The sequence below is a fragment of the Rahnella inusitata genome, from assembly GCF_018288855.1.
In the GTDB taxonomy this organism is placed as follows: Bacteria; Pseudomonadota; Gammaproteobacteria; order Enterobacterales; family Enterobacteriaceae; genus Rahnella; species Rahnella inusitata.
The window spans coordinates 1667610-1725280 of record NZ_CP065024.1 but is presented as its reverse complement, the minus strand read 5'-3'; the positions used below and the strand labels follow the sequence as shown (position 1 = coordinate 1725280).

General features: G+C 54.2%; 55 protein-coding genes and 1 tRNA gene (1 of these 56 only partly in view). 17 read left to right on the top strand and 39 right to left on the bottom strand.

All coding sequences use genetic code 11. The features are described from left to right. Positions 1–59 precede the first annotated feature (59 nt). Entirely contained in the window at positions 60–956 is an 897-nt protein-coding gene (locus I2123_RS08150) for a DMT family transporter (RefSeq protein ID WP_213052169.1), read from the top strand. Positions 957–1197: 241 nt separating this feature from the next. Continuing rightward, complete coding sequence (flk, locus tag I2123_RS08145; protein WP_112166843.1) at positions 1198–2247, top strand: flagella biosynthesis regulator Flk; 1050 nt, start codon at positions 1198–1200, stop codon at positions 2245–2247. A gap of 8 nt (positions 2248–2255) precedes the next feature. Here the strand turns inward: flk and I2123_RS08140 are convergent, their stop codons facing one another. Next, positions 2256–2711, bottom strand: coding sequence for a rhodanese-like domain-containing protein (locus I2123_RS08140; protein WP_112166841.1), 456 nt, complete (start codon positions 2709–2711; stop codon positions 2256–2258). 99 nt (positions 2712–2810) lie between these two features. On the opposite strand from I2123_RS08140, the gene pdxR reads away from it, so the two are divergent. Continuing rightward, complete coding sequence (pdxR, locus tag I2123_RS08135) at positions 2811–4337, top strand: MocR-like pyridoxine biosynthesis transcription factor PdxR (RefSeq protein ID WP_244879898.1); 1527 nt, start codon at positions 2811–2813, stop codon at positions 4335–4337. On the opposite strand, the gene I2123_RS08130 is transcribed toward pdxR, so the two are convergent. The 6 genes from I2123_RS08130 to fabB all read right to left on the bottom strand — a co-directional run bounded on the left by I2123_RS08130 (position 4291) and on the right by fabB (position 12992). Next, positions 4291–5418: an SLC13 family permease gene (locus I2123_RS08130; protein WP_112166837.1), complete on the bottom strand. Its 1128-nt coding sequence runs from the start codon at positions 5416–5418 to the stop codon at positions 4291–4293. The two genes, pdxR and I2123_RS08130, sit on opposite strands and share 47 nt — an antisense overlap. Before the next feature lie 213 nt (positions 5419–5631). Then, the gene (locus I2123_RS08125) at positions 5632–7938 is read right to left on the bottom strand and encodes an Orn/Lys/Arg family decarboxylase (RefSeq protein ID WP_213052167.1); all 2307 of its coding nucleotides are present in this window, start codon (positions 7936–7938) and stop codon (positions 5632–5634) included. Positions 7939–7987: 49 nt separating this feature from the next. After that, positions 7988–9325: an arginine/agmatine antiporter gene (gene adiC, locus I2123_RS08120; RefSeq protein ID WP_213052166.1), complete on the bottom strand. Its 1338-nt coding sequence runs from the start codon at positions 9323–9325 to the stop codon at positions 7988–7990. Between the two features lie 278 nt (positions 9326–9603). Next, positions 9604–11067 (bottom strand): PepSY-associated TM helix domain-containing protein, encoded by a 1464-nt coding sequence (locus I2123_RS08115; RefSeq protein WP_213052165.1) that lies wholly within the window; start codon positions 11065–11067, stop codon positions 9604–9606. A gap of 95 nt (positions 11068–11162) precedes the next feature. After that, entirely contained in the window at positions 11163–11639 is a 477-nt protein-coding gene (locus I2123_RS08110; protein WP_213052482.1) for a DUF2946 domain-containing protein, read from the bottom strand. 132 nt (positions 11640–11771) lie between these two features. Then, on the bottom strand, positions 11772–12992 hold the full coding sequence (gene fabB / locus I2123_RS08105; protein WP_213052164.1) for a beta-ketoacyl-ACP synthase I: 1221 nt from the start codon (positions 12990–12992) through the stop codon (positions 11772–11774). A gap of 172 nt (positions 12993–13164) precedes the next feature. Between fabB and mnmC the strand changes: the two genes are divergently transcribed. Next, positions 13165–15195, top strand: coding sequence for a bifunctional tRNA (5-methylaminomethyl-2-thiouridine)(34)-methyltransferase MnmC2/FAD-dependent 5-carboxymethylaminomethyl-2-thiouridine(34) oxidoreductase MnmC1 (gene mnmC, locus I2123_RS08100; protein WP_213052163.1), 2031 nt, complete (start codon positions 13165–13167; stop codon positions 15193–15195). 70 nt (positions 15196–15265) lie between these two features. Here mnmC and I2123_RS08095 read toward each other — a convergent pair whose 3' ends face one another. The 6 genes from I2123_RS08095 to prmB form a co-directional block, all read right to left on the bottom strand. Beyond that, on the bottom strand, positions 15266–15544 hold the full coding sequence (locus I2123_RS08095) for a YfcL family protein (RefSeq protein WP_213052162.1): 279 nt from the start codon (positions 15542–15544) through the stop codon (positions 15266–15268). A 35-nt stretch (positions 15545–15579) separates the two neighbouring features. Continuing rightward, positions 15580–16134: an elongation factor P hydroxylase gene (locus I2123_RS08090; RefSeq protein ID WP_112166824.1), complete on the bottom strand. Its 555-nt coding sequence runs from the start codon at positions 16132–16134 to the stop codon at positions 15580–15582. 113 nt (positions 16135–16247) lie between these two features. Beyond that, positions 16248–17048 carry a sulfite exporter TauE/SafE family protein gene (locus I2123_RS08085; protein WP_112166822.1) on the bottom strand — a complete coding sequence of 267 codons (801 nt, stop codon included), beginning with the start codon at positions 17046–17048 and terminating at the stop codon, positions 16248–16250. A gap of 55 nt (positions 17049–17103) precedes the next feature. Continuing rightward, on the bottom strand, positions 17104–17874 hold the full coding sequence (gene mepA, locus I2123_RS08080) for a penicillin-insensitive murein endopeptidase (RefSeq protein WP_112167383.1): 771 nt from the start codon (positions 17872–17874) through the stop codon (positions 17104–17106). Between the two features lie 85 nt (positions 17875–17959). Next, entirely contained in the window at positions 17960–19045 is a 1086-nt protein-coding gene (gene aroC / locus I2123_RS08075; protein WP_112166820.1) for a chorismate synthase, read from the bottom strand. Between the two features lie 198 nt (positions 19046–19243). Continuing rightward, positions 19244–20176: a 50S ribosomal protein L3 N(5)-glutamine methyltransferase gene (gene prmB, locus I2123_RS08070; protein WP_112166818.1), complete on the bottom strand. Its 933-nt coding sequence runs from the start codon at positions 20174–20176 to the stop codon at positions 19244–19246. Positions 20177–20379: 203 nt separating this feature from the next. On the opposite strand from prmB, the gene smrB reads away from it, so the two are divergent. After that, complete coding sequence (gene smrB, locus I2123_RS08065) at positions 20380–20919, top strand: endonuclease SmrB (protein WP_112166816.1); 540 nt, start codon at positions 20380–20382, stop codon at positions 20917–20919. Positions 20920–21010: 91 nt separating this feature from the next. On the opposite strand, the gene sixA is transcribed toward smrB, so the two are convergent. From sixA to I2123_RS08045, 4 genes are all read right to left on the bottom strand, one after another. Beyond that, a complete protein-coding gene (sixA, locus tag I2123_RS08060; protein WP_112166814.1) occupies positions 21011–21499 on the bottom strand; it encodes a phosphohistidine phosphatase SixA in 489 nt (162 codons plus the stop codon). A gap of 404 nt (positions 21500–21903) precedes the next feature. Continuing rightward, positions 21904–24087 (bottom strand): fatty acid oxidation complex subunit alpha FadJ, encoded by a 2184-nt coding sequence (gene fadJ, locus I2123_RS08055; protein ID WP_213052161.1) that lies wholly within the window; start codon positions 24085–24087, stop codon positions 21904–21906. Then, positions 24084–25397, bottom strand: a complete 1314-nt coding sequence (gene fadI / locus I2123_RS08050; RefSeq protein WP_112166811.1) for an acetyl-CoA C-acyltransferase FadI — start codon at positions 25395–25397, stop codon at positions 24084–24086. The genes fadJ and fadI overlap by 4 nt, the downstream gene beginning before the upstream one ends. Before the next feature lie 213 nt (positions 25398–25610). Continuing rightward, a complete protein-coding gene (locus I2123_RS08045) occupies positions 25611–25943 on the bottom strand; it encodes a YfcZ/YiiS family protein (protein ID WP_112166809.1) in 333 nt (110 codons plus the stop codon). Between the two features lie 417 nt (positions 25944–26360). Between I2123_RS08045 and fadL the strand changes: the two genes are divergently transcribed. Next, positions 26361–27638, top strand: coding sequence for a long-chain fatty acid transporter FadL (fadL, locus tag I2123_RS08040; RefSeq protein WP_112166807.1), 1278 nt, complete (start codon positions 26361–26363; stop codon positions 27636–27638). Positions 27639–27719: 81 nt separating this feature from the next. Here the strand turns inward: fadL and mlaA are convergent, their stop codons facing one another. From mlaA to ccmA, 10 genes are all read right to left on the bottom strand, one after another. Continuing rightward, entirely contained in the window at positions 27720–28487 is a 768-nt protein-coding gene (gene mlaA / locus I2123_RS08035; protein WP_112166805.1) for a phospholipid-binding lipoprotein MlaA, read from the bottom strand. A gap of 35 nt (positions 28488–28522) precedes the next feature. Beyond that, entirely contained in the window at positions 28523–29737 is a 1215-nt protein-coding gene (gene ccmI / locus I2123_RS08030) for a c-type cytochrome biogenesis protein CcmI (RefSeq protein ID WP_213052160.1), read from the bottom strand. Beyond that, positions 29734–30219 carry a cytochrome c-type biogenesis protein gene (locus tag I2123_RS08025; RefSeq protein WP_112166801.1) on the bottom strand — a complete coding sequence of 162 codons (486 nt, stop codon included), beginning with the start codon at positions 30217–30219 and terminating at the stop codon, positions 29734–29736. Before I2123_RS08025 ends, ccmI begins: the two co-directional genes overlap by 4 nt. Then, entirely contained in the window at positions 30216–30767 is a 552-nt protein-coding gene (locus I2123_RS08020; protein ID WP_112166799.1) for a DsbE family thiol:disulfide interchange protein, read from the bottom strand. The genes I2123_RS08025 and I2123_RS08020 overlap by 4 nt, the downstream gene beginning before the upstream one ends. Then, positions 30764–32734, bottom strand: a complete 1971-nt coding sequence (locus tag I2123_RS08015; RefSeq protein ID WP_213052159.1) for a heme lyase CcmF/NrfE family subunit — start codon at positions 32732–32734, stop codon at positions 30764–30766. The genes I2123_RS08020 and I2123_RS08015 overlap by 4 nt, the downstream gene beginning before the upstream one ends. Further along, complete coding sequence (ccmE, locus tag I2123_RS08010; protein WP_112166794.1) at positions 32731–33225, bottom strand: cytochrome c maturation protein CcmE; 495 nt, start codon at positions 33223–33225, stop codon at positions 32731–32733. The genes I2123_RS08015 and ccmE overlap by 4 nt, the downstream gene beginning before the upstream one ends. Continuing rightward, positions 33222–33482, bottom strand: a complete 261-nt coding sequence (gene ccmD / locus I2123_RS08005) for a heme exporter protein CcmD (protein ID WP_112166793.1) — start codon at positions 33480–33482, stop codon at positions 33222–33224. The genes ccmE and ccmD overlap by 4 nt, the downstream gene beginning before the upstream one ends. Then, the gene (locus I2123_RS08000; protein WP_213052158.1) at positions 33479–34216 is read right to left on the bottom strand and encodes a heme ABC transporter permease; all 738 of its coding nucleotides are present in this window, start codon (positions 34214–34216) and stop codon (positions 33479–33481) included. Before I2123_RS08000 ends, ccmD begins: the two co-directional genes overlap by 4 nt. 216 nt (positions 34217–34432) lie before the next feature. Further along, on the bottom strand, positions 34433–35092 hold the full coding sequence (gene ccmB / locus I2123_RS07995; protein WP_213052157.1) for a heme exporter protein CcmB: 660 nt from the start codon (positions 35090–35092) through the stop codon (positions 34433–34435). A gap of 21 nt (positions 35093–35113) precedes the next feature. After that, positions 35114–35755 carry a cytochrome c biogenesis heme-transporting ATPase CcmA gene (gene ccmA / locus I2123_RS07990; RefSeq protein ID WP_213052156.1) on the bottom strand — a complete coding sequence of 214 codons (642 nt, stop codon included), beginning with the start codon at positions 35753–35755 and terminating at the stop codon, positions 35114–35116. A gap of 248 nt (positions 35756–36003) precedes the next feature. On the opposite strand from ccmA, the gene I2123_RS07985 reads away from it, so the two are divergent. The 4 genes from I2123_RS07985 (at position 36004) to phoC (ending at position 38478) form a co-directional block, all read left to right on the top strand. Continuing rightward, positions 36004–36921 (top strand): formate/nitrite transporter family protein, encoded by a 918-nt coding sequence (locus I2123_RS07985; protein ID WP_213052155.1) that lies wholly within the window; start codon positions 36004–36006, stop codon positions 36919–36921. A gap of 110 nt (positions 36922–37031) precedes the next feature. Further along, positions 37032–37106 (top strand) — tRNA-Arg (locus tag I2123_RS07980). A 218-nt stretch (positions 37107–37324) separates the two neighbouring features. Then, positions 37325–37603, top strand: a complete 279-nt coding sequence (locus I2123_RS07975) for a DUF3761 domain-containing protein (protein WP_112166750.1) — start codon at positions 37325–37327, stop codon at positions 37601–37603. A gap of 137 nt (positions 37604–37740) precedes the next feature. Continuing rightward, complete coding sequence (gene phoC, locus I2123_RS07970) at positions 37741–38478, top strand: acid phosphatase PhoC (RefSeq protein ID WP_056774350.1); 738 nt, start codon at positions 37741–37743, stop codon at positions 38476–38478. Positions 38479–38543: 65 nt separating this feature from the next. Here the strand turns inward: phoC and nlpA are convergent, their stop codons facing one another. Then, complete coding sequence (gene nlpA, locus I2123_RS07965) at positions 38544–39362, bottom strand: lipoprotein NlpA (RefSeq protein WP_213052154.1); 819 nt, start codon at positions 39360–39362, stop codon at positions 38544–38546. A 267-nt stretch (positions 39363–39629) separates the two neighbouring features. Here nlpA and I2123_RS07960 point away from each other — a divergent pair, with 267 nt between their 5' ends. After that, positions 39630–40151 (top strand): GNAT family N-acetyltransferase, encoded by a 522-nt coding sequence (locus I2123_RS07960; RefSeq protein ID WP_213052153.1) that lies wholly within the window; start codon positions 39630–39632, stop codon positions 40149–40151. A 43-nt stretch (positions 40152–40194) separates the two neighbouring features. Here I2123_RS07960 and I2123_RS07955 read toward each other — a convergent pair whose 3' ends face one another. Genes I2123_RS07955 through I2123_RS07940 form a run of 4 tightly spaced genes read right to left on the bottom strand, consistent with a single transcriptional unit; the run spans position 40195 to position 45054 of the window. Next, positions 40195–41733 carry an MFS transporter gene (locus tag I2123_RS07955; protein ID WP_112166744.1) on the bottom strand — a complete coding sequence of 513 codons (1539 nt, stop codon included), beginning with the start codon at positions 41731–41733 and terminating at the stop codon, positions 40195–40197. Positions 41734–41773: 40 nt separating this feature from the next. Next, the gene (locus I2123_RS07950) at positions 41774–42793 is read right to left on the bottom strand and encodes a Gfo/Idh/MocA family protein (RefSeq protein WP_213052152.1); all 1020 of its coding nucleotides are present in this window, start codon (positions 42791–42793) and stop codon (positions 41774–41776) included. A 15-nt stretch (positions 42794–42808) separates the two neighbouring features. Continuing rightward, on the bottom strand, positions 42809–43876 hold the full coding sequence (locus I2123_RS07945; RefSeq protein ID WP_213052151.1) for a Gfo/Idh/MocA family protein: 1068 nt from the start codon (positions 43874–43876) through the stop codon (positions 42809–42811). Between the two features lie 2 nt (positions 43877–43878). Then, the gene (locus I2123_RS07940; RefSeq protein ID WP_213052150.1) at positions 43879–45054 is read right to left on the bottom strand and encodes a Gfo/Idh/MocA family protein; all 1176 of its coding nucleotides are present in this window, start codon (positions 45052–45054) and stop codon (positions 43879–43881) included. A 281-nt stretch (positions 45055–45335) separates the two neighbouring features. Here I2123_RS07940 and I2123_RS07935 point away from each other — a divergent pair, with 281 nt between their 5' ends. Together I2123_RS07935 and yghU are read left to right on the top strand one after the other, a co-directional pair. After that, entirely contained in the window at positions 45336–46403 is a 1068-nt protein-coding gene (locus tag I2123_RS07935; RefSeq protein WP_112166736.1) for a LacI family DNA-binding transcriptional regulator, read from the top strand. Between the two features lie 167 nt (positions 46404–46570). Then, positions 46571–47422, top strand: coding sequence for a glutathione-dependent disulfide-bond oxidoreductase (gene yghU / locus I2123_RS07930; protein WP_213052149.1), 852 nt, complete (start codon positions 46571–46573; stop codon positions 47420–47422). A gap of 61 nt (positions 47423–47483) precedes the next feature. Here the strand turns inward: yghU and yghX are convergent, their stop codons facing one another. Further along, entirely contained in the window at positions 47484–48371 is an 888-nt protein-coding gene (gene yghX, locus I2123_RS07925; RefSeq protein ID WP_213052148.1) for a YghX family hydrolase, read from the bottom strand. 177 nt (positions 48372–48548) lie between these two features. Here yghX and I2123_RS07920 point away from each other — a divergent pair, with 177 nt between their 5' ends. Both I2123_RS07920 and I2123_RS07915 read left to right on the top strand, forming a co-directional pair. Further along, on the top strand, positions 48549–49529 hold the full coding sequence (locus I2123_RS07920) for a WaaS/CpsH family glycosyltransferase (RefSeq protein ID WP_476727104.1): 981 nt from the start codon (positions 48549–48551) through the stop codon (positions 49527–49529). A 41-nt stretch (positions 49530–49570) separates the two neighbouring features. After that, positions 49571–49771, top strand: a complete 201-nt coding sequence (locus I2123_RS07915) for a DNA polymerase III subunit theta (RefSeq protein WP_213052146.1) — start codon at positions 49571–49573, stop codon at positions 49769–49771. A 10-nt stretch (positions 49772–49781) separates the two neighbouring features. On the opposite strand, the gene I2123_RS07910 is transcribed toward I2123_RS07915, so the two are convergent. Next, positions 49782–50678 (bottom strand): LysR substrate-binding domain-containing protein, encoded by an 897-nt coding sequence (locus tag I2123_RS07910; protein WP_213052145.1) that lies wholly within the window; start codon positions 50676–50678, stop codon positions 49782–49784. A 103-nt stretch (positions 50679–50781) separates the two neighbouring features. Between I2123_RS07910 and I2123_RS07905 the strand changes: the two genes are divergently transcribed. After that, positions 50782–51105: a carboxymuconolactone decarboxylase family protein gene (locus tag I2123_RS07905; protein WP_213052144.1), complete on the top strand. Its 324-nt coding sequence runs from the start codon at positions 50782–50784 to the stop codon at positions 51103–51105. A gap of 13 nt (positions 51106–51118) precedes the next feature. Continuing rightward, entirely contained in the window at positions 51119–51511 is a 393-nt protein-coding gene (locus I2123_RS07900) for a tautomerase family protein (protein WP_213052143.1), read from the top strand. Between the two features lie 49 nt (positions 51512–51560). Here I2123_RS07900 and I2123_RS07895 read toward each other — a convergent pair whose 3' ends face one another. From I2123_RS07895 to hypC, 5 genes are all read right to left on the bottom strand, one after another. Next, complete coding sequence (locus I2123_RS07895; RefSeq protein WP_213052142.1) at positions 51561–52850, bottom strand: glycoside hydrolase family 68 protein; 1290 nt, start codon at positions 52848–52850, stop codon at positions 51561–51563. A gap of 251 nt (positions 52851–53101) precedes the next feature. Then, positions 53102–55183, bottom strand: coding sequence for a formate hydrogenlyase transcriptional activator FlhA (gene flhA / locus I2123_RS07890; RefSeq protein ID WP_244879895.1), 2082 nt, complete (start codon positions 55181–55183; stop codon positions 53102–53104). 144 nt (positions 55184–55327) lie between these two features. Further along, positions 55328–56350, bottom strand: a complete 1023-nt coding sequence (hypE, locus tag I2123_RS07885; protein WP_213052140.1) for a hydrogenase expression/formation protein HypE — start codon at positions 56348–56350, stop codon at positions 55328–55330. Continuing rightward, positions 56347–57501: a hydrogenase formation protein HypD gene (gene hypD, locus I2123_RS07880; protein WP_213052139.1), complete on the bottom strand. Its 1155-nt coding sequence runs from the start codon at positions 57499–57501 to the stop codon at positions 56347–56349. Before hypD ends, hypE begins: the two co-directional genes overlap by 4 nt. Continuing rightward, a protein-coding gene (gene hypC, locus I2123_RS07875; RefSeq protein WP_112168305.1) for a HypC/HybG/HupF family hydrogenase formation chaperone crosses the window boundary here: on the bottom strand, positions 57501–57671 show its 3' portion. The gene runs 108 nt beyond the window's last position; only the last 171 of its 279 coding nucleotides appear in the window; its start codon lies beyond the right edge, outside the window — the gene reads right to left on this strand; the stop codon is at positions 57501–57503. Before hypC ends, hypD begins: the two co-directional genes overlap by 1 nt.

The window sequence follows — 57671 nt, the reverse complement described above, 5'->3', positions numbered from 1 at the left end:
TATATAACAAATAAGACAATCGTACACTTGCGGAACGATTTACTTAGGGATGATTTGCAATGAATGTACTTTTTCCGCTGCTGGCCGTTTTAATCTGGTCGCTCAATGCTGTAGTCAGCAAGGTGTCCGCGACCGCCATTGATCCCGCAGCGATCTCTTTCTACCGCTGGCTGCTGGCCTTACTGACGCTGACCCCGTTTATTTTGCCGGGCGTACTGCGCAATCTGCAGGCGGTGAAGCAATACTGGTGGAAGCTGTTGATCCTCGGCCTGCTGGGCATGGTCTTGTATCAGAGTCTGGCCTATTACGCCGCACACAGCGTCAGCGCGCTGTTTATGGGGATCCTGAACTCATTGATCCCGCTGCTGACGGTGGTGATAAGCCTGTTCCTGCTGAGCGTGGTGCCAACCGTCGGTATCGCGCTGGGTTGTGTGATTTCCTTCGCCGGGCTGGTATGGCTGGTCAGCGCTGGCGACCCTGCGCAACTGCTGCAACACGGGATTGGCAAAGGTGAGCTGATGATGTTTGCGGCGTCGGCGTCCTATGCGCTGTATGGCGTACTGACCAAACGCTGGGCGATCCCGCTGCCTAACTGGCAGTCGCTGTATGTGCAGATCATTTTTGGTGTGCTGCTGCTGCTGCCAAACTTCCTGCTGGCGAGCGACGTCAGTCTGACTGTGCACAATATCCCACTGGTGTTATTCGCAGGGATCCCCGCCTCGATCATCGCGCCGTTTTTGTGGATCCAGGGTGTTATCCGCCTCGGTGCTAACAAAGCGTCTATTTTCATGAACCTGTCACCGATTTTTACCGCCATTATCGCGGTGTTGTTCCTGCACGAACAGCTGCACAGTTACCATATTATAGGCGGCGGCATTACGCTGGCCGGGGTGGCTCTCGCCCAACGTTTGCGTAAACCCCTGTTTGGCCGCACGTCGGTAACCACGCAAAAATAACCGCTCAAAACCTCACTGCTCTGTGCGTAAACATGCCGGGCAGTGAGCCATTTTTCGCTTTCGCGCCCCGCCGAACGTTTTTAACGTCCGTTTTGATAAATAATATTCCTAAGAATCTTAATCGGCCTGCCATTCCCGGTGTTGATTAATAAACTTTGCAGGTATGATGAGGCGCTTCTGCGCTCTTGCGCCGCGCTTTTCCAATCAAGCGACGATTTAATTTCCAGCGAAGGACGGTGATATGCAACCTTTGAGCGGCCCGGGCATGCCGGTTGGCGACAACAGAACACAGCCTCAGGGTCAGACCGTTCCTGCTCAACCGGGTGGCGAACTGCCGTTAACCCCGGCGCAGCGAACCACGCTGGAGAAGCTGATCGTCAAGCTGATGGCGCTGACCCCGATAAAATCTGCGGAGATCTGGGCAAACCTGCGCCACGATCTTTCTTTGCCGCACGGCGCAGAAATCACGTCATCGCAATTTCCTCAGGCGCAGACTCTGCTTCAGGGGAAACTGACGCAGGCGCAGGATAGCCACGCCTCGCGCCAGTTGATGTTGCAGCTAACCGAGCTGTTGCCACAGGGCAATAACCGCCAGGCCGTTAGCGACTTTATCCGCCAGAATTTTGGTCATACCGTGCTGAGCCAGCTGACTCACCCGCAGCTGCAACAAGTGCTGGACTTGATCCAGACGCGCCAGATGAATATCCCGCAGCCACAACAAACTCCGGTAACCGATCGCCCTTTGCTGCCTGCCGAACACAACAACCTGCAGCAGCTGGTTACGCGTCTCAGTGCAGCCACTGGCGAAGCACCGGTCAAAGTGTGGCAGGAATTGTTTACTCTGGTGGGCGTTAAAGTCGGTGATTCTATTCCGGCGAAACACTTCCAGTTACTCAGCCAGTTTATGCAGGTTAAAGCCTCACTCAGCCAGCAGACCACGCCACCGACGCTGACCACTCTGCTGAGCGTGCTCAAACAGCCTGCCAGCACCCAGGAAATCCGTCAGCTGACCGAATATGTGGAAAACCGGTTCAATGCCACTTTGTCTACGCCGTTGACGCCGGTGCAGGTGAATGACCTGATTGGCGTATTGTTCAGCCAGCGAGTGGACCGCACACCACGCAGCGAAGAGGTGGATGACCACTTCTCCACCACGACGCGTACGGATCCGCAGCCGATCATGAATCCGTTTGTCGCGATGCTGCCACCTTCCATGCAGGCGCTCGGCGGAAAACCGCTGCTGTTTATCGCCTTTGTGGTGGTCGTGCTTCTGCTTTGGGCACTGTTTTAAACGCAGGTTCAGGCACAACCGCAGTCATCGGGGGCGAGGCTCAGGGAATAGTTTCCCCGTTCTTCGCCCGTGGCTAATGGATGATTATCGCGGATCCAAAAATCCAGCCCGCCAATCATTTCCTTCACATGAAATCCCAGCTTTGCCAGCTTGTACGCACCCTGCGTCGAGCCGTTACAGCCAATCCCGTCACAGTACGTCACGTAAACCACCTCTTTGCTCAGCGCCAACGTGCTTTCTGCCGTCATCAGTTTATGCGGAAAACTTACCGCGCCCGGCACATGCCCGCGCACATAATATTCAGCAGAACGGGTATCAATAACCACAATGCGGGTAATGCCGTTCTGCAGGTCCGCCGCCACGTCGGCCGCATCGGTATAAAAGCTCAGTTTCGAGTGCAGATACGCGGCGCTGACCTCCGGTGACGGCGGTGCGAAAGCCAGAACATAAGATGAGTGCGACATAACTTCTCCTGTGAAATTTTCTCTGTTGAAAGCCGTTCCATCATCGCTGTTTTTGGTCTTATTATTGATACCAATTCCTCGCTAATGATGAGACCCATTATGCCCGGTCCGGCTCAGCCCTCTGCGTTAATTACGCTTTTCGAAAATACAGGTGCGCAGGAAGGCGCAGTGACCACCGGCCTGCGTGACCGGCTGTGTGCGGCATTGCGCAAAGCAATTAACACCGGCGCGCTGACTGCCGGGCAAAGGCTGCCATCTTCACGCATGCTGGCTGCTGATTTGAAAGTGTCGCGTATTACCGTGGAAGCGGCATATGCGCAGACTGAAGCCGAAGGCTATTTGCGACGTCATACCGGCAAGGGAACATTTGTCAGCACATCACTTTCCCTCCCCTCAGCACCGCGTAAAGGCACCACGACTCCCCCCAGCCTCTCAAGACTGTCCGTATGCGGGCAAAAAATTGTCGCGACCGGCGGATGTCGTGATCCACAGTTTCCCGTGGCTTTCGCAGCGGGATCACCGGATCTGCGTGCCTTCCCGCTAAAAACGTGGAAACAGCTGACGGCCAGAGAGCTGCGCATTCACGGCGAGCACCTGCTGGGATATGGTGATCCGCAAGGCTATTTACCTTTGCGTGAAGCTATCGCCAGTTATCTGCAACAGTCCCGTGGTGTCGTGTGCTCCGCCGCGCAAATCATGATCACCACCAGCTCGCAGCAGGCGCTGCAACTACTGGCGATGCTGCTTATCGACCCTGCTGATAAGGTCTGGCTGGAACAGCCCGGCTATCTGGGCGCGCGCAACGCTTTTGCCAGCGCCGGTGCAGATATTTGCGCTATCCCGGTCGACTGCGAAGGAGTTAACCCGACGCCGGACTTCCCCGCACCTCGTCTGATGTATCTGACGCCTTCACATCATTATCCGACCGGCGTCAGCCTGAGTTTACCGCGCCGCCTGCATCTGCTCAATTATGCAAAACGCCACGGCAGCTGGATCATCGAGGACGATTACGATAGCGAACTGCATTACGACGGCAGACCTCTTCCGGCGATGCAGGGGCTGGATAAACATCAGCAGGTAATCTATCTCGGCACCTTTTCGAAAGTCCTGTTTCCGTCACTGCGTCTGGCTTATGCCGTTTTACCCCCCGCATTGGTTGCGCCGATGGTTACGTTGCGCACCGTCAGCGACGGGCACTCTTCTCAGCTGATGCAGGCAGTGACCGCTGAATTCATGCATGCCGGGCATTTCGCCGCTCACCTGCGCTTTTCCCGTCAGCTGTATCACAGCCGTCGCGACCATCTGTTGCACCAGATTAAGCAAAAAATTAGCTGGCTGACCCCGCAGGTTGCCGCCGGTGGTTTGCAGCTCGCGGCTCACTTACCCGCCGGGCAGGAAGCCTATTTAAGCGCGCTGGCAGCACAGGCCGGGGTGGAAACGCCGCGCCTGTCGCCGTTATTTTTCACTGCGGCAGGCGCTACCAGTCAGCATCAGGACGGCTGGATGTTAGGCTTTTCCGCCCTGACACCAGCGGAAATCACCGCCGCCGTCAACCGGTTGGCGTCTCTTAACATGCAGGCTACTTCACCACCAGGGGTAACAGAAACCAGCCTGCCAGCCCGCTGAACAGCAGGAACGGGAATGAATAGGCGTGGAATTTGAGCCAGATTTTTTTGTCATTTGCCATGCGCAGAGCAATCAGGTTAGCAAGCGAACCAATCGCCAGCCCGAAGCCACCAGCATTCACGGCGTAGGCCAGCAGCGCGCCCGAAGGCAAATAGTTGATCATCAGGATGGTTGCGGGCACGTTACTGATCACCTGGGAAAGCCCGATGCTGAGCAGGTAATGTCCGTAATCGGGCAGACCGGCAATATGCGCAAAGGCAGGTTGCAATATATCCAGTCCGACAATCAGTCGCACATCGATAAACATCACGATGAAGACCAAAATCAGCGGCCAGTCGATGCGCAGCAGCACCTGCCGTGCCAGCCAGATAAAGCACAGAATGACCGCCAGTAAGCCGTAGATCGCCAGCCCCAGATCCACACAGGCAATGAACGCTACATACAGCAGCACGGAGCTGAACAGCAGACGTTTCTGGAAGGGATAACCTTCGTTACTCTCCAGCTTTTTAAGGCTGTGAGATGGAAAACAGAACCAGGTAACCAGCAGCAATGCGGCCAGCGTAATTATCGCCAGCGGTGCCATCTGAGCAATAAATTGCAGGAACGACAGACCGGATTTATTCCATAACAGAATATTTTGCGGATTACCGATGGGCGTCAGCAGAGATCCGGCATTTACCGCCAGCGCTTCAAAAATGATGAGCCGGGTGACCGGCAGCGACGTCAGTTTTTTCAGCGTAATGGTCAGCGGGATAACGATAAACAACGCCACATCATTGGTCATAAAAGTGGAAAGCACCGCCGCCGCCATCACCAGAAACAGCGCCAGCCAACGTTCGTTATCGATGGCGTTAATCATCTTACGGCCAACAAAATCGAAATAGCCGCTGACTTCCACACCCTTGGTCAGCATCAGCAAACCTAACAGTGTAACGATGGTGTCCCAGTCAACAAACTGCGGGAACTGGACAATTTTGGCAGGCTGAAAGCAGGTCAGCACAATGCCAAGCAGCACTAAAAGATGCAAAAAACGATCGCGTAAGAAAGGTTTAAGTAATGTGCCCATGACTGTTTTGAACATAAGTTTTCTGCATTAATAAGCCGGTTATCTGATGCGCTGACGTTACCCGAAGAAATTTCCCTCTGCCACTGCAATTACTCACTTCCCGCGATATCACGCAAAAAAACGAGGCTCATACAGAGCCCCGTCAGCGGATTGCGAGATGTGCCGCAACCCTTTCATTTGCCCTCTCTATCATCTTGCAAACCGCAAAACGGGGAGGCAGACTCGCCGCTAGTTTTTCAGGACCCAGATGTGATACTGCCCGTCCTTAAACTCTGCGCCTTCGAGCTCTTTTTCGAAGCCGGGGAATTTCTCGCCCCACTGCGCAATGCTGCGAATATAGCTGAGCCACGGATCGTTTTTGGCGCCAAAGCTTTCGCCAGGCATGACGATAGGAATGCCCGGTGGATAAGGGATCACGCCCACCGCAGAGACCCGCCCGGCCAGCTTGTCCAGCGTCAGGTGTTCACAGCGTCCGGCCATGTGATCCTGAAACGCGGCGCGCGGCAGCTTGACCGGCGTCGGGATTTTGCCAAAGGCCTCGGACTGGAGTTTATCCATCTGGCTGGTTTTCATGTAGGCGAACATTTCGTCGCAGAGATCCTTCAGCCCCATACCGGCATAGCGCGCAGCGTTAGAGGAAGCCAGATCTGGCAGGCACAGCGTCAGCGGGCTGTTGTCATCGTAATGCTGTTTAAATTCCAGCAGCACGTTGATGAGCGTCCCCCACTTACCCTTGGTGACGCCGACCGAGAACAGGCACAGCACCATGAAATCGGTAGTGCGAGAAGGCACGATCCCATGCTGAGAAAGGAACGCGGTGACCATCGCCGCCGGGATGCCGTTTTCCAGCATTTTACCGTCATCCCCCATACCCGGTGCCAGAATACCGGCTTTGATGGGGTCGAGCATGCACCAGTCATCGTCGAGCTGGTCGAAACCATGCCAGCTTTCCCCCGGCCTGAGCACCCAGCAGCTCGGGTCGGTGGTGAGTTGTTCTTTGGAGGCATTAATGAACGGAATTTTTTTACCGGTTTTGACATCCACAACATCCGGCGCATTCCACGGCGAAAAGAACCATTCTCCCTGAGCGGAAAACGCCGCATGCACTTTGGCGAGCGCCATGCGGAAATCCACCGCTTCGTTGATGACTTCCTGCGTCAGTGATTCGCCCTGCTTGCCGTCCATCATCGCCGCGCCCACTTCATTGGCGGCAATAATGGCATACAGCGGCGAGGTCGTTGCCTGCAACATGTAGGACTCGTTGAAGCGGGAATGCTCCACGGGTTTTTTACCGTTGCGGATGTGAATGTAAGATGCCTGGGAGAGCGCGGCCAGCAGCTTGTGCGTGGAATGCGTGGCAAAAACGGTCGGGCCTTCAGGATCATGATCCGCCGGATTGCCGCGCATGGCATAACGGTCGCGGTAGAACGGGTTGAAACGCGCGTAGGCGTACCAGGCTTCATCAAAGTGAATATTATCAACGCTTTTCGCCAGCAAATCCTGCGCCTGTTTCGCGTTGTAGCACATGCCGTCGTAGGTACAGTTGGTAACCACGGCGTAAATAGGTTTCGAATCGGTGGCGAGTTTTTTCAGCGGATGTTCGTCGATCTTCTGCTGAATGGACTCGGCCATAAACTGTGATTTAGGGATCGGACCGATGATGCCAAAACGGTTGCGCGTCGGAATGAAGAAGACAGGAATGCCGCCTGTCATCACCAGCCCCTGTTCGATCGATTTATGGCAATTACGGTCGCACAGCGCGAACTGACCGTCGCCGACGACCGCCGTCATGATTGCGCGGTTGGAGCCGGAGGTGCCATTAAGCACCGAATAACTTTGGTGTGAGCCGAAGACCCGTGCAGCATAAGTTTCGGACTCTTTAATGGGTCCGCTGTGATCGAGCAATGAGCCCAGCGCACCACGCTCAATGCCGGTATCGGTACGAAAGAGATTTTCACCGAAGAAATCGAGAAACTCACGCCCCACCGCGGTTTTGGTGAATGCGACGCCGCCCTGATGTCCGGGTGCAGCCCATGAATATTCCGGTGAATATTTGGTGTAGTTAAACAGTGCTTTGGTGAACGGCGGCAGCAGCTGATCGTAGTATTTGTCGATCAGAGCGACAGAGCGTGCGGCGATAAACTCGGCGGTATCTTCATGCATCCACACGAATTCGTTGACCATCTTCATAGTGTCCAGCGTCAACGTGTCGATACAGGAGTGCTCTGCCATCAGCAGCACGGGCACGCCTTTATTTCGACGGCGGATCTCCTTTAGCAGCGCAAATGCCTGACTGTGCGAGGCGTCGTCGTTGCCACCGGAAGTCCAGTCGACAAACACGCAGCAGATGGATGCATCTGAGGTGATAGTTGCAATGCCGTCTTCGAAGGTGACCGCCGGGATCACTGTCAGGTTAGTGTCTTCCAGCGCTTCGATAAGCTCCCGCACGGCGCGCCCGTTGGCGGTGTTTACATCCGTAATATTGCTGTCAACAACCAGCACTTTACGTTTTTTATGGCGACTTAAATCGATCATAACCTTTCCTTTTCGTCTTGAATTTAAAAATCCGGGAGTTAAAAAACGGTCAGTCCAGTTCAAGCGGTTTACCCAACGGGTACGGGTTTTTATGACGACGGTTATAGTTGAAACTGTACATGGCGGTAATCACCATCAGCGCGATAAATGACCACATCACCTCTTCCGCGCCGGAGCCGACCACAGCCCAGATGCAGTACACAAAGGCAATCAGCACGATGAAACTGTACATCCCGGTACGATTGCCCAGATGCCCATGCCCGACCAGCAGTAATGCGGCGCAGGTATAGAGGTACGGCACTAAGGTGAAAATGACCGAGACCGAAGAGACCAGCGCGAACTGCGCCGTGGCGTCGGGAGATATGGTGGAAATCTGGAAGATGGTCATCAGGATACCGAGCACGATAAGTCCTTTCACCGGCACGCCCTCCTTGTTGACCTTGGCAAATATTGGCGGAAATAATCCGTCATCGGCTGCTGCTTTCGCCGTCTGGCTGGCCAGTAACGTCCAGCCGCCGAGTGATCCCAGACAACCGGCCGCCGCGCAGAAGGTGACTATCGCCCCTGCCGTATCGCCCATCGCCATTCGTGCAGCATCACCGAACGGCGAAGTGGAAAGACGAAGCGCCGCATTGGGGATCATTCCCATGATGGCGGTGGTTGAAAGCACATAACAGATGGCAGCGATCAGCACGCCGCCAATAGTGGCAATAGGCACGTTGCGTTTCGGGTTCTTCACCACCGCAGCAGCGACCGAGGCGCTCTCTACGCCGATAAACGACCACAGCGTTACGCTCAGCGTGCTTTGAATAGCACCGAAGGTGCTATTCCCACTGACGTTCCAGGCCTCCATGTAGGTATCACTTTTGAACCAGAACCAGCCAAAAATGGCAATCGCCAGTATTGGGATCAGCGCCAGCACCGTCGCGACGGCCTGAACGCGGGTGATCATCTTCGCCCCGACAATGTTCAGGATGACGAATAACCACAACACCGCGACGCAGGTGAAGGTCAGTACCAGAGGTTCTTTTAAAATCGGGAAGAAATAACTGAGATAGCCGACGCCGATCACCACCATCGCGATATTACCGACCCAGCAGGCCAGCCAGTAAAGCAGGTTGGTTTGATAGCCGAGATACGGGCCAAACGCTCTTCGTGCGTAGGCATACGAACCACCGGCACTGTCATCAAGAGAGGACATTTTGGCGTACACCATCGACAGCGCCAGCGCGCCAATAATGGTCACCAGCCAGCCGTAGATCGCTACCCCGCCGGTGGAGGCCAGGTTTGCCGGTAAGAGGAAAACTCCCGAGCCCATAATATTCCCGGACACCATCAGCGTGACCGGAATTAACCCTACTTTATGATCGTCTGATTCAATAGCCATAAACTAACCCCTACAAAAAGTAATGCATTAATTTTCAAAGGAAATATTGAATAAATCAAAGACAGACTTAGGACTAATCTGATGCAAAGATAAGACTAGTAGAGTTTTATAGTGGGCGTGATAAATCGCGAGATAACTTAAAAAAATGGTTAATCATCACAAACATAAAAAGTCTGTTTATCAGGTTGATAAATGAAATTGTGAATGTGAGATTCAGCAGAAGGACAGTAAAACCGGCAGCGCGGCGCATTCGCACCACCGGTCAGGGCGTTAAAATCTTAGTCTGACGTTCGGGCAGTCTGCACAGCGCGTTCTGAACGAGCCCAGCGGACGAAATCAATCAGCATAAAAATGACCAGACTGACGCCCATTACCGGCAAAGAAATTGCCAGCCCCAGCGCTATCAAAAATATCGGGCATTGCAGAGTGAAAGGGGCTGATTTCCAAGTCTTCATCAGCGTTATCACCGGATTCACCCCGTCAGTGTTAACGCTTCTGCGCAACCACCACAGGCGATATCCCCAGGCAATCATCACGCACAGACCGATGCCAAACACCGCCAGAATCACCTGATTCCACAAACCAAATAAAATCCCCATGTGGGCGTCGACGCCCCAACGAGTGAGTTTAGCCAGCAGAGGGAAGTCAGCAAAATAGACGTGATCGACAATCCGCATTGTTGCCGGATCGACCGACACCGCATCGACCTGCGTCGGCCAGCTACGATCCACTTCGGTCACCGTCCAGGCTTTATCGGGCATATAGGCCGGGCGAATTTCGATTTTGTTCGCCTCAATCCCCGATGCCCGCGCGGCCGCAACGACCGTATCAAAAGTGTGCGCCATGACCGGCACCGCTTTCGGTTGCTCGTGCATCGCATGCGTGGACATATCCATGCCCGGCATATCAGGCATGTCGGCCATTGCAGCGTGATGTTCTGCGTGTTCGTCCGCAGGCGCCGCCGCCACTTGCGCATCCAGATTGGTGTTCACCGCAGGGGTCAGCCAGCCCATATAGGCGCGCAGCACGCCAATGTTATCCCCTGCCCACTGTGACCACGTCAGACCGGTGGCGGAGAAGAACAACAGCCCGGCCATCAGCGCCAGTCCGATGGTGCTGTGCCAGCGGCGACTGCGACGCTGTTTTTCGGCTTTCTCGCTGAGCTTACGCGGCATGCGGGTTTTCCGGCGCCCGGTAAGCCACAGGATCACGCCCCCCAGCGCGGCAACCCACAGCCAGGATGCGGCCAGTTCGCTGTAAATCCGCCCCGCGTCGCCCAGCAGCAGGCCACGATGTAAATCATCCAGCCACGTACGAAACGGCAAAATACCGCTGGTGCCGTACACCGTCATATCCCCTTTCACTGCCAGCGTGGCAGGGTCGATAAAGATAGCGCGGCTTTTTGATGCGCCTAATAGCGGATCGGAAAACATTACCCGCGTTGTATCGCCCGTATGAGGTGCGGGGCGAACGGCATAAATCTTAGGATCTGTACCCGCGGCGTTTACGGCAGCATCAATCTGGCGTGACAACGGCTGCGCCTGGCCTTTCGACGATGTGAACAGGGCATCGGCGTACAGATAATTTTCAAACTGTGGCGTGAGTACGTACAACGTGCCGGTCAGCGCGGCGATAAAAATAAACGGACCGACAAACAGGCCAATATAAAAGTGAATGCGCTTAAGCAGCGCAAGGGATGCGGCTTTGACCGTCATTTTGTGAGAAACAGCAGGCTGGCTCATTATTCAAATTTCCTGAATTTTCCATAGCATATGCATAACGGCTACGCGGGCTAGGCGCCGTTATGACGATAATTTTTTTTAAGAGAAAAGTGACTTCAGGAGATGACAGGCGGCGCGCGGGGCTGGGAATCGGTATAGAACTGTGACGGGATATGACGTTGAATGATCGAACGCACAGGTGCGCGGGCGGAGAAACCCGGCCACCACAGCATCGGCATGGCCTGCAAATCGAGCATCGGCAAATGCACCAGCAACACGCAATAACCGCAGGCGGCATCGCTCATGTCACCGAACATCATCATTTTAGCGATGTCCTGTGGTACCGACTGGCAGGTTGGCTTCTGGCAATGTGCCGCAGAGGCGTCGTGGTCTGACATATCCATGTCAGCCATTTCACCCTCAGGCATGTCCATATCGGACATTACCATGCCGGACATCATCACATGCTGCGCACCCTCCGCCACCAGTGATTTTGAAACCACCGGTGCAATAAACAACATCAGTATCGCCAGGATCCCAAGCCATGCCGGGAAGCGCAGATGCCGATGATTGATTTGTCGCAGTGAGAGCATCATGTCAACAAAATGAGAGGAAAAAGTGGCTAAATTGTACCTGAATCGTTGAAATATGACAGAAACTACAAATCACAAATATAAAAAAACCCGCTAAAAAGCGGGTTTTTTTATCACATTGAGCGACGCGAATTATTTATCGTTTTTCAGCTTACGCATGACCAGCGTGGCGTTAGTACCGCCGAAGCCGAAGCTGTTGGACATTACTGTCGTCAGCTCGCGCTGTGTCGGTTTGGTGATGATATCCATCCCTTCTGCTTTCGCATCGAGTTCTTCGATGTTGATGCTTGGTGCGATGAAGCCGTACTCAGCCATCAGCAGGGTGTAGATCGCTTCCTGAACGCCTGCGGCACCCAGAGAGTGACCGGTCATGGCTTTGGTAGAAGACAGCGCCGGAGTTTTATCACCGAACACTTCACGGATAGCACCCAGCTCTTTAACGTCACCGACCGGAGTAGAAGTCCCGTGCACATTAACGTAGTCGATTGGGGTATCAACGCCATTCATTGCCATTCTCATGCAACGCACTGCGCCTTCACCCGATGGAGCCACCATGTCAGCGCCGTCAGACGTTGCGCCGTAGCCAACGATTTCAGCGTAGATGCGCGCGCCACGTGCCAGAGCGTGTTCCAGCTCTTCAACAACCACCATACCGCCACCACCAGCGATGACGAAGCCGTCACGTTCCTGATCGTAAGTACGGGACGCTTTTTCTGGGGTTTCGTTGTACTTGGTAGACAACGCGCCCATAGCATCGAATTCACAAGCCATTTCCCAACACAGTTCTTCGCCGCCGCCGGCAAAGACCACGTCCTGTTTGCCCAGCTGAATCATTTCTACCGCGTTACCGATGCAGTGAGCAGAAGTAGCGCAGGCAGAGCTGATGGAATAGTTAACACCGCGAATTTTGAACGGCGTTGCCAGACAGGCAGAGACACCGGACGCCATCGCTTTGGTCACCATGTATGGGCCAACGCCTTTCAGGCCTTTAGCACGCATACCGTCGGAACCCGCAACCTGGTTGCGCGGTGAACCGCCACCGGAACCGGCGATCAGGCCAGTACGGTCGTTGGAAACCATTTCAGGGGTCAGACCGGAATCTTCAATCGCCTGTTCCATGGAAAGATAAGCGTAGATCGAGGCATCACTCATGAAACGCACAATCTTACGATCGATAAGCCCTTTGGTGTCTAATTTGACATCACCCCAGACGTGACTACGCATGCCGGCATCTTTCAGCTCTTGCGAGAAGGTGATCCCAGAGCGACCCTCTTGCAGAGATGCAAGAACTTCCTGCTTATTGTTACCGATGCTCGAGATGATACCCAGGCCAGTAATCACTGCACGTTTCATTTAATACCTCTTGTACTATTAATAACTATTCGGGATTTCGTCACGCACTCTAGCGTACAGTTGTACGCCGAACAAGTCCGATCAGCAATTCGTTGTGTAAATCGTGGTAAATTTGCGCAGGGTCAAACGCAGGCGTAAACTCCGGCATCGCCTTGAACTGAGAGAGTTTCACGTGAGCCATAACCCGATCACACCCGCTGAATTAAGCTGGAACGAACAGGGTACACCTGTTTCCCGACATTTTGATGACGTCTACTTTTCCAACCAGGACGGCTTACTGGAAACGCGTCATGTCTTCCTGAATGGCAACCATTTCCCGGCCCGTTTTGCCGACCACCCTCGCCCGCTTTGCATCATTGCGGAAACCGGTTTTGGTACCGGACTGAATTTCCTGACGTTGTGGCAGACCTTCGAGAGGTTCCACAATGAGAACCCCGACGCCATCCTGCAACGGCTGCATTTCATCAGCTATGAAAAATTTCCGCTGTCTGCGCAAGATCTCGCCGCTGCCCATGCGCAGTGGCCGGAGCTGGCCTCCTGGTCTGCCGAGCTTTGCGAGCAATGGCCGATGCCCTTTGCCGGTTGCCATCGCCTGCTTTTAGCTGACGGGCGCATTACGCTCGACCTGTGGTTTGGCGACGTGACTACCCTGCTTCCGGCATGTGACACCAGTATGAATCAGCAGGTGGATGCCTGGTTCCTCGACGGTTTTGCGCCGTCGAAAAATCCGGACATGTGGACACCCGATCTTTTCAATGCCATGGCGAAAATGACCCGCCCGCAAGGCACCTTTGCGACCTTCACCGTGGCCGGCGTCGTCCGTCGCGGCTTGCAGGATGCCGGTTTTGAGATCGAAAAAGTGCCTGGCTTCGGTGAAAAGCGCCATATGTTATCCGGCGTTTTACCTTCAAAAATTGATGTTCCTCATCCTGCCCCCTGGTATTTTCGCCCGGCGGCACAAAATGCAACAGAGTTTGCAATTTTGGGCGGCGGCGTGGCGAGTGCGGTATTGGCGCTGGCGCTATTGCGCCGTGGCTATGCGGTGACGCTGTACTGTGCCGATGAAAAACCGGCGCTCGGCGCGTCGGGCAACCGTCAGGGCGCGGTGTATCCGCTGCTCAACGGACGCGGTGATACGCTGGAGCGTTTTTTCGCTCATGCCTTCACCTTCGCCCGCCGCCAGTATGCGCAACTGGAAAAACAGGGTGTGCCTTTTGATCATCAGTGGTCTGGCGTGACACAGTTGGGTTACGACGAAAAGAGTCAGGGGAAGATCGACGGGATCGTGAACGGCGGCTGGCCTGAAGGTCTGGCGGCGGCGCTGACAGAAGAACAAGCGGAAGCCTTGTGCGGCGTGCCCTGTGGCAGCGGCGGCGTCACGTATCCGCTCGGGGCATGGCTGTGTCCGGCAGAGCTGACGGCGTCGCTGATTACCCTTGCGCAAACGCAGGGCTTAACCGTGCATTACCGCCAGCGGGTGACGAACTTACGTCAGGTTACCGGTTCACAATGGACGCTGACCTTCGCCGACGGCCACGAGGCCGTTCATCAGGCCATCGTGCTGGCAAACGGCGCGGACATCACGGATTTCGCCCAAAGCGAGAAGCTGCCGGTTTATGCGGTCAGCGGTCAGGTTTCGCATATTCCGACCACGCCTGAACTGAGCAAACTCAAACAAGTGTTGTGCTATGACGGCTATCTGACCCCGGTGAGTCCGCTCAATCAGCATCACTGCATCGGCGCCAGCTACCATCGTGCGGATAAATGTACCGATTACCGTGACGACGATCAGCAGCAAAATCGTCAGCGCCTGATCGATTGCCTGCCCAAGCAACAGTGGCCGCAAGACGTTGACGTCAGCGGTGGCGAAGCGCGTAACGGCGTGCGCTGCGCGACCCGCGATCACCTGCCGATGATCGGTTCAGTTTCTGATTACGATGCACTGCTGAAAAGCTACAAGGCGTTGGATCTCGACGTGAAACGTCATCGGCCAGTCGCGCCTGCGCCAGTGCATGAGAATCTGTTTCTGTTTGGCGCCCTCGGCTCGCGCGGCCTGAGCTCCGCTCCGCTGGGTGCGGAAATTCTGGCCGCGCAGATTGCCGGTGAGCCGTTACCGCTGGACAGCGAAACGCTGGCGGCACTGAACCCGAACCGTATGTGGGTGAGAAAATTACTGAAAGGCCGCCCGGTCGAATCGCATTGATTCAGAATCGTCAGGCAATAAAAAAGCGCAGCCGGATAAACCGTAACTGCGCTTTTTTTTACTGAAGAGATTACTGAGGAAGGGATGCCTGATAGAGATTTTCCCACATGCCCTGCACCAGCGCCTGATCGCGTGGGGATAATTCACCGGCGCGGATAGCTTTATCCAGACCTTCCTGAACGAGAATTTTCAACGCTTCAGGGGTGTGCTCACCGTTCTCTTCCGCTTCTGCGACAGCAACAGTCAGATGACCACGCAGATAGCCGCTGGCAAACAGTTCGTCGTCGCTGGCGCTTTCGACCATGTCGTCAATCAGCGTTAAAATCCGCGTTTCAAATTCTGCGATCATTACTCTTCCTCTCGTATCCGGAACTCAGTTTTTTATTACAGCGGCTGCAACGCAGGGAAGTCTGCAGGCGTCAAAGGGGCGGTATTGTAAAACGATTGTAACGCTTTAATAAAGCGCAAAGGTCTTGGGGGAATACCCTGCTCCAGCATGCGCAGCACTTCTTCGCGCACTTTGTTCTGGAATCCGACACGGTCTGGCTCACAATCGCCGCTCAGATTGTCACAGCTGACGTTGAAAGCAAATCCCGCCGCCGCACAGAACAGCCACTCATAAGACTGCGGTTTGATTTCCACTTTCTCGAACTCGCTTTGCGTCTGGGCATCGCGACCGTCCGGACAATACCAGTAACCGAAATCCACCTGTTTATGCCGTTCGGCACCGGCGACGCACCAGTGGGAGATTTCATGCATTCCGCTGGCGTAATAACCGTGGGCAAACACGATACGGTTAAACGGCACAACTTCGTCCGCCGGCAGGTAGATCGGCTCGTCGTCGCCTTTGATCAGACGCACGTTGAATTCCTCAAAGAAACAGGAATCAAAAATGTCGATCAATTGATGGTAGTTATGTGTTGCGGTCGAATCAGACATATTTGCTGTGAAACTCTGTAAGTAAGATCAGGGGCGACAATATAACCCTGTTTAATCGCGCGTTTTTATGACCTCGGGCAAGCCGGGGAACGATATCCGGCTTGCCTGAAAGATTATAAATGCAGGCTCAGCCAGTGGTGGATATCTGCTCCGTGATTGTCATAAATCAGCTTGCAGCTCATCACCACAGACACGACCACCACCATCGGGCGGATCATCCTCTGGCCTTTACTCAGCACCATCCGCGCTCCGAGTCTCGCTCCGATAAACTGCCCGGTCATCATCACGAAACCCAATCCCCACACCACTTTTCCGCCGAGGATAAAGAACAGCAGGCCGCCGAAGTTGGAGGTAAAGTTCAGGACTTTAGCGTGTGCCGTGGCTTTTGCGAGGTTAAACCCGCATAAGGTCACAAAGCCTAAAGCATAGAAGGAACCTGCGCCGGGGCCAAAAAAGCCGTCATAAAATCCGACGCAACCTCCGCCGACCAGCGCATACGGCAAGGCTGACAGCCGACGCTGACGATCGCTTTCGCCAAGTTTTGGCGTCAGCAGGAAATACAGCCCGATGCAGATGATCAGCAGCGGCAAGACCTGTCGCAGCATATCCGCCTGCAACCGCTGAATTAAAATCGCGCCCAGCACCGCCCCCACAAAGGTACAGGCGATATTGAGCTTCTGATCGTTAAGATTGACCACGCCGCGCCGCACAAAGTACAGGCTGGCGGAGAACGAACCGCCCACAGCCGAGAGCTTGTTGGTGGCGATCGCCTGCGCCGGAGAAACCCCGGCGGCCAGCAGCGCTGGCAGGCTGATAAGGCCACCGCCGCCTGCGATTGAATCAATAAATCCCGCCACGACAGCCACTAAAAACAGAACGCCTACTACCCAGGGGGCAACAATCAACCAGTCCATTTTTCTATCAGTCCCGCTTTACGTGGCGAAGAATTATTGAAGTATTCATGCGTGATTAAAGAACGTGCTTGTCCAGCAGCGCCTGACAGGTCGGCGGCAACGGAGGTGGCTCGCTTTTGACTGACCCGCTACCCGGTTTCGGCGGCAGGAACCAGCTTTGCAGCTCAGCACCACAGCCATCGCCCGGCGGAGGCGGCGCCTGATTTTCACATTCCAGACTCCCGACCGGACAGCTCAGACGAACATGCATGTGGGCACGATGACCAAACCATGGACGCACTTTATGCAGCCATTCGCGGTCGGTTCCTGCGTCCAGACAAAGTTGTTGCTTGATAGCCGGATTAACGAAAATCCTCACCACTTCTTTATCCTGTGCGGCCATTTTGATCAGCGTTTCAATGCGCGGCTGCCACTGGCCCGGCACGACGTTTTTACCATTAGCACTGACCAGATCAATAGGCTGCGGTTTGAGCAGCATTTGCTCGCTCCAGCGCTGACGCGGCAGTTGCAGCCAGATATCCACGTCCAGCCCGGACTGATGGCTGGCGTGACCACTGCTGAAGCGTCCGCCGGCAGGCATCGCCATATCACCGACCAGCATGGTGCCCAGCCCTTTTTCACGCGCCTGCGTACCAAGACGGGTAATAAAGGCCAGCAAATCCGGCTGACCGAAATAACGGCGCTGATCGGTACGCATCACCTGATAATCAGGTGAATTGAGCGGCAGCGGCTGTGCGCCAATCTGACAGCCGTTGGCATAGCCACCCACGGCTTGTGGGGTACCGGAAATCGGTTGAGTAATTTTCTGCCACGGCGTTGCCGCCATAGCGGGTGCGCAGAGCGCAAGCGCCAGAAGACTGGCGCAGGCCGCTTTCAATGCAGGGATTTCGCGTAAGGATTTCATCAAAGGTTTACCAGCGTGGCACGGTAGAATGGACGTCGCCGTTCTGAGCGCGCTGTCGCAGTAAATGATCCATCAGCACAATTGCCATCATCGCTTCGGCAATCGGCACCGCACGGATACCGACGCAAGGATCGTGACGGCCTTTGGTGATCATCTCTACCTGTTCGCCTTCACGGTTGATGGTGCGCCCCGGTACGGTGATGCTGGAAGTCGGCTTCAGCGCCAGATGCGCGATCACCGGCTGGCCGCTGCTGATCCCCCCGAGGATCCCGCCTGCGTGGTTACTATCAAAACCGTTTGGTGTGATTTCGTCACGATTCTCGCTGCCGCGTTTGGCGACAACCGCAAAACCGTCACCGATTTCCACGCCTTTCACCGCATTGATGCTCATCAGCGCATGCGCCAGATCGGCATCCAGACGGTCAAAGACGGGTTCACCAAGGCCGACAGGTACGTGATCCGCCACGACGGTGATTTTAGCACCAATCGAATCGCCTTCTTTTTTCAGCGCTCGCATCAGTTCATCCAGCGCTTCCAGCTTACTTTCATCCGGGCAGAAGAACGGGTTGGTTTCGACCAGGTCCCAGTCTTTAAGCTCGCAGGTGATATCGCCCATCTGGGACATATAACCGCGTACTTTAACGCCGAATTTTTCCAGCAGATATTTTTTGGCCACGGCGCCTGCGGCTACACGCATCGCTGTTTCGCGGGCTGATGAACGGCCACCGCCGCGATAATCACGCACGCCGTATTTCTGTTCGTAAGTGTAATCCGCGTGCCCCGGACGGAACACGTCTTTGATAGCACTGTAATCCTGCGAGCGCTGATCGGTATTCTGGATGATCAGACCAATGCTGGTACCGGTGGTCACGCCTTCGAACACGCCAGACAAGATCTTCACTTCGTCGGCTTCACGGCGCTGCGTGGTGTAGCGCGAGGTCCCCGGACGTCGACGGTCGAGATCGTGTTGCAGGTCTGCTTCGGTCAGCGCAATACCCGGCGGCACGCCGTCAATAATACAGCCCAGTGCCACACCGTGGGATTCGCCAAACGTGGTGACGCGGAAAAACTGCCCAATACTGTTCCCTGCCATCACGGCTCCTTAACCATTATGTTGATGTTTTATTCTGGAATGGCCGGTGATATATCGGCCATGAAATAGTTATACCCTTAATCATTCGCGCTGCAGGAAGGCGGCAAATTCATGAATCCCCGGCAGCATGGCCGTACCATGTGACCGGGGTGAATGAACGCAGCCAACGCATTTGCAGCGAGAAGTATGACGGGTATTTTAGTCGCGGTAGCCGGTGAAGTACTCGGCACATTCCACAAGCTGCTGTTTGGTCAACATAAAGACACCGTCACCGCCGTTTTCAAACTCCAGCCAGGTGAACGGGATCTCAGGATATTGTTCCATCAGATGTACCATGCTGTTGCCCACTTCACAAATCAGCACGCCGTCGTCGGTCAGATAATCCGGCGCACAGGCCAGAATGCGCCGGGTCAGTTTCAGACCGTCTGTGCCGGAAGCCAGACCAAGCACCGGTTCGTGGCGATATTCCTGAGGCAAATCAGACATGTCTTCTTCATCCACATACGGCGGATTGGTGACGATCAGGTCGTATTGCAGCGGCGGCAGTTCGCGGAACAAGTCAGAGCGGATTGGCGTAACCCAGTTCTCGATCCCGTGCGTGTCGATATTGCGCTCAGCCACGGCCAGCGCATCCGCAGAAATGTCGACGGCGTCGACTTCGGTTTCAGGGAACGCGTAGGCACAGGCAATCGCAATACAGCCGCTGCCGGTACACATGTCGAGAATATGCTCAGGCTGATTGTGCAGAATGCCGGAGAAGCGGTTGGTGATCAGTTCACCGATCGGTGAACGCGGCACCAGCACACGTTCATCGACGTAAAACTCCATGTCGCAGAACCAGGCTTTATTGGTCAGATAAGCCACCGGCACGCGCTCGTTGACGCGGCGGATCACGCGCTCAACGATGCGGTGACGCTCGCTGGAGGTCAGGCGCGCCGTGTGCATATCTTCGGGAATATCCAGCGGCAAAAACACGCTTGGTAACACCAGCTGCACTGCTTCGTCCCACGGGTTATCGGTGCCGTGACCATAATAGACATTGGCCGCGTTCAGGCGGCTGACGGTCCAGCGCAGCATATCCTGAATGGTATGCAGTTCACTGACAGCTTCGTCGACGAAAATTTTGTCCAATTTTATTCTCCAGGCAGTGCACGGGTTTTTAACAGACGTTTAACCCATAATTTTCCGCATAGTTTGCCACGAAGCCCGTCACAAATCAGCAGCTAGTCAACGCACTTGCGCGATGTCTCGAAGAATTTAACCCTGAGTTTTCTTTAAACCACAGGGTCCCCGCAGGTACACTGTCCGCATTGTGCGAAAAAGACGACCAGAAGATGAAGAAAAAGCACCTGCTCAGCCCGGAAGAAGCAGCGATATTTCGCGAGGCTGTGCCGGGCGTCAAGCGCCTGAAAAATGACACTATTACTCACCGCCCGCCGCGTAAAAAAGCCATGCAACTGTCGCCTAAAAAGCTGATTCAGGAGCAGGTGGATGCGAGTTATTATTTTTCTGACGAGTTCCAGCCGATGTTGCAGGAAGAAGGCCCGGTGCGCCATGTGCGGCCTGACGTCAGCCATTTTGAATTGAAAAAATTGCGCCGCGGGGATTACTCACCCGAGCTGTTTCTCGATTTGCACGGATTAACGCAACTTGAGGCCAAGCAGGAACTCGGTGCGTTGATCGCCGCCTGCCGCCGCGAACATGTGCACTGCGCCTGCGTAATGCACGGCCACGGCAAGCATGTTCTCAAGCAGCAAACCCCGCTGTGGCTGGCGCAGCATCCCGACGTCGAAGCTTTTCATCAGGCACCGAAAGAGTTCGGCGGCACCGCCTCGCTGCTGGTACTCATCGAGCTGGACGACAAAATCAGTTAACCGCCGTTTCCAAACAGCGCAAAGCAGAAAGGCACAGCGAGTACGTACGCGCTGTGCCTTTCTTTTGTTTAATCTTCCCGTCCCGGAAAAATTAAACTTTAGCCATAACCTGGCACGGACTGAACTGCCAGTCAAAGCTGCCCTGCCCGGTTTCGCCGTTCAGTTCCACACTGGCCATCGCGGAAGTGGCAAACATCGGCGGACACATGCCCGGACACAGCTCGGCAATCAGATAACCCACCAGCGGCAGATGAGACACCACCAGCACGGCTTTCGCGCCGGTCAGCGCCAGATGTTGCAACTCGCTGGCCACCAGAGCAGGATCGCCGCCCGGCGTCAGTTCTTTCAGAGTATCAATTTCAACGTTTTCAGGCAGTGACAGGTTCTGCCGCACTTTTTCAAGTGTCTGCTGCGCACGCAGGTACGGACTGACCAGAACGTGGTCAATTTTAACGCCACGGCCATTCAGCCAGGCTGCCATATGTACTGATTCGTCACATCCGCATTCGCTCAATGGGCGAACCGAGTCGCTTGCAGCTTCAAGAACCGCATCACCGTGACGCATAATTACAACTTGCATATTGCACCGCTTTTGTTAACAAAAATAGCGCTATACAGAAACGCTTTGCGTGCTGTATCACCCATTGCCCAGCATTTTTTCATCGTCGTATTAACAGTAAAAAAGCTGAAAGGCAGTACATCCACTTAACCCACCGAGCCCACATGCTTTGCATGGTAAGCATCAGCGGTCGGGCATTTTGCCTGAAAGTTCGCGTAAAGAAAACGCTGTTTTTTACACCAACCCATACCGCATGTAAATCACTACGGCTGATTTTTAACCACTCGGGTTGTAGATCAATCGTTTGGGTTTGTTCTTGTACAAAACGGGCCTCAACTTAAAAAAGATCCCGCAGGCTTAATTATGGCTGCAAGCAGGATCTGTTCCAGATTCTCGCGAAATTCATTACCACGCAGTGATAGAGGTCACACTACGTCGGCAATTTCCTTCGTTTCCCCTTGCGGATAGAACAGCGCGTGGCTCTCTGCGCGGCGCAACAAACCTTCGCAGGGGGTGAAATGCTCACCGTAACGCTGCGCCAGCTGCTGCAGCGTTTTCACCACGTTGGCTGCGCCCAGCGTATCGATATAGCGGAACGGGCCGCCGCGAAACGGTGGGAAACCGATGCCGAACACCGCGCCCAGATCGCCATCGCGGGCGCTACGGATGACTTTTTCATCCAGACACCGCACCGCCTCGTTGAGCATCAGCATCACACAGCGCTGCGCCAGTTCCGTTTCTGATTGCTGCGCTTTTGGCGTGACGTTCAGTAAGCGATAGATGGCCGGATCGACCTGTTTTTTCTTCGCAGACCGCCCTTTCTGGCCGTAGAGATAGAAACCTTTGCCGTTTTTACGACCTTTGCGATCGTCTTTCAGCACCGCGTCAAAACCGGCGGGCGCCGCAAAGCGTTGTCCAAACGCCTCTACCAGAATCGGGCTGATTTTTGTCCCGACGTCAATCCCCACCTCATCCAGCAACTGGACAGGCCCGACCGGGAAGCCAAAATGCACCAGCGCTTTGTCAATGTGGTCGATAGGTTCCCCGGCCAGCAAACAGCGCGCCGCTTCGTTGATGTAGGGCGCAAGAACGCGGTTTACGAAGAACCCGGCGCTGTCGCCGACCACGATCGCCGTTTTACCCTGTTTCTTCGCCAGCGCCACCGTAGTGGAAATGGTCTGTGCGCTGGTGCCTGCGTGCGGGATCACTTCTACCAGCGGCATTTTATCCACCGGACTGAAATAGTGCAGACCGATGACCTGCTCCGGGCGGGTGGCCAGCCCGGCAATCTGATGAATCGGTAAAGAAGAAGTGTTTGAGGCGAAAATGGTGCGCGGTGCGGCGTTTTTCTCGATCTCCGCCACCATACTTTGTTTGAGGGCTAAGTCTTCAAACACCGCTTCGACGACCAGATCCACCTGCGCAAAACCGCTGTAATCGGTGGTGCCGGAGATAAGCATCATCTGCCGCTGTTGTTCGTTACGGGTCAGCCTGCGGCTGCGAACTTTTTTCTCCAGCAAATCCCAGCTGTATTTCAGCGCATGGCGGATGCCTTCGTGATTGACGTCTTTAATGCGCACCGGCAGCCTGGCACGGGTCGCGGTGACGTTGGCGATCCCCCCTCCCATCAGACCACCACCCAATATACCCACGCGACGAACCGGCAACGGTTCGGCATCCGCACCCTTTTCTTTTTTCAGTGACGTGGAAGCGAAGAATAACCCGCGCAGCGCGGCCGATTCCGGCGTCATGACCAGTTCGCCAAATGCATTGGCTTCCGCCTGATAACCATTGCCACTGCCCTGATCCAGGCCGGTTTTTACCACATCCAAGATTTTTTCGGTGGCCGGATAATTACCGTGGGTTTTTGCACGCGTTTGCTTGCGCACAAAATGGAATAGCAAACTTTTGCCAAGCGGGCCGCCCGCCAGTCGCGCCTGCCAGGGTAACGGCGGACGCGCTTTACGGCCTTTCGCGACGCGCTCAAGTGCGGTTTGCAAGAGAATAGAATAAGGTACGGCGTCATCCACCAGCCCCAGCTTTAGCGCCTGCTTCGCCCGCAAACTGCGGCCGGTCAGCATCAGCTCGAGCGCTTTCGGTGCGCCTATCAGGCGTGGAAGACGCTGAGTACCACCGGACCCCGGCAGCAGGCCAAGCTGAACTTCCGGCAGACCGAGCTGGGTTTTGTCATCCAGTGAACAGATACGGGCATGACACGCCAGCGCCAGCTCAAGACCCCCGCCGAGGCAGGCACCGTGAATAGCCGCCACAACTGGCACCGGAAACGAGGCAATTTGCGACATCACCGTCTGGCCTTTCACCGCAAGCTGGCTGGCCTCTGCGGCGGTTTTGCAGCCAGCAATCATAGTAATATCAGCGCCGGCGATGAAGGAGTCGGGTTTGCCAGAAATAAGCACCAGACCTTTCAGATTCGGATATTGCTGCGCTTTATGCAAAATAGAGGAAATTTGTTCAGCAAATTCAGCCTTTAAGGTATTCACTTTTTCACCGGGAACGTCAATGGTGATAATGCCGACGTGTTCCGTCGTAAACATCAGTGAAAACGCGGAATCCGGCGTTGTGGTTGGATTTTCCATATTGTCCCTCATTGTGCCGCCTCCAGAATCATTGCCGCGCCCAGCCCACCGGCGGCACAGGCCGTCGTCAGACCGTATTTTCCGCCACGGCGGCGCAATTCGTGCAATGTCTGGGTGATCATTCGTGCGCCGGTGGCGGCGAACGGGTGCCCGTATGCCAGAGATCCGCCCAGTACGTTAAATTTATCCCAGTCGATTTGGCCGACGGCCTCGCTGCGCCCCAGCTTTTCACGGGCAAACTGCTCACTGCCAAGCATTTTAATGTTCGCCAGCGTCTGCGCCGCAAAGGCTTCATGCATGTCGATCAAATCAAGGTCGGCAAACGTCAGCCCGGCGCGATCGAGCGCGACAGGCGTGGCATAGGCCGGGCCCAGCAACATATCTTCCCAGACGTCGATAGCGGCAAAGGCAAAACTTTTAAGGTAACCCAGCGGCTGCAACCCAAGTTCGCGGGCGCGGGATTCGCTCATCATCAGTACCGCTGCCGCACCGTCGGTCAGCGGCGTACTGGTGGCCGCCGTCACCGTGCCGTGTTTGCGATCAAACGCCGGTCGAAGCCTGGCATACTGCGCGATTTCGGAATTCAGGCGAATGTTGTTGTCTTTTTGCAGCGCCTCGCGGTACGGCGGGATCTGCGCGGTCATCACCTGACTGTTCAGATAGCCCTGCTCCCAGGCCTGCGCGGCCAGCGTATGCGAGCGGTGCGCCAGCTCGTCCTGCTGTTCGCGGGTAATGCCGTGACTTTTCGCCATCTGCTCGGCGGTGTCGCCCATACGCAGGCCGGTCGAATACTCTGCCACAGCAGGAGGCACTGGCATCAGGTCGCGCAGTCTGAGTTTGCTGAATAAAGACAGGCGTTGCGAGAGCGTGCGGGCTTTGCTGACGTCCACCAGCGTACGGGCGAGGCGTTTGCTGACGCCAATCGGCAGCACCGAAGAGGAATCCGCGCCACCGGCAATCCCGACGCTCACGGTGCCACTGAGAATACTTTCCGCGACGTTGGCCACCGCCTGAAAGCTGGTGGCGCAGGCGCGCGAGACGCTGTAGGCATCCGTCGATACATTCATGCCGGTGCCAAGCACGATTTCGCGGGCAATGTTGGGTGCTTCCGGCATCTGTACCACCTGCCCGAACACCAGCTGGTCAATGACTTTCGGGTCGATCCCACTTTTTGCCAGCAACTCGCTGACCACCATTTTGCCCAGATCAACGGCGGGGATGCCGTGGTAGGCGGTAGCCTGTTTCGCGAATGGCGTGCGTAAACCATCGACAATCGCAATGCGATCGCCTTCACGCGTGACCAGTGGAATGACGTTGTTCATACAAGCTCCTGAGTAAAGAGGGTCTTAAGAGGTCTGACCTGATAACTCAGTTTTAACCATGTATTTACATTTGGCAAAGCGAAACCCGCCGAAGTGCGAGCAACAGCAAATTTTTCTGAAAATAGAATGAGAAGGAATGCTGGCGGGGAAAGATGACAGACAAAAAAATACCGCTGCATTTGGGCAGCGGTATTTTGAAATCGATAAAAGAAATTATCTGAGAGCCAGCTGGAAGATCATGGTCTCGGCCTGGCAAGAGAACGTAAAGTCGATGTTCAGCTCTACGCCACCTTCGACTTTCTCAATGCGGCTGGTTATTTCGCACGGTTCGGATTCAACGCCGCGCGCGCGTTCAGTCAGTGCCTGCAACATCTCTTTGGCCTGCGCTTCGGTTTCGAAAACGTGGCTGTAAGTCGCGGTGCAGTCGGTGTTATCCATGATGGTACCCACATCAACACAACAGCAGGCGGCGGTTTCTTCTGCGCCGCATTTGTTGATGGAATGCAGAGGTTGGGTGGATTTGGAGGACATGGTTACGTCAGACATAATTTTCTCCCCGGCACCAACGGCAACGTCCACCGTCTGGCCTTTAAGCGAATTTAAGATTTATTTTCCGTGGGTATTTTACGCCACCCCTTACGCTTCGACTAGCACTTACTTTTTATGGGTGTTTAAAGTGATCTGCATCACGATTTCGTGAACAACAGATTAAAATTAAGCCGCTCTTCTCACTTTAGCGTTTCTAAATTGAACTTTTATTGTTGGTTTTTTGTTAAGCAGATCCAATTTCTTGCATCAAATAAGAAATATCAATGAAACATCATTGCAACTACACCACAGGTCAGACCTATACTTCGCTCACTGGTCTGATTTGTCAGACTGATAACGGACCCTACAATCCCGCGCTCATTGTTACCTTGTGTAACATTGTTTGATAAAAAACATAAAATTGAGGTTTTGGTCATGAACCAGAAAAACCTGTTAAAAAAATCAGCTCTGGCAGCTGCAGTGGCAATTGTTTCTTCTAACGTATACGCGGCAGGTTTTCAGCTCAACGAATATACCGCTGCGGGTTTAGGTCGTTCCTTCTCTGGTGAAGGTGCGATTGCGGACACCGCGGCTTCCGGCAGCCGTAACCCGGCTACGATGACGATGTTTGATCGTCCGGCATTTTCTATCGGTGCAGTTTACGTTGACCCGGACGTAAGCGTGACCGGTAAATCCCCTGTCACCGGCGCCAGCACAGACGCAGGCAATATCGCGCCGAACCAGTGGGTTCCGAACATCCACTTTATTATGCCGCTGAACGATCAGTGGGCACTCGGTGCGTCAGCCACCTCCAACTACGGTCTGGCGACAGAGTTTAACGATAATTATCCTGCGGGTCCTATCGGTGGCGAAACCGATCTGATGACCATCAACAACAACATTAGCGCGGCTTATCGTTTTAACGAACACTTCAGCTTCGGCGTGGGCTTTGATGCCGTTTATGCCAAAGCCAAAATCCGTCGCACCGCAGGTGAACTTGCACCGCTGAAAACCGGCGGATTGATCGCCGAAGATACCGAAGCCGCGAAGCTAAAAGGCAACGAATGGGGTTACGGCTGGAACGCCGGTATCCTGTATGAAGTTGATGACAACAACCGCTACGGTTTCACCTACCGTTCAGAAGTGAAAATTGATTTCGACGGCGAATACCGTAACGGCATTCCTCGCGCATTGGGCGGTACCGGCGGTCAGACCGTGCCGGGTTCACTGACCCTGAACTTGCCGGAAATGTGGGAAGTCTCAGGTTATAACCGCGTTGCGCCGAAATGGGCTGTTCACTACAGCCTGGCCTACACCAGCTGGAGCCAGTTCCAGGAGCTGAAAGCGACCGGTTCTAACGGCCAGACGCTGTTCCAGAAAGAAGAAGGCTACCACGATGCTTATCGCATCGCGCTCGGTACAACGTATTACTACGACGAGAACTGGACCTTCCGTACCGGTGTGGCATTCGATGACAGCCCGGTTCCGGCGGATAACCGTACCATCTCTATTCCGGATCAGGACCGTTTCTGGGTTTCAGCCGGTACAACTTACGCGTTCAATAAAGATGCGTCAGTGGATGTCGGTGTTTCCTATATGCACGGTCAGACCGTCAATATCAGCGAAGAAGTGGCTGCCGGCGCACCTAAATATGAATTCCAGGCTAAAGGCACCGCCATGCTGTACGGCGCGAACTTTAACTACAGCTTCTGATCACTCTTTCAGAAATGAAAAAAGCGCCGCGAGGCGCTTTTTTTTGCTTTCTGTTTTTATGCAGATAGCGCGTTCCCGATATTATTCGGAATCGATATCTTTCAGATCGCCCTGAATCAGTGCCGCATTCGGGTTCAACTGTGGCGTCAGCTGACCGCCCTTCGCTAAGAAATCGTGACGCTGGAAATACGCTTCACGCATCATCAGGTAAGGATCGGAAGAGTTACGCAGAATGCCGTCAGAATCGAGCAATTCGGCACGGGTTTCGATGCCCTGAAGCGCCCACTTACCGGCTGACATCCAGAAGGTCAGGTAGCTCAACATTGGATACAGGGTATCGACAAAATCGCCGCCCTCGTCACGCACGGTGAAGCTGCCATACGCCGGTAACTGGACATACGGGCCGTAACCGACGCCGTAATGGCCGAGCGTACTGCCGAAGCCCTGCGGTTCTTCGCGCGCCAGTTTCGGGTTCGCCATGGAAGCCACGTCAATCAGGCCGCCCATCCCCAGCAAGGTATTGAGGAAGAAACGGTTGAAGTGGATCGCCGCACGGTACGGATCGCCTTTTAGCAGGGAGTTCACCATGCTGGCCGGTTCGTCTAAGTTGCTCATAAAGTTGCTGGTGCCGTTACGCGCCGGTTGCGGCACGTAATCACGCCATGCCACGGCGACCGGACGCAGAACGTACGGATCAACGTAGTTGTAGTTGAAGTTGAACATCGTCCGGTTGAAACCTTCCAGCGGATCAGACCGTCCCTGCGGTTCGCTGTCCGAGGATCCGGACGTGCCGGCACAACCGACCAGCATAACTGATGCAAACGCCAGCCCAGTCAGGCGTAAGTTCATGGATATCTCCCTGTTATTGATCTTCGGCTCTCTGATTACGGAACCTGCTGATTAATCTCAATGCTGACCTGACCGTTACCGGCAAAATCTGTCAGCGGACTGTCGCCGTACCAGTCACCGGTGGCTGGTGTGGCCAGACCATTTCGTGAAATACGAACGCGTACTTTTAATTTTTGCAGCGAAGAAAGCAAGCGTTCCGGCATCATTGCGTTGCTGTCATCTACCGTGATTGCCAGCGGGAAGCGACTCAGCGGCAGTTTTTTCACTGCCACCGGAACCGGGCTGCTGCCATCTGTCACGGAAATAAAGACCGTGCCATCCGGCGGAATGTGTTTCGCCGCGTCCTCTGACAGCGAAACATTCACCGCCAGTTTGGCCTGATCGGCACCGGACTTTTGTTTCGCCTGTTGGATACTGGCCTGCACCATCTCAACGCGCTTGTCACTGGCAGGCAGAATTTTCAGCATAACTTCCCACGCGCCAATCGCTTGCGGATAGTGACCTTGCTCATATTCATTATAGGCCAGCAGGCTTAATACACGCAGGTCGCCCTGAGATTTTTCCAGCATACCGCGCAGGAGATTTCCGCCGGTAAGGTTATCCTGCGGATCCGCTGAGCGGGTTAACACTTCGGCATAACCCAGTTTTACCGCCACATCATCCGGCGAAAGTTCCCAGGCATGAGCGTAGGCCTGCGTTGCCGTCGCGCCATTATTGAGCGCCATACCGACGCGGCCCAACATCACCCAATCCTGCACATTTTTCGGATCCGCCTGTAAATCGGTGCGCAGCCCCAGACCTAAATCCTGCACATCCATTGCAGTGAGCGGCGCGCCTTTGTCGCTGGCAATGCGTTGGCGCAAATCGGGCATACGTTCCATGACCTGATTCCATGCGCTGACCTGCCCCAGACCACCGGCGTACAGATAAACGCCGAGCGTGATAACCACCAGCAAAATCGCGCCCGGTACCAGCGTCCAGCGGCCAATCGGCTGCACCGGCGCTGGCGTTTGTCCGGCCGGAATATCGGTCAGCAAGTTTTCCTGCAATTCCTGAATATGTGCCGGACGCTCATCCACCACGCCCTGCGCTTCGTCGTCTTCCAGCTCACTCAGACGGTGATGATAAAACGCCTTATTCAGCGCATCCCGCGACGTGTGTTCGCTGCGGTCACCGCGGATCACCGGCACGATAAACAGCGCCAGTGCGATAACCAGCATCACCCCAATACACAGCCAAAAAATACTCATGATCCTTTCCTGTCGCTGTCTTTAAGTAACTGCGCCAGGCGCTGTTTTTCTTGTTCTGACATTTCTTCTGCGGCGGTTTTGGTGTTTACAGACCCGCGGCGCGAACGCATGAAAATCATTCCACCGCCGATAATCACCACCAGCACCGGTCCCAGCCAAAGAATCAGGGTAGATGGCGTAACCGGCGGTTCGTACGTCACGAAATTACCGTAACGTGCCACCATATAGGCGACGATCTGCTGGCGATTTTGTCCTTCATTAAGCAGCTGAAATACCTTGGTGCGCATGTCAGCGGCGATGATCGAATCCGACGCCGCAATATTGGTGTTCTGGCATTTCGGACAACGCAGCTGCGCGGTAATGTCGCGGTATGCCTGTTCCTGCTCCGGCGATTTGAACTGATAAGTGTCGATGGCCGCAAATGCGCTGACGCTCAGCAACATGCCGAGCAGTAACGCGGGCAGTGACGAAAACAGTCTCATGCGCCACCTCCGTATTTCTTGTACAGCGGCAAGACTTCGGTTTGCCAGACTTTCTCATTTAAGTCACCGGCATGGCGATAGCGAATGATGCCCTGCCCGTCGATCAGGAAGGTTTCCGGTGCGCCGTACACTCCGAGATCTAATCCAAGCATGCCGTCGCCGTCGTACAAACTCAGCATGTAAGGATTGCCCAGCGTGTTCAGCCAGTTCACCGCTTTCTGGCGATCGTCTTTGTAATTAAGCCCGACCACGCGCACACCGGTGGCGGCAAGCCGGTTCAGATAATCATGCTCGGCGCGGCAGGTCGGGCACCACGTCGCCCAGACGTTGAGCAGCAGCGGTTTACCGTCGCGCAGCACGGACTGATCGTAGGTTTTCCCGGCTTCGGCCAGCGATTCGAGCTTAAACACCGGCACCGGTTTACCGATCAAGGCTGATTCGAGCAGCGTCGGATCGTCGCCGTTGGCGTTGCGCGTCAGCTGAACTAAAAAGGCCGCCGCCAGCGCCAGAAACAGGAACAGCGGAATAAAGAGGAGTTTACGGTTCATACTTCAGCCTCCGCTTTACCTTGTTTCTTGAGTTTCTTACTCATCCGGTAGCGCGGATCGAGAATACAGAGCACGCCGCCGACCGCCATGAAGATGCCACCCAGCCAGATCCAGCGCACGAACGGTTTGTAGTACAAACGCACCGCCCACGAACCATCGTCCATCTCTTCACCCAGCGCCGCATACAGATCCCGCGCCAGATTGCCGTCGATTGCCGCTTCGGTCATCATGCTGCGCGCCACGCTGTAGAAGCGTTTTTCGGCGTGCAGCGTGGTGATTTTTTTGCCGTTTTGTTCGACATCGATATTGGCTTCGCCGCCGGTGTAGTTCGGGCCAGTAATGTCGCGAACGTCGCGGAAGATAAAGTGATAATCATGGATATCCACCGTATCGCCGGCTTTCATACGCACATCACGCTCAACGCTGTAGTTCTGGCTAAATGCGATACCAATTACCGTCACCGCCACGCCGAGATGTCCGAGCACCATGCCCCAGTGGCTGCGCGACAGTTTGGTCAGGCCGCGCCAGAAAGTATGGCGATGCGTGGCGCGCTCATGTAATTCCATCAGCGTCAGCACAATCACCCACACTGACATCAGCAGGCCAACAACGGTCATCCCAACGATTTTGTCCTGCAACAGCCACGGCAGCAGAATCGACAGGATCAGCGTCACCACCAGCGCCACGCCCAGACGACGCCACAGCTTGCTCGGCTCATCGCGACGCCAGCGCACCAGCGGACCGATACCCAGCAGCAGCGCCAGCGGCGCCATCAGCCAGGTAAACATCGTATTGAAGAAAGGTTCACCGATGGAAATACTGCCCATGCCCAGTTGCTTATGAATAAGCGGCAGCAGCGTGCCGAGCAACACCACCAGCATGGCGGCAACCAGCAGCACGTTGTTGCTGAGCAAGTAGCTTTCACGCGAATGTAACTCGTGACGGCTTGGTGCCCGCACCGAATTCCCTTTAATGGCATACAGCAGCAGCGAGCCGCCGATGACGATCACCAGATACGCCAGAATAAACATGCCGCGCGCCGGATCGGAGGCAAACGAGTGAACCGACACCAGCACGCCGGAGCGTACAAGGAACGTGCCGAGCAGGCACAGCGAGAAGGCGGTGATCGCGAGCAGTACCGTCCAGGCTTTGAACGTACCGCGTTTTTCGGTCACGGCGAGGGAGTGGATCAGCGCCGTTCCTGCCAGCCACGGCATAAAGGAAGCATTTTCCACCGGGTCCCAGAACCACCAGCCGCCCCAGCCTAATTCGTAATACGCCCAGGCAGAACCCAGCACGATGCCGATAGTCAGGAACACCCATGCGGCCTGCGTCCACGGACGCGACCAGCGCGCCCACGCGGTATCGAGGCGTCCGGCCATCAGCGAGGCAATCGCAAACGCGAAGGCAACGGAGAAACCGACATATCCCATATATAGCAATGGCGGATGGAAAATCAGGCCAATATCTTGCAAGACCGGGTTGAGATCACTCCCGTCGACTGGGAAATTCGGCAAAGAGCGGATAAACGGATTGGACGTCAGCAGGATAAACAGCAGGAAGCCGCCGGTGATCATGCCCATCACCGCCAGCACGCGCGCGATGGCATCCTGCGGCATCTGTCGGCTGAACAGCGCAACGGCAAGCGTCCAGCAACTCAGCAACAACACCCACAGCAGCAAGGAACCTTCGTGCGCCCCCCACGTTGCCGCCACGCGGTAATACACCGGCAAGTGGGTATTGGAATTGTTAGCCACGTAAGCGACGGTAAAATCATTCACCACAAATGCGTGAACCAGAATAATGAACGCCAGCGCGATACAGGCGAACATGCCGTAAGCCAGCGGGCGCGCCATCGCCATCATCCGGCTGTCCTGCCGCGCGGCACCCCACTGCGGATAAATACTCAGTAACACCGCCAGACCTAACGCCAGACAAAGTGCAAATGTTCCCAGTTCCGGCATCATGAGCGATCGTTTCCTTTATCATTACCCACGTAGGCCGACGCCGGTCCTTTGTGGTTTTCTTTCATGGCGTCGGCAACTTCCGGCGGCACATATTTTTCATCGTGTTTTGCCAGCACCTGAATGGCGTTGACCACGTTGCCCGGCTCCATCACGCCCTGCGCCACCACGCCCTGCCCTTCACGGAACAGGTCCGGCAGAATGCCGTTGTAGGTCACCGCAATCGCGCCGCGCGCATCGTAAATTTTAAAACTCACCTGCAAACTTTTCGGGTCACGTTTCACCGAACCTGGCATCACCATGCCGCCGATACGCAGCCGCTGGCCAACTTCCGGCATTTCGTGGTTTTCGCCTTTACCTTGCAGAATTTCACTCGGGGTGTAGAACAAATCAATATTGGAGCGCAGCGCGTACATCACCAGCGTGATGCTCAGGCCGAGACCGGCCAGCACCAGCAGCGCCAGCGTCAGGCGCTTTTTACGACGTGGATTCACAATAACTTCTCCGGGGAGGTGTCCGGTTCCAGCGCTGACGTCTGGGCGCCTTGCTGTTTTTTAGACTGAGACTGAATAATGCGTTTTTCGCGCGCCTGACGACGGCGGACTTCACCGAGGATCTGCCGATGCTGCACAAATGTGTGCGCCACCAGCGCGAGCAGCGAAATCAGGGTGACGGCCACGGAGAGCCAAACGTAAAACGCGTAGCCGCCCATCGCAAAGAAATCGTGCCAGCTTGAGAATGCAGGGCTCATCCGCGGCGCTCCTTATTCAGCAGGCCAGCTACCCACGGACGCAGACGTTCCTGAACGAGGATCAGGTTACGTAAACGCATCAGCGTCAGGGTAATGAAGAAGAACAGATAACCGAAAATCGCCCAGCGCAGCGGATAGCGCATACTCGGATCGATGGTTTGCTGCATGTTGGTGGACCCCTGATGCAGGGTGTTCCACCACTGTACGGAGTAATGAATGATAGGAATATTCACCACACCGACCAGCACCAGAATACCGGCCGCGCGACCGGCCAGACGGCGGTCATCAAACGCGTTATACAGGGCGATCACGCCGAGATAGAGAAACAGCAACACCAGTTCAGACGTCAGACGCGCGTCCCACACCCACCAGGTTCCCCACATCGGTTTGCCCCAGGCGGAGCCGGTAACCAGCGCGATAAAGGTGAAGACCGCCCCGACCGGCGCCATCGCCGCCACCGCCAGATCGGACATTTTCATCTGCCATATCAGGCCGATAAATGCCGCGACCGCCATCGCGCTGTAAATGCCCATCGACCAGATCGCCGCCGGGACATGAATATACATAATCCGGTAACTGTTACCCTGTTGGTAATCCGGCGGCGCATAGCCAAATCCCCAGACCCAGCCAATCAGCAGGCAGGCGAGACCGAGCAGCCCGAGCCACGGAATAAATCGCCCGCAGACGTGGTAAAGCCGTTCCGGCCTTGCGAGTTGATGTAACCATTTCCACATTGTTATCGTTGCTCACTCTAAAATGTCACTGTGTGGGTTGCCGTGGAGCCTCATCGGGCTCTTGCGCGGTCAGACAAGAATCTTCCGCACTTACTTAGCAATCTCTCTATTTTTACGCATAGAGAAATGTGATGTTAGTCAAAGGTTGCGATTTTTCTTCCGTATTGTAACGACAGGTAAAATAATTACGTTCTGCGCGGCAAACTGACACATTTGTCAGTGGACGCTCACTCTTAACGCCGCCGCCGTGGCAAAGGGCGCTAACGTCGCACTGCCCGCCAGCATCGCGCCCAGAATAGCCAGATAGCCATCAATGGGCATCGACATCGACGCCGCATCAATTGCGCCGGTGGCAAAAATCAGCACCGGAATATACAGCGGCAGCACCAGCAGGCTCAGCAACACGCCGCCCTTGCGCAGCCCGACGGTCAGCGCCACGCCAATCGCACCGATAAAACTCAGCGTCGGCGTACCCAATAAAAGGGTCAGTGCCACGGCTTTCCACGTTTCAAAATCCAGTGAAAGCAGTAACGCGATGAGCGGCGATAGGACAAGCAACGGCAAACCGGTTACCACCCAGTGAGCACACACTTTCCCCAGAACCGTGAGTGCCAGCGGCGAAGGCAATAACAGCAGCTGTTCGAGCGTGCCGTCGAGATAGTCATCGCGGAATAACCTTTCCAGCGCCAGCAGCGAAGACAGCAGTGCGGCGACCCAGACAATCCCCGGCGCGATGCGCGCCAGCAGTTTGGGTTCCGGGCCAATGCCTAACGGAAACAGGGTAATAACAATCAGGAAAAACCACAGCGGGTTAATAATTTCGGCGCTTTTGCGAAAGGCAATTTTTAGCTCGCGGCGCAGGACTTTAGTCAACATTCCGTCTCATTTCCTTTCACGTCACGCCAGCGCTTCACTGGTCAGACGGAGTTTTCGCACGTCGCGGCTCACGCCCTGCAAATCCTGATGCGTGGTCAGCAGCACCATACCGCCCTGCTGTGTGTGCTGTTCAAACAGCGCAATCAGTGTCGCCACGCCTTCTTTATCTATCGCGGTCAGCGGTTCGTCGAGGATCCACAACGGCGCATCGCTCAGCCACAAACGCGCCAGCGCCACACGTCGCTGCTGCCCGGCGGACATCTGTGCGACCGTGACATCCTCGTAACCCGGCAATCCGACATTTTCCAGCGCCTGATAGATGGCATCAGCGTCACCTTTGCGGTTCACGGACTGGCGGTTCACAGACTGATAGAAAGCAAGGTTCTCAAACGCAGTAAGTACTGACTTTACGCCGGGCTGATGGCCGAGATACAGAAGCTGCTGATGAAAAACATCACGCTGGCGGCGGGTGTTCACGCCCTGCCAGCGAACTTCACCGGCGTCCGGTGAGGAAAGGCCGGCGAGAATGCGTAATAAGCTGGTTTTACCGGCGCCGTTGCGGCCCTCAATTTGCACCATTTCAGCCGGTTCGACAGTGAAACTTAAGCCACTGAACAGGGTTCGCTCATCGCGAACGCAACTCAGATTTAGGGCTTCAAACATGAGGATGTCTCTTATTTTTCACAAGTGCGCATCATATCACAGGCGTCAGGCGCGACGCAGCGCAAGGTGCCACAGTTTACATGGCTGAAATCCCTGAAATCCAGCAGCTATTGTGCAAAATGACCCATAAGGTTCATGGGTTAATGATTTGTAACTTTTCGGTATACCTCTTCATAAATCCCACGCCTCGCCTATGCTTATCCGTGAACACTTTAAAAGCCGCCTTGCGGCACACCGAAGGATTACCCATGAACGAAGAAAAGAAAAAACAGGACACCAGCGACGTCGACAGCGACGAGCACTCACAAGGCAAAGAGATCGAGACCGGTGAGGAAAATTTACCCTCCAAAGCCGCAGCCGTGCATGAAGTTATCCGCATGGAAGGTGAAAAAGAGCTGGATCGCGACGGACAGGCTTTACTGTGGTCAGCCATTGCCGCCGGGCTTTCGATCAGCGCGTCGTTGATGGCGAAAGGCATCCTGCACGCCCGTCTGCCCGACACGCCGGAGCGGTTTTTCATCGAGAACATTGGTTATACCGTCGGGTTCATAATTGTCATCATGGCGCGCCAGCAACTGTTTACCGAGAACACCGTCACTGCCGTATTGCCGGTAATGCAAAAACTGACCGGTAAGAACATCCTGCTTCTCTTGCGGCTATGGGGATTAGTGCTTGGGGGAAATATCATCGGCTGCGGGATTGCAGCGCTGGCTTTCCATCTGGTGCCGTTCTTTGATTCGGACACTGACAAAGCGTTTCGCACCATCAGCATGGAGATCATGGAGAAAGGACCGGGAGCGATGTTCGTCGGCGGCATGGTTTCCGGGTGGCTAATCGCCACGATGGTCTGGATGATCCCGTCAGCCGGTACGGCCAAACTTTGGGTGATCATGCTGATGACCTATATGGTGGCGATCGGTGACCTGACGCACATCGTGGTCGGCTCGGTGGAAGTTCTCTATCTGGTCTTCTCCGGCGCAATTCCCTGGTATGAATTCATCTGGCCGTTTGCCCTGCCGACGCTGGCGGGCAACATCGCCGGCGGGACCTTTATCTTCGCGCTGATAAGTCACGCGCAGATCCGCAACGACATGAGCAACCAGAAGAAAGCCAAAGCCAAAAAAGAGGAACAGGACGCCGCAAAGAAAGAGGCCGCGAAGCCTTAGAAACCGGTAAAACGGCAAGACTGGCGAGGAAACGACCAAACGGCAGTCTAACGCCTTATTATTGAGAGAAAAACGAGTATACTACGCGGGCGCTTTCCACAGGCGCCCGTGTCTCCTTAGTTAAACGGATATAACAAGCCCCTCCTAAGGGCTAGTTACAGGTTCGATTCCTGTAGGGGACACCATAACGTTGCAACTTCCTTTTAAATTTCTCCGCTGTCTCGACGAATACGCTGACTCCCTGTTGATCTTCTTCGTCTGTCATTAATTCTCTGATTCATCACGTCGCAATCGAACATCCGGACACTGGTTAAATATCAGCATTGTTTGTGAGGTTATTAGGAGTACTCTCGTCGCCACCTCAACTGGACAAAAGTACTCATCACAAGGATGCAGTAAGATCATGCGTTTGCCTGGACTTATCTTTTTCGCAGTAACGCTTCTATTCAATACAGCCATTGCAAAGCAGCACACCCCGTCAGTCTCTCAGGATAATGAGCTCATTGAGCAAGGGGATTACATAAACTCGGACGGGCAGGATGTTCACAGTCCGGCACATACCCGATCGGGAAATGCACCTGACGGCGCATCCGCTAAGTGCAGGGATGGCACGTACAGTTTCAGCCAGCACCGTCGGGGAACCTGTTCAAGACACGGTGGTGTAGCGGAATGGCTTAATTAAAAGCATCTCCACAAATTCCAAATTCTGAGACCTCACGCAAACTTTTCTGCAAAAAATTTGTTTTACTTGCACATGTTAAGAAATGTTACGGAAATGAGTTCGTAATGACATCTAAGACGTAAGTAAGGAAACTTTTAATGAAGACTTTGACCACTTTTTGCCTCGCCAGCCTTTTCTCTGTCAATGCATTCGCCCTTACCGGCAACGATGCGACCACCAAACCAGACCTTTATTATCTGAAAAATGATCAGGCCATCAACAGTCTGACACTGCTTCCGCCGCCTCCGGCCGTGGGCAGCATTGCATTTTTGAACGATCAGGCGATGTATGAACAGGGCCGTCTGCTGCGATCTACCGAACGTGGTAAGCAGGCTGCTGAAGATGCAAACCTGAGCGGTGGCGGCGTGGCGAATGCCTTCTCCGGTGCGTTCGGTTCACCGATCACGGCCAAAGATACGCCGGAGCTGCATAAGCTTCTGACCAATATGATTGAAGATGCTGGCGATCTGGCGACGCGCTCTGCCAAAGAGAAGTACATGCGCATTCGTCCGTTTGCGTTTTACGGCGTCCCGACCTGCAACACTACCGAGCAGGATAAGCTGTCGAAGAACGGATCTTATCCTTCAGGCCACACCTCTATCGGCTGGGCGACCGCACTGGTTCTCACCGAAATCAACCCACAGCGTCAGGATCAGATCCTTCAGCGCGGTTATGATTTAGGGCAGAGTCGTGTGATTTGCGGATATCACTGGCAGAGCGATGTGGATGCCGCACGTATCGTCGGCTCCGCAGTGGTGGCCACGCTGCACACCAACGATGCTTTCCAGCAGCAATTGAAGAAAGCGAAAGAAGAATTTGCGAAACAGCATAAATAAACCGGCGTTAAGGATTTAACGCAGTAGCCTGACAGGCGGCGCAAAGCCCCTGTCAGGCACATTCATCACCAGCCTGGCACGGCCCCGCCGTTGAAGATTTTCTCCGCTGCTTTCGCCACTTCCGGCGACTGATACGATTTCAAAAAGTCTTTCACATTCTCTGCCTCTTTATTGTCTTCCCGCGCGACCAAAATATTCACGTAAGGCGAGTTTTTATCTTCAATAAAGACGCTGTCATGCACCGGCGATAATCCTGTCTGCTGAATGTAAGTGGTGCTGATGATCGCCACATCGACTTTCGGGTCATCGAGCACACGTGGCAACTGCGCGCCTTCCAGCTCCATAATGTTCAGATGGTGAGGATTCTCAGTAATATCCAGCGCCGTCGGCAGCAAACCTTTGCCCTCTTTGAGCGTGATCAGTTTTTCTTTTTGCAGCAGCAAAAGCGCGCGGCCCAGATTGGTCGGGTCATTAGGGATCGCGATGGTTGCACCCTCTTTCAGCTCATCGACGGTTTTAATTTTTTTCGAATATCCGCCCATCGGGAAGACAAACGTATTGCCGACGGCCACCAGATGATAGTTATGCGCTTTATTATCTTGCTCGAGGAACGGGCGATGCTGGAAGACGTTCGCGTCCAGTTCGCCGTGATCTGTCGCGTCATTGGGCAGCAGAGAACCGCTGAACCCTACCAGTTCGACGTCGAGACCGTATTTTTCTTTGGCGACTTTTTTCGCCACTTCCGCAACATCCTGCTCGGCACCGTTAATTACACCCACCTTAATATGCTTCATATCACTGCTTTTTTGATCACAGCCCGCCAGCAGTAAACCTGCCAGCAACACCGCCGCGCCGGTGCGGAAATAAGAGGTCGTCAGTTTCACTTTTTATCCTTAAAAAATAGGCATTAATGGCCAAAGAAATGACTATAGCAGGATGCCTCTGGCGGTTTAAAAAACGAAAAAGTATCGATAAGAAGAAAAAAGCATATGACTGAAATAATGTGGATTAGGCAAATGCGCCACGCCGCCACTGAAAATCAGGAAAAGCCATCCATATGTTTTACTTATATCCACCATAAACAATTTGCCTTTATGGCCTGTTTTCGTAAAAAGTGGTTGTCTCGCGTCCCCCTCCACGGAGCAGCAGGAATGGAAATTATCGAAGCGGATGAACAGCATGTTCCCGCTATGCACAAAATTTATGCCTGGCACGTTATTCACGGAACAGCATCGTTCGAGACGCAGCCGCCGGGCGAAGAAGAAATGTCTGCGCGCCTGAAGAAGATTAAAGACGCCGGGTTGCTCTGGCTGGTTGTGCTGGAGGACGGGGAAGTTAAAGGTTACTGCTATCTAGGCCATTATCGCGAGCGCTTTGCTTACCGCCATACGCTGGAGGATTCGATTTATATCGATCCCAATTTTCAGAAACGCGGTGCGGGGAAAGCGTTAATTCGCCGCGCGATAGACTGGGCGGAAACCCACGGCTACCGGCAGTTGATTGCCAACGTGGGCGACAGTGAAAATAACGCGTCGATTGGCCTGCATCTGGCCGCCGGATTCCGCGTTACGGGTACGTTGCATTCGGTGGGGTTCAAACACGGACGCTGGCTGGATACGGTCTTTATGCAACGCGCGTTAGGTGAGGGAAATCAGACGCTGCCTGCGCAGTAACTCATTTAAAGACGGGCAGCCGGGCTGCCCGCTCTTCTCTTCATTATCCCGCGGCAATTTCGTTGCGAACCGCTTTGTGGGTGGCTCTTCCGCCCCACACTTCCTGATACTGATAGCCGGTCAGATCCTTGATAACCTTCTGACATTCAGGCGTACAATCCTGAAGATTACCCCCCAGCTTCAGGCGGGCCACTTCCTGAATCAACATTTTGTGCGTTTCGCGCGTCAGTTTGAATTTGAAAGTCATGTAGAAACTGACCGCCAGCAATGCCGCGGTAGCGAATACCAATAACCCGATGATGGCATCCAGCGCACTGTCAGGCTGCACGCCCTGTCCTTTAACGAAACCACTTTCCTGCAATACGATGCCGATAAGCATAATAGCCAGCGCGACGGTGCTTTTGCGCGTCAGCACCATAACCCCGGCGAAGATCCCTTCGCGGCGTTTTTTGGTGACTATTTCATCAACATCGGGAATAAAACTGTAGATATTCCACGGAATATAATACAACCCGGCGCGGGCAAAACCGAATACAGCAAATACGCCTGAGAACAACAGAACCGATACCGCCATTTCGGTGATATAGACGTAGAATAAAAAAGCCAGCACGCAGAAAATAATGCCATACGCCAGACGAAGTGCCCCGGATGGCGTCATATTCATTTTTTCAAGCAACATCATAAAACCAAAGGTCGAAGGCACCGATGCCAGTGCAGCGACCGTTAAATATCCCGATACCGCCGACGCGTCGAGGTGTAATCCGTACACCACGTAATAGGTAAATACGGCGCCGAAAACGTCGAGCGCAGTAAATGAAAAGATATAGATAATAATGTGCTGGCGGAACATACGTATTTTAAAAGACGACAGGAGATCTAAAACCAGACTTTTTAAATGATGCCAGAGATTACCGCTGCGCGCGCCGAGCGGTTCCGGTTCAAACTCTTCGCGCACGTCTTTGGCTTCCCAGGTACACATCCAGGTGGTAAATACCGCGAGACAAAAAATACACGCGAAAATAATGCCGGTATAGGTATAGGTCATGGGATTATCTTTACCGGTGAACTGCATAATGACGCCAGGGATCGACACCGCCAGCAGGCCGCCAAGCTGGGAGCAGATCATGCGCACGCCGGAAAGGCGGGTGCGTTCGCTGAAGCGGTTGGTCATCTCCGAGGAAAGCGTCTCCCAAGGCACCAGCACCATGGCAGAAAGCAGTTCGATAGACAGGTAGGTGCCGAGATAATACCAGTAGCTCATGTCGGTCACCCAGACCAGCGCATACAGGAACATCATCGGGGCGCTTATCAGCAGGAAAAAGCGACGGCGGCCAAATTTTTTCCCAAGCCATGTATTGGCGAAGTTATCGGTGATGTAGCCCATGATCGGGCTTAATATGGCGTCGATCACGCGGGCGATAGCGAATATCGAGCCCGCTTCTAAAACGGATAATCCGCAATAGGTGGTGTAAAAAAATAACAGCCAGGTACCGATCACGGCGAATGCACCGCCACCAAATAAATCCGTCACACCATATCCTATGGCCGTGCCGTAACCGACTCTGCGTTCAGTAGGTTTCATTTTTATTATCCTGTGAATGTAGGGTTATTATTAAAGTTATTTATTCAATCGTTATCCATTGTCTTAATTGTGAGGATCGATAAATCGCCTCCACCATATTTAGAGAAATTTCCGCATCGGCCAGCGAGGTATAATTTTTATCTTCAGGATATTGCACAGAGTGCGTGAAATTGATGATGGCCTGACGATGGCTGTCGCCCCAGTAACTTTTCGTATTCCCCGCCGGACTGAGATCGTTCACCAGCAGCGTTCTGGTTTCACCTTCGATCAGCCACAGCGCATTGTGGTGCAGTTGCAGCAGCCCTTTCTCGCAGTGAATTTCCAGCAGCAGCGGTGAATCGGTGCTGTGCCCGTTGCTGGCATAAAACAGGCCGCGGGCACCGTTCGCCAGTTTCATGCTGGCCATCGCGGTGTCTTCGTTTTCGGTCACGTCGGTCAGAAAATGGCTGTCCACCACACCTTTGAGCGCGTGAATGCCGCCGCCGAACCACTGCATCAGATCCAACGTGTGGATCGCCTGATTGATAAGCAGGCTGCCCCCTTCAGTGGAGAAGCGCCCGCGCCACGGGCTGTCGGTGTAATACGCGCCACCACGCGACCACGTCAGCACCGCTTTAATACTCAGCATGTTGCCGATTACGCCACTTGCCAGCATTGCGTAAATCTTCTGGCTCGATGGATTCAGCCGGTTCTGATAACACACGCCGAGCAGCCTTCCGGAAAGGCTTTGGGCCTGCCGGATCGCTTTGACTTCGGTGGCGTTGAGCGCCACCGGCTTCTCGGTGAAAACGTGCTTTCCGGCCGCCAGCGCGGCGAGGATCGCATCCTGATGCAGATGATGTGGCAGACAAATATGCACCACGTCAATGTGCGGATCGCGCAGCATCTCACCATAGTCTGTGTAAAAATCGCACTGATATTGCTGCGCCAGCCCCAGCCCAATATCTGCATCGCATTCGGCGATGGCCAGCAACCGGCTGGCCGGGTTTTGCAGGATGGCCTCTGCGTGACAGGTATGGATCGCCCCGCAGCCGATGATGGCCGCATTCGTGATTTTCATGGTCCGCCTCCCGAATTACTCCGACTGATTCGCCAGCATTTGCGCCCGCACACACAGCTCGGCGGCTTTGAATGCATGGTCCTGCGTCATGGCTTTTTCAGTGCGATGCAGACAATCACGTATCAGTTCGCCGAAGAACGGGAAACCAACGGTACCTGACACCGGATAGCGGAACTCGCCGTGCTGATTCACCAGATACACCACGTCCTGATCCCCACGGGTAAGATCGACATATTTGCGGATCTCGATATAACCTTCGGTGCCCAGCAGCGTCAGTCGCCCGTCGCCCCAGGTGCTCAGCCCTGGTGGCGTAAACCAGTCGCAGCGGAAATAGCCGCGCGCGCCGTTGTCACCTTCGAGCATCGCGTCGCCAAAATCTTCAAAGCGCGGAGATTCGGGATGATTGAAATTTACCGCCTGCGCCGCCACCACGCGCGCATTGCTGTTAGCGGTGTAGAAAAGGAATTGTTCTATCTGATGGCTGCCGATATCGCACAAGATCCCGCCGAACTTTTCCTTTTCATAGAACCAGTCCGGGCGGCCTTCGCCCTCGCGATGTGGCCCGGTGCCGAGCGTCTGCACAACACGCCCGATCGCCCCTTCCTGCACCAGTTGTCCGGCAAACACCGCGCTTTCCACGTGCAGCCGTTCGCTGTAATAGACCGCATATTTTCGCCCTGTGGCGGCCACTTTGGCTTTCGCGGCGGCCAGTTGCACAAGGGTGGTCAGCGGCGCTTTATCGACGAAGTAATCTTTGCCGGCGTCCATCACTTTCAGCCCGAGTTCACAACGCTCAGAAGGGATCCCCGCGCCCGCCACCAGCTGCACCTCTTTATCGCCGAGAATAACGTCCAGTGAATCAGCCACCGCTACCTGCGGATACTGGCTGACGAATTTCTGCACCTTTGCCGGATCCGGATCGTAAACCCATTTCAGGCTGGCACCCGCTTCGATAAGCCCGTTGCACATGCCGTAAATATGCCCGTGATCCAGCGCCGCGGCGGCTATCACGAATTCGCCCGGTTTCACAACCGGCTGAGGTTTACCCACCGGCGCGTAGTTCATGCCATCTTTATTACTCATTTTCAGACACCCTTATCCATGTTTTTGCCGAGCGGGATCGCCTCTTCATTGGCGAAGTTTTCTACGGAGGCCGATTTCTCATAAAAGTGCGGGGCCAGCGACACCAGCCCACCGGTCTGATAGAACGGATCCCCCGGCAGGATCGGCAACGTCACGATGCTGCGGGTGATGGCTGATTTATAAATGGAGGCGATGAGTTCCAGCGATCGCTTGCCCTGAACGCCGTCGATCAGCGGCGGCGTATTGGTCTCGAGTGCGGTCAGGAAATTATCGATCTGGCCGGTGTGCAGCGTATAGGTCAGCCGGGGGATCGACTGATACAGATCGTCGAGGCGGCTTTCCCGCGCGGTATCGCGTGCATCGACAGGGAATCCGTTGGGTGCGGAAATGCTGGCAAATTTGTCCCAGGGTGCAGAAATCCGCGCCTTTTCGCCCTGAATCACCATCTTCTGATCTTCGCCGTGATGCACCACCGAGGCGGTCAGCTGCGTCAGCGCGCCGGAGTCATATTTGAAAATCGCCGCCGAGAGATCTTCCACTTCGGCGTTATCGTGCGCGGCGTTGGTTATCATCGAAACCACTTCAGACGGAAATCCGAGCATCCACTGGATCGCATCAATATGGTGAACCGCATGGTTGAGCGTGCAGCCACCCGCCTCTTTCTCCCAGGTGCCGCGCCACCACAAATCGTAATAGGAGTGACCGCGCCACCAGAAGGAATCCACCTGCGCATGACAGACTTTGCCCGCTTCGCCGGAATCGATGACTTTTTTCAGCCGCCAGAAGGCATCGGTAAAGCGGTTCTGCGCGATAATCGACAGCGTTTTTCCGCTCTCTTTCGCCGCCAGAATCATTGCATCGCATTCCTGCAACGACGCCGCCATCGGCTTCTCGCACAATACGTGCTTGCCGGATTTCAACGCATCAATGGAAATTTCCGCATGTACGTACGGCGGCGTGCAGATATCAAAGACGTCGATATCCGGATCGTTGAGGATCTCCTGATGGCTGGCATACACTTTCGCCGTCGCGAGACTGTAATGCCGTTTTTTCTCCTCTGCTTTTTCGGGATAAATATCGACCAGTGCGACTATCTGACAACGGTCAGCAAACTCTAAATATCCCTGAATATGGTTGTGCGAAATATTACCGGTACCAATGATTGCTATTTTCAACATTATTTCATTCCTGATTTCAGACTGACGGGCAGCCGTCACCTTGCTGATTTAATGACGATTTTAATTAATCCGTTATTAAATCCGGCGTGGATAAATACGTTATTTATTTTCTGATGTGAATTGGATTGAGAATAGTAATGACATTTTTTTCCAACAACCGGTATTTGTGACAGGAATTGCAGCGCGGGGTTTTGGATTTGCTATGATGGTGAATAGCTGATGATTTACAAACAGTTAACTGTGGTAATAAGTCCATAAGCTAATGAGGCGTTGATCACAAAATGACAGGAAAATTAAAAATCAGGCAAATAGCCGAGTTAACGGGGCTTTCTCCCAGCACCGTTTCCAGGGTATTAGCAGGCAAAGCGAATGTCAGCCCCCAGGCAAAAGAGAAGGTATTTACCCACGCCAGAAACATGGGTATTTTACGCGACATTCCGGCCAGCCGGTTGTTAATGAATACCCTGTTAATTTGCGCGCCCCCGGCGGCATTCTCTCCTCATGAAGATCTCTACTATTACGAAGCTATTCAGGAAATAACGGCTGAGGTCACGCGTTTCGATATCCACGTCCGTAAATGTGCGCTGGCGGTTAACGAACCGGATATCGCCAACTTTATGCAGGCGCTTAATCAGTCAGATGTCGATGGCATTATTATCATCGGCATCGACGACGTGATGCTCTACCGGCTGGCCGCCGAATCGAATAAACCGGTGGTGTTGATCAACGCCAGAGACAACGAAATGCGCCTCGATTGTGTGTCAGCCGATCATTATTCCCTCGGCTACAGCGCCGCAAACTATCTGTTTCAGCGCGGTCACCGGCCTGTTTTACTGTTCACCGATCTGCGCAGGGAAACCATGATGCAGCGGCTGGACGGTTTCAAACGCGCCTGTCTCGAATACCACATAGCGTTCGACGAGGCCACGCACCTGCTGGTCAATAAAGGCAACGGTAAAGAGCAGGCCAGAGAAATTATTGAAAAGTACCTCAGGGAACATAAGCGCGAAACACTGCCTTCGGCGATTATCTGCGGCGGCGATCCGATAGCGCAGGCGACGCTTGAAGTCCTGAGGGAGCACGGCATTCTGGTGCCGGAGGATATTTCGGTGATGAGTATGGATTTCGCACATGGGGTGAAAAATCTTTACCCGATGGATTTCACCGCCGTCAATCTGCCCTGCCGCGAACTGGGGACGGAAGCCGTCTATATCTTGCAAAGCCGTCTGATGCGCGCCTCTGGCGCGAAATTCAACCTGCTGTTACAGGGGAAAATTCACCCCGGTCAGTCGGTCGCTGATGTGAAATGGAAGCGCAAAGGGCTTTATCCGCAGCAGGTTGGGCTATAAACAAAGGCAGTGTCATTTCACGTAATGACAGTGATTTATTACACTGCCTGACTTCTCTGTCGGATCCTGCATGATGCATCGTGCAGGGCACATTCTCAGCATCACAGTCCGGGTTCTCCTGCTAGACTTTTCGGTCTTATCCTCAAAAAACCGATGTGGAGCTTTCAATGTCAGATAACTATCAACCACCGAAAGTCTGGACGTGGAATAAAGACGAAGTCAGTAAGTTCTCGAACATCAACCGCCCGGTAGCCGGTCCGACGCATGAGAAGACGCTGCCGGTGGGTAAACACCCGCTTCAGCTCTATTCACTCGGCACGCCGAACGGCCAGAAAGTAACGATCCTGCTGGAAGAGCTGCTGGCGCTTGGCGTTACCGACGCGGAATATGACGCTTTTATCATCCGCATCAACGAAGGCGATCAATTCTCCAGCGGCTTTGTGGATGTAAACCCAAACTCCAAAATCCCTGCCCTGCTCGATAACTCCGCCACCCCGCCGATCCGCGTGTTTGAATCCGGCAACATCCTGCTGTATCTGGCAGAAAAATTTGGCAAGTTCCTGCCAAAAGATCTCGCTGGCCGCACCGAAACCCTTAACTGGTTGTTCTGGCTGCAAGGTTCCGCGCCGTATCTTGGCGGCGGATTCGGGCATTTCTACCATTACGCGCCGGTGAAAATCGAATACGCCATCAACCGCTTTACGATGGAAGCCAAACGACAGCTTGACGTGCTCGACAGACAACTGGCTGATCATCGCTTTATCGCGGGTGAAGAATATACCATCGCCGATATCGCTATTTTCACCTGGTACGGCAGCCTGGCCAAAGGCGGCCTGTACGAATCGGGCGAGTTCCTCGATATCACGTCATATAAGCATTTCCAGCGCTGGGCCGATGAAGTTGCCAGCCGTCCGGCGGTGAAACGCGGGCGCATCGTTAACCGCACCTGGGGCGAAAGCGATGAACAACTTGAAGAGCGTCATGACGCGTCAGATTTCGATGACAAACTGAAGTCATAACCGGTTTGCAGAACGCAAAAAGGGCGGGATCGATTCCCGCCCTTTTCATTGAAAATTCGTTTTACAGCAGATATTTGTTGAACCACGCCACCGTTCTGTCCCACGCCAGATCTGCTGCCGCTTTGTCATAACGCGGAGTGGAATCGTTATGGAACCCGTGATTGACGCCGGGATAGACATAGCCTTCGTACACTTTATTGTTAGCCTTGAGCGCCGCTTCATACGCAGGCCAGCCTTCCGTAATCGGTTTATCCAGCTCGCCATAATGCAGTAATAACGGCGCTTTGATACGCGGCACATCTTCGGCTTTCGGCTGACGACCGTAGAAAGGCGCTGCCGCGGCCAGTTCAGGATAGGCGACTGCCGAGGCGTTCGCCACGCCACCGCCGTAGCAAAAACCGGTGATCCCGACTTTGCCGGTCGCCGTTTCATGGTGCATCAGAAATTCAATCGCGGCAAAAAAGTCATTCATGAGTTTGGTTGGATCGACGTTCTTTTGCAGTTCGCGCCCCTTTTCATCATTGCCGGGATAGCCCCCGACGGAACTCAGCCCGTCCGGCGCCAGCGCAATAAATCCGGCCTTCGCGACGCGGCGCGCCACGTCTTCGATATAGGGATTCAGCCCGCGATTCTCATGCACCACCACCACACCCGGCACTTTGCCGCTGGCTTTCGCCGGGCGCACCAGATATCCCCGCACGCTGCCGTGCCCCTGCGGCGAAGGATACTGGATGTACTCAGCCAGAATGTCCGGGTCGGTGAATTCTACCTGCTCGGCGTAGGCGTAGTTCGGCGTCATCAGCGTGGTGAGCGCCGCCGCCGATAATCCGCCGACCACAAATTTGGCTGAGAGGTCGAGAAATTCCCGCTTGGTCATTTTACCGTGTACGTAGAAATCAAAGTATTCGAGGAGTTCAGGAGGAAAGTCTTTGGCTGTCATTCGCGTCATCGTCAGGCTCCACTCTGGGCAAAAGAAGCCTGAATAATGACCTGACTTTGGCGATTTTGTAAACCAATTGTGAAATCACAGAAAGAAGATGCCGGGGATCCGCAACCCTTTTAGCCAGGAATGCTAAACTGCAGGGTAAAAAAGGAGGATGAAATGGACAACAATATGAGGGATACGGTGAGAATACATTTTATTGAATGGAACTCAGAATACGAAAGGATGATGACTTCCTCACTCAAAAAAGACTTCAACGTCGCTGAAATTTATCGCGTCAAACAGCATTTCAAATCTGTGCAGAAACTACTGCCGGGAAGAACGCTTAAGCGCTGGCATCAAAAACTGCAAATCGCGATTAAATTCCGGCACATTGCCGATAACGACATTGTTATTTCTAATGGTTACAGCGCCTTCCTGATGCTGGACCTGATTGCTCCCCTGCGCTGCAAAAAAATACTGGTGCTGCGAGACTCCGTTGCTGCGCTGACATCCAAACGACGACGCCTGAAATTGCTGTCTGAGAATGAAAATTATCTGGACAGAGTGAGTTCTGTTTTCGACGTCATATACAGTTTTGATCCGCAAGATTGCCTTAAATATAATCTTTCATATGTGGATCAATTTTTACCTTTCACGCTCAGTGAAATTCGCACGCACGCTGCAGAACCGCAGATAATTTCTTCCCCACCCTCGTGTTTCTACGTGGGGGGATATGACAGTTATCGCGCAGAATTCCTCCGGGAACTTGCCTCTTTGTTGCAAAGAAATCATTGTCACCCCGATTTTTATCTGGTTGACGGCGACGAGATGAATTCTGACTATCCTTCTGTTTGTGTTAATAAAAAACTGACATACCACCAAAACATTGAAAAGCTCAAAAAGTCCTCCATTGTTGTGGAAATTAATAAACCGGGGCAAACCGGATTAACGTTACGCGCGCTGGAAGCGATGGCATTTAATAAAAAGCTGATCACCAATAATGTTTCGGTAAAGACGCATGTTTTTTATCACCCGGACCGGGTATTCATTTGGGGGGAAGATAATTTCGAACGAATGACTGATTTCATTGAGGCCATCCCCCCCAAGTTAGAGAAGGGGCTGTTAGATAAATACTGCGCAGATGGGATGCTGAAAACACTGGTTGGAACTGCGCTAAAATAAACCTTATGTACCCGTAACAGATAAAGAATAAAGGAGACCCTATGAACAACACTCTCGCAGGTCTGAGTAAAGAAGAAATGGACAAAGTGAGTACCGGGCTGGCTGCCGGTACGGTGGTGGTGCGTGAGCGCAATAACCTGCCGGTGAATGCCGAACAGGTGGAGTTGGAACAACCGGAACATCTGCGTACGTACTTCCGCGAACGTTTGGCGCACTATCGCCAGCAGCCGGCAAAAAAGTAAACTTCGCCGTTCACTTATTCACGGTGAGAATAGTCGCGGTGAAAAAATCGATAATCGCCTCTTTCAGATGCGTCGCGGCCTCACCCGGCGGCGTTTCGCTCTGATGGAGGCTGACGCCGATATCCCCCGCCGCAGGCAGTTCCTCCAGGATCTGCAATGACTCAGGCTTGCCAAAATCAGTGCGCAACGTCACGCCCAGCCCTGCCGACATCGCCGCCCAGATTCCGCTCAGGCTGCGGCTGGTAAAAGCAATGCGCCAGGAAATTCCCGCGCGATCCAGCGCCGCCGTTGCCGCACTGCGCATCAGGCATGGCGCTTCAAACACCAGCAGTGGCAAGGGCTCATTGCTCGCCAGATAATGGCTTAGCGGGAAATTCTGCGGACCTACCCAGCGCAAAGGCACGCGCCCGAGGGACTGGCTTGACGGGAAAAGCGGCGCGTCGTCCGCCTGCCAGCACACGGCCAGATCGAATTCATTGTGACGAATACCGTCGAGCAGCTGCCGGTTACGGGTAATGCTGGCAGAAACCTGCACCTGCGGATGCGCGCGGGTAAAGGTGCCGAGGATCGCCGGTAACAGCGTTTCACCAAAATCTTCCTGCATACCCACATTCAGGCTGCCGCCCAGCGTGCTTGCCAGCAGTGCTGCACTGGCCTCGTCGTTCAGGCTGAGGATCCGCCGCGCAAAGCTCAGCATCACTTCGCCGCGTTCAGTGGGCATCAGATGCCGCCCTGACTTCTGCACCAGCTCCGTTCCGGCCTGCTGCTCGAGTTTTTTCAGCTGAGCGCTGACCGCCGAGGTCGAACGCCCCAGCCGGTCAGCCGCCAGCACAAAACTGCCGAGCTCGATGCCGGTGACAAAACTGCGCAAGGCTTCAGCATCAAAGGTTACCGGTCTTTTCGCCATATCTATCATCCTGTTTTATCGTATCAATACTGCTGATATTTTCGATTTTACGGATAATCATAACGGCTTATGCTTCCTTTCACACCCATAAAAGGAGCCTGATATGAGCACAACGCCCTCTTCCCTGCGGCCACCCGAAAACATGGTGCGCCTGACGCCAAAGCTGGCAGAACTGACCGAACAGGTGTTGTTTGGCGATCTGTGGAACAGAATTGAGCTGTCACCGCGCGACCGCAGCCTGATCACCGTTGCCGCACTGGTCGCGCTGAACCGTGCTGAACAGTTGCCGTTCCATCTGGAACTGGCGGTGAAAAATGGCGTCACGCACAGCGAAATAGGCGAACTGATCACCCATCTGGCGTTTTATGCCGGATGGCCTGCCGCCGCCTCGGCGCTCACCCGCTTTGCTGCGCTAAGTGAAGAATAAAGAGAGGTTTTTTATGCCGTTTACCCGAATTTCACTGCCTGCACATCGTATGGACGAGTGGCAGGCCGCGATTTCAGCCATCCTGCAAAACGCACTGGTGTATACCTTTTCCGTGCCAAAAGATGACTGTTTCCAGCTGTTCGAACCCGCCAGCCTCAGCCAGAGAGTCATTCATCCGGGTTATTTAGCGGGTAACGACTGTTTACGTTCTGAGGATTTTTTGCTGTTTCACATCACCGCTGGCAAACCGCGCAACTCGTATCAGAAGCAGGAGTTGTACCGCCATCTGGCCGAAAACCTTCACGTTACACTTGGGATCTCGCCAGCTGATGTAATGATTGTCGTGAACTTTACCCAACCGGAAGACTGGTCATTCAGCCATGGCGAAATGTTTCAGATAGCATAGAAACAAGAAAGGCTGCCCGAAGGCAGCCTGAATCAGGTTTATTATCAGATTACGCGTCCAGGACCACATCGGCCATTGGCGGGATGTAGCCGTAATCGTACTCGCCGACCACAAAAGTCTGTTCACCTTTCAGTTTGATTTTCACAGTCGGCGCTTCTGTGCCGCCGATGCGATAATCCATCCCGGTAGTGGCCTTATCGACCGGTACGCTGTCGATAAATGACGTTACCAGACCGTTAGGCATCACATAGTGAGAATAAGTCTGATATGGCTGAGATGGCGGGTTGCCGAGCACCAGACCGGAACCGTTCAGCGGTACATAAGGGCCGAAAAGTTCATCACTCACGAAGCCGTAAACGCCGTCCGGACCGGTTACGCCCTCGCCATAAGTGAATTTATGGCTGATGGTGAACAGGTAATATTTACCGTCCTGGAACACAAAGTGCGGGCGTTCGGTCTGGTCATTAACACCTACGGCGGTCAGCAACGGTGGCAGCAATGTCCAGCTGTCGCCGTCCTCATCAGCCGCTTCTGCAATACCAATGCAGGCGGTCTGATAACGGGAGTTGCCGACATCTTCATAACCCGGCGGCACATCGCCGATTTCTTCCGGCCCGACCACGTGGGAACCGCGATCGCCCGCCACATTACCTTCAAACAGCATATACAACTTGCCACTTTTCGGGTCACGGAATGGGAACGGGTCGCGAAAGCCCCAGTACGGGTTCTGCGTTTCGGTTTGATAAATTTTACCGTCGGCCTCAAATAAAGGTTTTACCGAAATAAATTCCGCGACTTCAACCCCCTTATTGTTAGTCTTCACGCGGCCACGGACTTTAACAATCGTCGCCCCCGGCGTGACTGCCGTATAATATAAATCCACTTCCCCCTTGTTATTCACTAATACCGGCGAACCTGCCCATTCACGCACGGTAGGAGAAACACCTTCCGCCATAACACGGCCACCAAATACCCAGTCCTTGCCGGTATTAGAATACCAATAGCAAATTTTTGCGCGGCCATGTCGGTTATTCCAGTCCAGCGTAATATCGTAATTTCCGTTGGCATCGATATTAGCAGGATCATTGGGCTGACGTTCAGCCGTCAGGGTAAAGATGACTGACCAGCCGTCGACGGAAAGGACATTACCGTCAATATCACGCAGCGGCATGGTATCCCAGATAAAGACGTCATCGCTCATCACTGGGAAATCTCCGCTCACCAATGGCTGTGTGGTCGTCGGATCATTCTCGTTCACTTTGAGCGCATCAGCACGCGTCCAGATGCTCGGTTTTTTCGCCGCCAGCGTCTGTAAACCACTTTCAATTACGTTACTCATAAACCACCTCATCATTATAAAAACCAAAAGACTTCAATTAAGTACCTTGCCGGTTTCACTGCGCTCATTTATATTCATGACCGAAGCGTTGCCGACGAAATTAATACTGAAGCCAATCAGATATTTGATAAAGCGATCGGCGTCCGGTGGTAACTCACAGGACGCACTGATTAATAACACTCTAAATTTAAAATAAAAAAAGCCCTGAAATTTCTTCAGGGCCATGAATTATTTTACAGATAAGATATTTATTACCGAGCCGCTATCCCCAGCTTTTTCATTCGTGAGAGCAATGTCGTGCGTTTAAGCCCGAGACGTTGTGCTGCGCCACGCGGACCGGCGACGACGCCGTTGGTTTCTTTCAGGATTGCGATAATGCGCTCACGTTCATCATCTTCACTAAGCGGTGCTTCAGATTCAGCCCTCAACAGCGGAGCCACTACCGGCAAGGTGATTTGCGGGTAGTTCAACTCGGGGAGTTGAAGATCCAGCACGGTGCCGCGCGTCAGCAGGACGGCACGCTCGATGACGTTTTCCAGTTCGCGCACGTTACCCGGCCAGGGCATGCGGCTCAGAAGGCGCAAAGTTTCTGCCGGAATACTGTCGATGGTGCGCTTCATCCGTTTGGCGATTTTATAGGTAAGGAACTTTACCAGCTGCGGGATATCTTCCGGGCGTTCACGCAACGGCGGAATAATAATCGGGAACACGTTCAGCCGGTAAAACAGATCGCTGCGGAATTCTTTGTCAGCGACCATCTGCTGCAAATCGCGATTGGTCGCGGCGATCATGCGCACGTTCACTGAAATCAGTTTGTTGCCGCCCACGCGCTCGAACTCTTGCTCCTGCAGGATGCGAAGCAGCTTGGGTTGCAGCTCAAGGGGGATTTCACCGACCTCATCAAGAAACAAGGTGCCTTTGTCGGCCAGTTCGAAACGTCCCATTCGTTGCGCGGTCGCGCCGGTAAATGAGCCTTTTTCATGGCCGAAGAGATCGCTTTCCATCAGTCCGGCAGGCATCGCGGCGCAGTTCATTTTCACCATGCGCTGATCCCGGCGGTCGCCGAGATTGTGGATAGCCCTGGCGATCAGCTCCTTGCCGGTACCGGTTTCCCCGAGGATCAGCACCGAGCAATCGCTTTTCGCCACGATCTCCACCTGTTTGAGCACCGCTGACATACTCTGACTGCGTCCTACTATGTCGCTGAAATCCGGGTTGTTGCTGTTGATTTGCTCGGTCAGGTACAGATTTTCGTGTTGCAGTTTTTCCTTCAGGCTTTTGATTTCCTGATAAGCCAGCGCGTTATCCACCGCGATGGCTATACGTTCGGCGATTTGCTGCAACACCCGCAGATTGGCGGAGTTGAAATTGTCCGGCTGGCACTGCGCCAGCTTAAGCACGCCCAGCGTTTTATGGCCGAAACGTAACGGCAGAATGCACAGCGTTTTGGTTTGCTCGCGCCAGAGAAGATGGAACAGCGTGCTCATGTCGCTTTCACCTTCGCTATCTGGCCGCAGGTTGGTCAGCAGCATCTCGCCGCTTTTCATCACCTGCTGTTCCACCGTTCCCGCAAGCGCCATGCGCGACTGTTCACGTTCTGCAACGTGTGTCTGTACGTAATGCGTGGCGTAAACGCTCGCCTGTTCGCTCTCATTTCCGGCATCGCATAACACAATACTGATGGCGTTAATGTGGAAGAAATGATGGATGGTTTTTGCGATTTCTCCGGTGAGCTCGTCGAGATCTAATTTAGAAAGCACCGCGTTGGTGATGTCCACCAGAATACGAAAGTCGTCGCGCTCGTGGCGCAGCAGGGATTGCTGAAACAGCGCATTTTCACGCAGCTGAATTTGTTCGACGGCAATCGCAGTCAGCATGCAGAGTTCATGTAAACCGGCTTTGTCTGCCTCGCTGAACGAATTTTCGTGCTGACGGGTAAATTCACAGCCACCGAGCAGCCCGGAAGAGGCCAGCAACGGCACCAGACAGTAATCGGTAAAGGCCGGATAGAGATTCAGCGCCGACAGTTGCGGATAACGCAAATTCAGCGCCTCACTGCGCCAGACCTGCATTTTTGGGTTATTGAGCAAGGCATGCACCGGTCCGGTGGCCAGCAGGGTTTCATCTTCATAGCTGACCGGCTGATGATGCGGGTCAATCCCATAAAAACTGACGCGGTCGCTGTTGTTATCGAACAACACCAGCGTGACGGCTTCGGCGATACCGGCGCTTTGCACCACCTGCGTCAGGGTTTCCAGCAGCGATGTCATGGTCTGTTGCAGCAGCAACGTGCGCGTCAGTTCCAGTAATCCTTTATGTTTTGTGATGCTCATTGTTGCACTCTGCATAGCGTTAGCTCTGGGTACCCGTTTTTTGAATAAAGAAAATGAGTAACATGATTCCGGGTAACAGGAATTTTATCGAAGGGCGATAAGCAAAATTCTACCCCTTTCGCAGCAGGCCACTCCCTGATGAGATCAACAAATACGGGGTAAGGGTTCGGCATGAGGCAACATCAGTTGCCGGACAACGCCGAGTGCACCGCGTAAACAGACCTGAGGATGTTCAGTCACTTCGCCGATAGTTGCAGCATCAGTCCCTAACGGATGGTCGTGCAGGATTTTCAGCACAGCGTCTTCTGCCTGCGGGGCGACCACCACCACCAGTTTGCCTTCGTTGGCAAAATTCAACGGCTCCAACCCGAGCAGTTCGCAGATCCCGCGTACTGACTCTTTGACCGGTAAGGCATTTTCGTCGATGCAAATCCCGAAACCGCTGGCATCGCTAAATTCGTGCAGGATAGCGTTCACGCCGCCGCGCGTGGCGTCGCGCAGAGCATGGACACCGGCCAGCATACGCAGCGGCGCAATCATCGGTGCCAGTACGGCGCAATCGCTTTGCACACCGAGGTCCATCCCCAACTGTTCGCGAAGATTGAGAATTGCTGCACCGTGATCGCCAAGCGTACCGCTGACGATCACTTTGTCACCGGCCTGAACAGATTTCGCAGCCCAGTTCACCGCAGTAGGTATCACGCCGATCCCGGCGGTATTGATGAAGATTTTGTCGGCTGCGCCGCGCTGCACCACTTTGGTATCGCCGGTGACAATCGCGATGCCGGCTTCCCTGGCGGTCTGCGCCATCGTGCTGACAATTTTCTGCAAATCGCCCAGCGGAAAGCCCTCTTCGAGAATAAATCCGCAGGAAAGATAAGCCGGTGTCGCGCCGCTGACTGCCAGATCGTTAGCCGTACCGCAAACCGCCAGTTTGCCGATGTTGCCGCCGGGGAAGAAAATCGGATCGATGACGTAGCTGTCGGTTGTAAAGGCCAGACGATCGCCCTGACGGCTGAGATCGGCGAGGCTTATCCGCGCGCCGTCTTCCCGTTCGTTGAGCCAGGGATTATCAAATGCGGCCAAAAACATCCGTTCGATCATCTGCTGCATCGCCCTTCCGCCGCTGCCGTGCGCCATTGTTACCACGTCATTGCTCACGCTCATCCTGCCACCTTCTGATTTTCTTCAATTTGCACGTATTGAGTTTCCTGATGCCGGTATTGATACCAGGCTGCGCAGGCACCTTCTGATGACACCATCAGTGCGCCGAACGCATTGTGCGGCGTACAACCGGTGCCAAACAGCGGACACTGATGCGGTTTACAGCGCCCGGTCAGCACTTCGCCACAGCGTGCGCGAGGATCATCGCAAACCGACTGCACCTGCGGATTAAAACGCCGTTCGGCATCGAAAGCCTCGTAGGCGCCGGTCAGTTGTATTCCTGAATTCTCAATCAGCCCCAGACCGCGCCATTCGCTGCTGCCGGAAAGCACAAACACCTCCCGCATCGCCTCCTGTGCCAGCAGGTTACCCTCTTGCGGTACCACCCGACGGTATTGGTTTTCGGTTTTACACGATGCCTCGCAAACTTGTTCCACCAGCATCAAAACACTCTGCAATATATCCAGCGGCTCAAAGCCGCTTATCACCAGCGGTTTGCCGAACTGTTCATTGATGAAGTGATAGGGCGAGGTGCCGATCACCATGCTGACGTGGCCGGGCGCGAGAAACGCATCGATACGCACGTCGTCCTGTTGCAACAGGCTGCGCAACGTCGGGATCAGGCTGATGTGCTGACAGAAGACGCTGAAATTCGTCAGTCCTTCGCGGCGCGCCTGTTGCAGTGTGACAGCGGTGACCGGCAGTGTGGTTTCAAAACCGAGGGCGAAAAACACCACGCTGCGCTGCGGATTTTCACGTGCCAGTTTCAATGCATCGAGCGGCGAATACACCACGCGCACATCCGCGCCGCGTTCGCGCGCTGTCAGCAGCGAACCGCGCTTACCGGGCACGCGCAGCGCATCGCCGAAGGTGCAGAAAATCACCTGCGGATGGGCAGCGATTTCACAACAGGCGTCGATCCGCCCCATCGGTAAAACGCATACCGGACAGCCCGGCCCGTGGATAAATTCCAGCTGTGGCGGCAGCAGTTTATCCAGCCCGAACTTGAAAATAGCGTGAGTATGGCCGCCGCAGACTTCCATAATCTGCATCGGTTTTTCGGCGGTATAAGGCAGCTGCGCCGCACGCTGATGCAAACGTTCGATCAACGTTTTGGCGAGTTTTGGATCTCGAAATTCATCGACAAACCGCATTATCTTGCCTCTCCTTTGCCGAGAAACAGCGCGACGTCGGCTTCCACTTCTTCCATTTCATGTAACGCTGCCAGCGTATCCCGCGCCTCCTGTTCATCCAGCTTACTGAGCGCAAAACCCACGTGGATTAATACCCAGCAGCCGATCAACGCGTCAGGTTTCCCTTCACA

Coding starts and splice junctions, on each gene's coding strand:
- I2123_RS08150 (WP_213052169.1), top strand. CDS start 60: ATGAATGTACTTTTTCCGCTGCTGGCCGTTTTAATCTGGTCGCTCAAT.
- flk (WP_112166843.1), top strand. CDS start 1,198: ATGCAACCTTTGAGCGGCCCGGGCATGCCGGTTGGCGACAACAGAACA.
- I2123_RS08140 (WP_112166841.1), bottom strand. CDS start 2,711: ATGTCGCACTCATCTTATGTTCTGGCTTTCGCACCGCCGTCACCGGAG.
- pdxR (WP_244879898.1), top strand. CDS start 2,811: ATGCCCGGTCCGGCTCAGCCCTCTGCGTTAATTACGCTTTTCGAAAAT.
- I2123_RS08130 (WP_112166837.1), bottom strand. CDS start 5,418: ATGTTCAAAACAGTCATGGGCACATTACTTAAACCTTTCTTACGCGAT.
- I2123_RS08125 (WP_213052167.1), bottom strand. CDS start 7,938: ATGATCGATTTAAGTCGCCATAAAAAACGTAAAGTGCTGGTTGTTGAC.
- adiC (WP_213052166.1), bottom strand. CDS start 9,325: ATGGCTATTGAATCAGACGATCATAAAGTAGGGTTAATTCCGGTCACG.
- I2123_RS08115 (WP_213052165.1), bottom strand. CDS start 11,067: ATGAGCCAGCCTGCTGTTTCTCACAAAATGACGGTCAAAGCCGCATCC.
- I2123_RS08110 (WP_213052482.1), bottom strand. CDS start 11,639: ATGCTCTCACTGCGACAAATCAATCATCGGCATCTGCGCTTCCCGGCA.
- fabB (WP_213052164.1), bottom strand. CDS start 12,992: ATGAAACGTGCAGTGATTACTGGCCTGGGTATCATCTCGAGCATCGGT.
- I2123_RS08095 (WP_213052162.1), bottom strand. CDS start 15,544: ATGATCGCAGAATTTGAAACGCGGATTTTAACGCTGATTGACGACATG.
- I2123_RS08090 (WP_112166824.1), bottom strand. CDS start 16,134: ATGTCTGATTCGACCGCAACACATAACTACCATCAATTGATCGACATT.
- I2123_RS08085 (WP_112166822.1), bottom strand. CDS start 17,048: ATGGACTGGTTGATTGTTGCCCCCTGGGTAGTAGGCGTTCTGTTTTTA.
- mepA (WP_112167383.1), bottom strand. CDS start 17,874: ATGGCGGCAACGCCGTGGCAGAAAATTACTCAACCGATTTCCGGTACC.
- aroC (WP_112166820.1), bottom strand. CDS start 19,045: ATGGCAGGGAACAGTATTGGGCAGTTTTTCCGCGTCACCACGTTTGGC.
- smrB (WP_112166816.1), top strand. CDS start 20,380: ATGAAGAAAAAGCACCTGCTCAGCCCGGAAGAAGCAGCGATATTTCGC.
- sixA (WP_112166814.1), bottom strand. CDS start 21,499: ATGCAAGTTGTAATTATGCGTCACGGTGATGCGGTTCTTGAAGCTGCA.
- fadJ (WP_213052161.1), bottom strand. CDS start 24,087: ATGAGGGACAATATGGAAAATCCAACCACAACGCCGGATTCCGCGTTT.
- fadI (WP_112166811.1), bottom strand. CDS start 25,397: ATGAACAACGTCATTCCACTGGTCACGCGTGAAGGCGATCGCATTGCG.
- I2123_RS08045 (WP_112166809.1), bottom strand. CDS start 25,943: ATGTCTGACGTAACCATGTCCTCCAAATCCACCCAACCTCTGCATTCC.
- fadL (WP_112166807.1), top strand. CDS start 26,361: ATGAACCAGAAAAACCTGTTAAAAAAATCAGCTCTGGCAGCTGCAGTG.
- mlaA (WP_112166805.1), bottom strand. CDS start 28,487: ATGAACTTACGCCTGACTGGGCTGGCGTTTGCATCAGTTATGCTGGTC.
- ccmI (WP_213052160.1), bottom strand. CDS start 29,737: ATGAGTATTTTTTGGCTGTGTATTGGGGTGATGCTGGTTATCGCACTG.
- I2123_RS08025 (WP_112166801.1), bottom strand. CDS start 30,219: ATGAGACTGTTTTCGTCACTGCCCGCGTTACTGCTCGGCATGTTGCTG.
- I2123_RS08020 (WP_112166799.1), bottom strand. CDS start 30,767: ATGAACCGTAAACTCCTCTTTATTCCGCTGTTCCTGTTTCTGGCGCTG.
- I2123_RS08015 (WP_213052159.1), bottom strand. CDS start 32,734: ATGATGCCGGAACTGGGAACATTTGCACTTTGTCTGGCGTTAGGTCTG.
- ccmD (WP_112166793.1), bottom strand. CDS start 33,482: ATGAGCCCTGCATTCTCAAGCTGGCACGATTTCTTTGCGATGGGCGGC.
- I2123_RS08000 (WP_213052158.1), bottom strand. CDS start 34,216: ATGTGGAAATGGTTACATCAACTCGCAAGGCCGGAACGGCTTTACCAC.
- ccmB (WP_213052157.1), bottom strand. CDS start 35,092: ATGTTGACTAAAGTCCTGCGCCGCGAGCTAAAAATTGCCTTTCGCAAA.
- ccmA (WP_213052156.1), bottom strand. CDS start 35,755: ATGTTTGAAGCCCTAAATCTGAGTTGCGTTCGCGATGAGCGAACCCTG.
- I2123_RS07985 (WP_213052155.1), top strand. CDS start 36,004: ATGAACGAAGAAAAGAAAAAACAGGACACCAGCGACGTCGACAGCGAC.
- I2123_RS07975 (WP_112166750.1), top strand. CDS start 37,325: ATGCGTTTGCCTGGACTTATCTTTTTCGCAGTAACGCTTCTATTCAAT.
- phoC (WP_056774350.1), top strand. CDS start 37,741: ATGAAGACTTTGACCACTTTTTGCCTCGCCAGCCTTTTCTCTGTCAAT.
- I2123_RS07960 (WP_213052153.1), top strand. CDS start 39,630: ATGGAAATTATCGAAGCGGATGAACAGCATGTTCCCGCTATGCACAAA.
- I2123_RS07955 (WP_112166744.1), bottom strand. CDS start 41,733: ATGAAACCTACTGAACGCAGAGTCGGTTACGGCACGGCCATAGGATAT.
- I2123_RS07950 (WP_213052152.1), bottom strand. CDS start 42,793: ATGAAAATCACGAATGCGGCCATCATCGGCTGCGGGGCGATCCATACC.
- I2123_RS07945 (WP_213052151.1), bottom strand. CDS start 43,876: ATGAGTAATAAAGATGGCATGAACTACGCGCCGGTGGGTAAACCTCAG.
- I2123_RS07940 (WP_213052150.1), bottom strand. CDS start 45,054: ATGTTGAAAATAGCAATCATTGGTACCGGTAATATTTCGCACAACCAT.
- I2123_RS07935 (WP_112166736.1), top strand. CDS start 45,336: ATGACAGGAAAATTAAAAATCAGGCAAATAGCCGAGTTAACGGGGCTT.
- yghU (WP_213052149.1), top strand. CDS start 46,571: ATGTCAGATAACTATCAACCACCGAAAGTCTGGACGTGGAATAAAGAC.
- yghX (WP_213052148.1), bottom strand. CDS start 48,371: ATGACGCGAATGACAGCCAAAGACTTTCCTCCTGAACTCCTCGAATAC.
- I2123_RS07915 (WP_213052146.1), top strand. CDS start 49,571: ATGAACAACACTCTCGCAGGTCTGAGTAAAGAAGAAATGGACAAAGTG.
- I2123_RS07910 (WP_213052145.1), bottom strand. CDS start 50,678: ATGGCGAAAAGACCGGTAACCTTTGATGCTGAAGCCTTGCGCAGTTTT.
- I2123_RS07905 (WP_213052144.1), top strand. CDS start 50,782: ATGAGCACAACGCCCTCTTCCCTGCGGCCACCCGAAAACATGGTGCGC.
- I2123_RS07900 (WP_213052143.1), top strand. CDS start 51,119: ATGCCGTTTACCCGAATTTCACTGCCTGCACATCGTATGGACGAGTGG.
- I2123_RS07895 (WP_213052142.1), bottom strand. CDS start 52,850: ATGAGTAACGTAATTGAAAGTGGTTTACAGACGCTGGCGGCGAAAAAA.
- flhA (WP_244879895.1), bottom strand. CDS start 55,183: ATGAGCATCACAAAACATAAAGGATTACTGGAACTGACGCGCACGTTG.
- hypE (WP_213052140.1), bottom strand. CDS start 56,350: ATGAGCGTGAGCAATGACGTGGTAACAATGGCGCACGGCAGCGGCGGA.
- hypD (WP_213052139.1), bottom strand. CDS start 57,501: ATGCGGTTTGTCGATGAATTTCGAGATCCAAAACTCGCCAAAACGTTG.